This is a genomic window from Litchfieldella rifensis (genome assembly GCF_042646605.1).
Classification (GTDB): domain Bacteria; phylum Pseudomonadota; class Gammaproteobacteria; order Pseudomonadales; family Halomonadaceae; genus Litchfieldella; species Litchfieldella rifensis.
Genome location: NZ_JBHRUG010000003.1, coordinates 1 through 56,300, shown reverse-complemented (window position 1 = coordinate 56,300; position 56,300 = coordinate 1). Strand labels below are relative to the sequence as shown.

General features: G+C 61.3%; 55 protein-coding genes and 1 rRNA gene (1 of these 56 running past the window's edge). 27 read left to right on the top strand and 29 right to left on the bottom strand.

Annotated features, from left to right (window positions below; all coding sequences use genetic code 11):
• The 6 genes from ACFOEV_RS02640 to ACFOEV_RS02615 form a co-directional block, all read left to right on the top strand.
• Positions 1-347: the 3' portion of an ABC transporter permease gene (locus ACFOEV_RS02640; RefSeq protein WP_386771332.1), read on the top strand. It extends 385 nt beyond the left edge of the window; the window shows 347 of its 732 coding nt (coding positions 386-732); the start codon falls outside the window, past its left edge; it ends in the stop codon at positions 345-347.
• Between the two features lie 33 nt (positions 348-380).
• A complete protein-coding gene (locus tag ACFOEV_RS02635) occupies positions 381-1,262 on the top strand; it encodes a glycine betaine ABC transporter substrate-binding protein (protein WP_386771330.1) in 882 nt (293 codons plus the stop codon).
• 132 nt (positions 1,263-1,394) lie between these two features.
• Positions 1,395-2,237, top strand: coding sequence for a nitrilase-related carbon-nitrogen hydrolase (locus tag ACFOEV_RS02630; RefSeq protein WP_386771328.1), 843 nt, complete (start codon positions 1,395-1,397; stop codon positions 2,235-2,237).
• Positions 2,238-2,452: 215 nt separating this feature from the next.
• The gene (locus ACFOEV_RS02625) at positions 2,453-2,851 is read left to right on the top strand and encodes a PA2779 family protein (RefSeq protein ID WP_386771341.1); all 399 of its coding nucleotides are present in this window, start codon (positions 2,453-2,455) and stop codon (positions 2,849-2,851) included.
• Between the two features lie 10 nt (positions 2,852-2,861).
• Complete coding sequence (locus tag ACFOEV_RS02620; RefSeq protein ID WP_386771326.1) at positions 2,862-3,821, top strand: PA2778 family cysteine peptidase; 960 nt, start codon at positions 2,862-2,864, stop codon at positions 3,819-3,821.
• Between the two features lie 78 nt (positions 3,822-3,899).
• A complete protein-coding gene (locus ACFOEV_RS02615; RefSeq protein WP_386771324.1) occupies positions 3,900-4,838 on the top strand; it encodes a 2-dehydropantoate 2-reductase in 939 nt (312 codons plus the stop codon).
• 38 nt (positions 4,839-4,876) lie between these two features.
• On the opposite strand, the gene ACFOEV_RS02610 is transcribed toward ACFOEV_RS02615, so the two are convergent.
• The 6 genes from ACFOEV_RS02610 to ACFOEV_RS02585 form a co-directional block, all read right to left on the bottom strand.
• The gene (locus ACFOEV_RS02610) at positions 4,877-5,353 is read right to left on the bottom strand and encodes a YbhB/YbcL family Raf kinase inhibitor-like protein (protein WP_386771322.1); all 477 of its coding nucleotides are present in this window, start codon (positions 5,351-5,353) and stop codon (positions 4,877-4,879) included.
• A 156-nt stretch (positions 5,354-5,509) separates the two neighbouring features.
• Positions 5,510-6,244 (bottom strand): ABC transporter ATP-binding protein, encoded by a 735-nt coding sequence (locus ACFOEV_RS02605; RefSeq protein ID WP_386771320.1) that lies wholly within the window; start codon positions 6,242-6,244, stop codon positions 5,510-5,512.
• The gene (locus tag ACFOEV_RS02600; RefSeq protein WP_386771318.1) at positions 6,241-6,984 is read right to left on the bottom strand and encodes an ABC transporter ATP-binding protein; all 744 of its coding nucleotides are present in this window, start codon (positions 6,982-6,984) and stop codon (positions 6,241-6,243) included. Before ACFOEV_RS02600 ends, ACFOEV_RS02605 begins: the two co-directional genes overlap by 4 nt.
• Positions 6,985-6,997: 13 nt before the next feature.
• The gene (locus ACFOEV_RS02595; protein WP_386771316.1) at positions 6,998-7,978 is read right to left on the bottom strand and encodes a branched-chain amino acid ABC transporter permease; all 981 of its coding nucleotides are present in this window, start codon (positions 7,976-7,978) and stop codon (positions 6,998-7,000) included.
• Positions 7,968-8,840 (bottom strand): branched-chain amino acid ABC transporter permease, encoded by an 873-nt coding sequence (locus ACFOEV_RS02590; protein WP_386771314.1) that lies wholly within the window; start codon positions 8,838-8,840, stop codon positions 7,968-7,970. Before ACFOEV_RS02590 ends, ACFOEV_RS02595 begins: the two co-directional genes overlap by 11 nt.
• 83 nt (positions 8,841-8,923) lie before the next feature.
• Complete coding sequence (locus tag ACFOEV_RS02585) at positions 8,924-10,177, bottom strand: amino acid ABC transporter substrate-binding protein (RefSeq protein WP_386771312.1); 1,254 nt, start codon at positions 10,175-10,177, stop codon at positions 8,924-8,926.
• A 365-nt stretch (positions 10,178-10,542) separates the two neighbouring features.
• Here ACFOEV_RS02585 and ACFOEV_RS02580 point away from each other — a divergent pair, with 365 nt between their 5' ends.
• Positions 10,543-11,310, top strand: a complete 768-nt coding sequence (locus tag ACFOEV_RS02580; RefSeq protein ID WP_386771310.1) for a class I SAM-dependent methyltransferase — start codon at positions 10,543-10,545, stop codon at positions 11,308-11,310.
• Positions 11,311-11,327: 17 nt separating this feature from the next.
• Positions 11,328-12,233 carry a complex I NDUFA9 subunit family protein gene (locus tag ACFOEV_RS02575; protein WP_386771308.1) on the top strand — a complete coding sequence of 302 codons (906 nt, stop codon included), beginning with the start codon at positions 11,328-11,330 and terminating at the stop codon, positions 12,231-12,233.
• A gap of 32 nt (positions 12,234-12,265) precedes the next feature.
• Here ACFOEV_RS02575 and ACFOEV_RS02570 read toward each other — a convergent pair whose 3' ends face one another.
• Positions 12,266-12,952: a TetR/AcrR family transcriptional regulator gene (locus ACFOEV_RS02570; protein WP_386771306.1), complete on the bottom strand. Its 687-nt coding sequence runs from the start codon at positions 12,950-12,952 to the stop codon at positions 12,266-12,268.
• Positions 12,953-13,155: 203 nt separating this feature from the next.
• Between ACFOEV_RS02570 and ACFOEV_RS02565 the strand changes: the two genes are divergently transcribed.
• Positions 13,156-14,205 (top strand): TAXI family TRAP transporter solute-binding subunit, encoded by a 1,050-nt coding sequence (locus tag ACFOEV_RS02565; protein ID WP_386771304.1) that lies wholly within the window; start codon positions 13,156-13,158, stop codon positions 14,203-14,205.
• A gap of 20 nt (positions 14,206-14,225) precedes the next feature.
• Here ACFOEV_RS02565 and ACFOEV_RS02560 read toward each other — a convergent pair whose 3' ends face one another.
• Positions 14,226-14,552, bottom strand: coding sequence for a cupin domain-containing protein (locus ACFOEV_RS02560; protein ID WP_386771302.1), 327 nt, complete (start codon positions 14,550-14,552; stop codon positions 14,226-14,228).
• Positions 14,553-14,734: 182 nt separating this feature from the next.
• Entirely contained in the window at positions 14,735-15,499 is a 765-nt protein-coding gene (gene fnr, locus ACFOEV_RS02555) for a fumarate/nitrate reduction transcriptional regulator Fnr (protein WP_386771300.1), read from the bottom strand.
• Between the two features lie 276 nt (positions 15,500-15,775).
• Between fnr and ACFOEV_RS02550 the strand changes: the two genes are divergently transcribed.
• Complete coding sequence (locus ACFOEV_RS02550) at positions 15,776-16,471, top strand: acyl-homoserine-lactone synthase (protein WP_386771298.1); 696 nt, start codon at positions 15,776-15,778, stop codon at positions 16,469-16,471.
• Here the strand turns inward: ACFOEV_RS02550 and ACFOEV_RS02545 are convergent.
• From ACFOEV_RS02545 to ACFOEV_RS02530, 4 genes are all read right to left on the bottom strand, one after another.
• The gene (locus ACFOEV_RS02545) at positions 16,428-17,162 is read right to left on the bottom strand and encodes a helix-turn-helix transcriptional regulator (protein ID WP_386771296.1); all 735 of its coding nucleotides are present in this window, start codon (positions 17,160-17,162) and stop codon (positions 16,428-16,430) included. The two genes, ACFOEV_RS02550 and ACFOEV_RS02545, sit on opposite strands and share 44 nt — an antisense overlap.
• A gap of 638 nt (positions 17,163-17,800) precedes the next feature.
• On the bottom strand, positions 17,801-18,706 hold the full coding sequence (locus tag ACFOEV_RS02540; protein WP_386771294.1) for a ribose-phosphate diphosphokinase: 906 nt from the start codon (positions 18,704-18,706) through the stop codon (positions 17,801-17,803).
• A 296-nt stretch (positions 18,707-19,002) separates the two neighbouring features.
• Positions 19,003-20,286 carry a M24 family metallopeptidase gene (locus tag ACFOEV_RS02535; RefSeq protein ID WP_386771292.1) on the bottom strand — a complete coding sequence of 428 codons (1,284 nt, stop codon included), beginning with the start codon at positions 20,284-20,286 and terminating at the stop codon, positions 19,003-19,005.
• Positions 20,287-20,295: 9 nt separating this feature from the next.
• Positions 20,296-21,174 (bottom strand): HalD/BesD family halogenase, encoded by an 879-nt coding sequence (locus ACFOEV_RS02530; RefSeq protein ID WP_386771290.1) that lies wholly within the window; start codon positions 21,172-21,174, stop codon positions 20,296-20,298.
• A 106-nt stretch (positions 21,175-21,280) separates the two neighbouring features.
• Between ACFOEV_RS02530 and ACFOEV_RS02525 the strand changes: the two genes are divergently transcribed.
• The 5 genes from ACFOEV_RS02525 (at position 21,281) to ACFOEV_RS02505 (ending at position 26,883) form a co-directional block, all read left to right on the top strand.
• Positions 21,281-22,165 (top strand): LysR substrate-binding domain-containing protein, encoded by an 885-nt coding sequence (locus ACFOEV_RS02525; RefSeq protein WP_386771288.1) that lies wholly within the window; start codon positions 21,281-21,283, stop codon positions 22,163-22,165.
• A 98-nt stretch (positions 22,166-22,263) separates the two neighbouring features.
• The gene (locus tag ACFOEV_RS02520; RefSeq protein ID WP_386771286.1) at positions 22,264-22,698 is read left to right on the top strand and encodes a DUF488 domain-containing protein; all 435 of its coding nucleotides are present in this window, start codon (positions 22,264-22,266) and stop codon (positions 22,696-22,698) included.
• Between the two features lie 138 nt (positions 22,699-22,836).
• Complete coding sequence (locus ACFOEV_RS02515; protein ID WP_386771284.1) at positions 22,837-24,645, top strand: assimilatory sulfite reductase (NADPH) flavoprotein subunit; 1,809 nt, start codon at positions 22,837-22,839, stop codon at positions 24,643-24,645.
• A 15-nt stretch (positions 24,646-24,660) separates the two neighbouring features.
• A complete protein-coding gene (gene cysI / locus ACFOEV_RS02510) occupies positions 24,661-26,379 on the top strand; it encodes an assimilatory sulfite reductase (NADPH) hemoprotein subunit (RefSeq protein WP_386771282.1) in 1,719 nt (572 codons plus the stop codon).
• A 39-nt stretch (positions 26,380-26,418) separates the two neighbouring features.
• Positions 26,419-26,883, top strand: coding sequence for a flavodoxin family protein (locus ACFOEV_RS02505; protein WP_386771280.1), 465 nt, complete (start codon positions 26,419-26,421; stop codon positions 26,881-26,883).
• Positions 26,884-26,968: 85 nt separating this feature from the next.
• Here ACFOEV_RS02505 and fadA read toward each other — a convergent pair whose 3' ends face one another.
• Positions 26,969-28,147, bottom strand: a complete 1,179-nt coding sequence (fadA, locus tag ACFOEV_RS02500) for an acetyl-CoA C-acyltransferase FadA (RefSeq protein WP_386771278.1) — start codon at positions 28,145-28,147, stop codon at positions 26,969-26,971.
• A 27-nt stretch (positions 28,148-28,174) separates the two neighbouring features.
• Positions 28,175-30,334 (bottom strand): fatty acid oxidation complex subunit alpha FadB, encoded by a 2,160-nt coding sequence (gene fadB, locus ACFOEV_RS02495; RefSeq protein ID WP_386771276.1) that lies wholly within the window; start codon positions 30,332-30,334, stop codon positions 28,175-28,177.
• Between the two features lie 226 nt (positions 30,335-30,560).
• On the opposite strand from fadB, the gene ACFOEV_RS02490 reads away from it, so the two are divergent.
• A complete protein-coding gene (locus ACFOEV_RS02490) occupies positions 30,561-31,742 on the top strand; it encodes a DUF5924 family protein (RefSeq protein ID WP_386771274.1) in 1,182 nt (393 codons plus the stop codon).
• An 87-nt stretch (positions 31,743-31,829) separates the two neighbouring features.
• Entirely contained in the window at positions 31,830-32,279 is a 450-nt protein-coding gene (slyA, locus tag ACFOEV_RS02485) for a transcriptional regulator SlyA (RefSeq protein ID WP_386771272.1), read from the top strand.
• Positions 32,280-32,289: 10 nt separating this feature from the next.
• Here slyA and ACFOEV_RS02480 read toward each other — a convergent pair whose 3' ends face one another.
• Positions 32,290-32,820: a preprotein translocase subunit YajC gene (locus ACFOEV_RS02480; protein WP_386771270.1), complete on the bottom strand. Its 531-nt coding sequence runs from the start codon at positions 32,818-32,820 to the stop codon at positions 32,290-32,292.
• Positions 32,821-32,939: 119 nt separating this feature from the next.
• Between ACFOEV_RS02480 and ACFOEV_RS02475 the strand changes: the two genes are divergently transcribed.
• On the top strand, positions 32,940-33,398 hold the full coding sequence (locus tag ACFOEV_RS02475; protein WP_386771268.1) for a universal stress protein: 459 nt from the start codon (positions 32,940-32,942) through the stop codon (positions 33,396-33,398).
• A gap of 23 nt (positions 33,399-33,421) precedes the next feature.
• Here the strand turns inward: ACFOEV_RS02475 and ACFOEV_RS02470 are convergent, their stop codons facing one another.
• The gene (locus ACFOEV_RS02470) at positions 33,422-35,347 is read right to left on the bottom strand and encodes an ATP-binding cassette domain-containing protein (RefSeq protein WP_386771266.1); all 1,926 of its coding nucleotides are present in this window, start codon (positions 35,345-35,347) and stop codon (positions 33,422-33,424) included.
• 100 nt (positions 35,348-35,447) lie between these two features.
• On the opposite strand from ACFOEV_RS02470, the gene ACFOEV_RS02465 reads away from it, so the two are divergent.
• Both ACFOEV_RS02465 and ACFOEV_RS02460 read left to right on the top strand, forming a co-directional pair.
• Positions 35,448-36,332 (top strand): TatD family hydrolase, encoded by an 885-nt coding sequence (locus tag ACFOEV_RS02465; protein WP_386771264.1) that lies wholly within the window; start codon positions 35,448-35,450, stop codon positions 36,330-36,332.
• Between the two features lies 1 nt (position 36,333).
• A complete protein-coding gene (locus ACFOEV_RS02460) occupies positions 36,334-36,813 on the top strand; it encodes a hypothetical protein (RefSeq protein ID WP_386771262.1) in 480 nt (159 codons plus the stop codon).
• Positions 36,814-36,817: 4 nt separating this feature from the next.
• Here ACFOEV_RS02460 and ACFOEV_RS02455 read toward each other — a convergent pair whose 3' ends face one another.
• Positions 36,818-38,245, bottom strand: coding sequence for an FAD-binding oxidoreductase (locus ACFOEV_RS02455; protein ID WP_386771260.1), 1,428 nt, complete (start codon positions 38,243-38,245; stop codon positions 36,818-36,820).
• 176 nt (positions 38,246-38,421) lie between these two features.
• On the opposite strand from ACFOEV_RS02455, the gene ACFOEV_RS02450 reads away from it, so the two are divergent.
• A complete protein-coding gene (locus ACFOEV_RS02450; protein WP_386771258.1) occupies positions 38,422-40,473 on the top strand; it encodes a BTAD domain-containing putative transcriptional regulator in 2,052 nt (683 codons plus the stop codon).
• 54 nt (positions 40,474-40,527) lie between these two features.
• Here ACFOEV_RS02450 and ACFOEV_RS02445 read toward each other — a convergent pair whose 3' ends face one another.
• Positions 40,528-41,592, bottom strand: coding sequence for an ACP S-malonyltransferase (locus ACFOEV_RS02445; RefSeq protein WP_386771256.1), 1,065 nt, complete (start codon positions 41,590-41,592; stop codon positions 40,528-40,530).
• Complete coding sequence (locus tag ACFOEV_RS02440) at positions 41,589-43,805, bottom strand: thiamine pyrophosphate-dependent enzyme (protein ID WP_386771254.1); 2,217 nt, start codon at positions 43,803-43,805, stop codon at positions 41,589-41,591. The genes ACFOEV_RS02445 and ACFOEV_RS02440 overlap by 4 nt, the downstream gene beginning before the upstream one ends.
• A gap of 96 nt (positions 43,806-43,901) precedes the next feature.
• On the opposite strand from ACFOEV_RS02440, the gene ACFOEV_RS02435 reads away from it, so the two are divergent.
• On the top strand, positions 43,902-44,765 hold the full coding sequence (locus ACFOEV_RS02435) for a LysR family transcriptional regulator (RefSeq protein WP_386771252.1): 864 nt from the start codon (positions 43,902-43,904) through the stop codon (positions 44,763-44,765).
• On the opposite strand, the gene ACFOEV_RS02430 is transcribed toward ACFOEV_RS02435, so the two are convergent.
• A complete protein-coding gene (locus ACFOEV_RS02430) occupies positions 44,750-45,295 on the bottom strand; it encodes an elongation factor P hydroxylase (protein WP_386771250.1) in 546 nt (181 codons plus the stop codon). The two genes, ACFOEV_RS02435 and ACFOEV_RS02430, sit on opposite strands and share 16 nt — an antisense overlap.
• Positions 45,296-45,457: 162 nt before the next feature.
• Here ACFOEV_RS02430 and ACFOEV_RS02425 point away from each other — a divergent pair, with 162 nt between their 5' ends.
• From ACFOEV_RS02425 to ACFOEV_RS02415, 3 genes are all read left to right on the top strand, one after another.
• A complete protein-coding gene (locus ACFOEV_RS02425) occupies positions 45,458-46,906 on the top strand; it encodes an MATE family efflux transporter (protein WP_386771248.1) in 1,449 nt (482 codons plus the stop codon).
• The gene (locus ACFOEV_RS02420; protein ID WP_386771246.1) at positions 46,878-47,984 is read left to right on the top strand and encodes a DUF3080 family protein; all 1,107 of its coding nucleotides are present in this window, start codon (positions 46,878-46,880) and stop codon (positions 47,982-47,984) included. The genes ACFOEV_RS02425 and ACFOEV_RS02420 overlap by 29 nt, the downstream gene beginning before the upstream one ends.
• A 70-nt stretch (positions 47,985-48,054) precedes the next feature.
• Positions 48,055-48,744, top strand: coding sequence for a hypothetical protein (locus tag ACFOEV_RS02415; protein WP_386771244.1), 690 nt, complete (start codon positions 48,055-48,057; stop codon positions 48,742-48,744).
• A gap of 29 nt (positions 48,745-48,773) precedes the next feature.
• Here ACFOEV_RS02415 and tusA read toward each other — a convergent pair whose 3' ends face one another.
• A complete protein-coding gene (tusA, locus tag ACFOEV_RS02410; protein ID WP_386771242.1) occupies positions 48,774-49,025 on the bottom strand; it encodes a sulfurtransferase TusA in 252 nt (83 codons plus the stop codon).
• 57 nt (positions 49,026-49,082) lie between these two features.
• Here tusA and ACFOEV_RS02405 point away from each other — a divergent pair, with 57 nt between their 5' ends.
• Positions 49,083-49,367, top strand: coding sequence for an antibiotic biosynthesis monooxygenase family protein (locus ACFOEV_RS02405; protein ID WP_386771240.1), 285 nt, complete (start codon positions 49,083-49,085; stop codon positions 49,365-49,367).
• 6 nt (positions 49,368-49,373) lie between these two features.
• Here the strand turns inward: ACFOEV_RS02405 and rlmM are convergent, their stop codons facing one another.
• From rlmM to ACFOEV_RS02375, 6 genes are all read right to left on the bottom strand, one after another.
• Entirely contained in the window at positions 49,374-50,450 is a 1,077-nt protein-coding gene (rlmM, locus tag ACFOEV_RS02400) for a 23S rRNA (cytidine(2498)-2'-O)-methyltransferase RlmM (protein WP_386771340.1), read from the bottom strand.
• A 52-nt stretch (positions 50,451-50,502) separates the two neighbouring features.
• Entirely contained in the window at positions 50,503-50,931 is a 429-nt protein-coding gene (locus ACFOEV_RS02395; protein WP_386771238.1) for a DUF2721 domain-containing protein, read from the bottom strand.
• Between the two features lie 95 nt (positions 50,932-51,026).
• Positions 51,027-52,307 carry a TRAP transporter large permease gene (locus ACFOEV_RS02390; RefSeq protein WP_386771236.1) on the bottom strand — a complete coding sequence of 427 codons (1,281 nt, stop codon included), beginning with the start codon at positions 52,305-52,307 and terminating at the stop codon, positions 51,027-51,029.
• Between the two features lie 25 nt (positions 52,308-52,332).
• Positions 52,333-52,806, bottom strand: a complete 474-nt coding sequence (locus ACFOEV_RS02385; RefSeq protein ID WP_386771234.1) for a TRAP transporter small permease subunit — start codon at positions 52,804-52,806, stop codon at positions 52,333-52,335.
• A gap of 31 nt (positions 52,807-52,837) precedes the next feature.
• Positions 52,838-53,842 carry a C4-dicarboxylate TRAP transporter substrate-binding protein gene (locus ACFOEV_RS02380; RefSeq protein ID WP_386771232.1) on the bottom strand — a complete coding sequence of 335 codons (1,005 nt, stop codon included), beginning with the start codon at positions 53,840-53,842 and terminating at the stop codon, positions 52,838-52,840.
• A gap of 37 nt (positions 53,843-53,879) precedes the next feature.
• Complete coding sequence (locus ACFOEV_RS02375) at positions 53,880-54,623, bottom strand: SDR family oxidoreductase (RefSeq protein ID WP_386771230.1); 744 nt, start codon at positions 54,621-54,623, stop codon at positions 53,880-53,882.
• Positions 54,624-54,964: 341 nt separating this feature from the next.
• Between ACFOEV_RS02375 and ACFOEV_RS02370 the strand changes: the two genes are divergently transcribed.
• Complete coding sequence (locus ACFOEV_RS02370; RefSeq protein ID WP_386771228.1) at positions 54,965-55,963, top strand: GntR family transcriptional regulator; 999 nt, start codon at positions 54,965-54,967, stop codon at positions 55,961-55,963.
• Positions 55,964-56,033: 70 nt separating this feature from the next.
• Here ACFOEV_RS02370 and rrf read toward each other — a convergent pair.
• Positions 56,034-56,149 (bottom strand): 5S ribosomal RNA (gene rrf, locus ACFOEV_RS02365).
• Positions 56,150-56,300 lie beyond the last annotated feature (151 nt).

Sequence of the window (56,300 nt, the reverse complement as noted above, 5' to 3'; positions counted from 1 at the left end):
ATGCGGGACTCAAGGGTGTCTCGCCGGCGCTGATGGAAGCCGCCGCCGGCATCGGCATGTCGCCTGTCCAGCGACTGCTGCGCGTCGAGCTACCCAATGCCCTGTATGTGATCTTCGCCGGCATTCGCACCGCGCTGTCCATCAACATCGGCACCGTACCACTGGCCTTTTTGATCGGTGCCGGCGGCCTGGGAGAACTGATCTTCACCGGCATCGACCTCTACGACCCGGTGATGATGCTCGCCGGCGCCATCCCCACCGCCCTGTTGGCCGTGGTCGTCGATGCCTTGGTCGCCACTACCGCCTTCATCGTCGTACCACGTGGGGTAAATCCTTCACGTGCCTGATATGCCAACGCCATACGCAAGGAGACAACAACCATGAAACGACTGATGACAACCCTCACCGGCCTGGTCCTGGCCAGCTCCCTGGCCAGCGCCCAGGCCCAGGAAATCGTGGTCGGTGGCAAGAACTTCACCGAGCAGCAGCTACTGGCCAGCATGACCACCCAGTACCTGGAAGGCCTGGGCTACGAGGTGGATACCCGAGCCGGCATGGGTTCGGCGGTACTGCGCCAGGCCCAGGAAAACGGCCAGATCGATCTCTACTGGGAATACACTGGTACCTCGCTGATCAACTACAACGACGTCACCGAGTCACTGTCACCGCAAGAAACCTATCAACGTGTCAAGGAGCTGGATGCCGAGAAGGGCCTGGTCTGGCTCGAGCCCTCCGACGCCAACAATACCTATGCCTTGGCCATGCGTGAGGAAGACGCCGAAGAACGGGGCATCAAGACGCTCTCTCAGATGGCCGAAGCCGTAAACGACGGCGAGGAACTGACGTTCGCCATGAACGCCGAGTTCTACGCCCGCGAGGACGGCTGGCGCCCCCTGCAGCAGGCCTATGACTTTCGTGTCGAGCGGGGCAACATCAAGCGCATGGATTCCGGCCTGGTCTACCAGGCACTGCGTGACGGCCAAGTGGATATCGGCCTGGTATTCGCCACCGACGGTCGCATCCCGGCCTTCGACTTCCATGTCCTCGAGGACGACCAGGACTTCTTCCCGGCTTACTCTCTGACCCCGGTGGTACGTGAGGAGACCCTGGAGGCCCATCCTGAGCTCGCCGAACAGATGAATGCCCTCTCCGCCCTGCTCGACGACGAAACCATGGCCAATCTCAATGCCCGCGTCGATGTCGAACGCGAAACCATCGAGCACGTCGCCCGAAGTTTCCTCGAGGAACATGAGTTGCTGTGAGCCTGGCGCCCACACGGCATGATGTATGACACGATGAAAGCCGCCCGCGGGCGGCTTTCGCTTGTCTGCTCCTCGAGTCAACAGCGAAGGTAACGGCATGTTGCCCGGAATCCACAGAGATGAGGTACCGTCATGCACTATCAGGACACCCTCCGCGTCGGTGCAGCGCAGATCAATAGCGCACTGGTCGATGTCGATGCCAATCTCGAGCGTCACCTCGACATCATCGCCGACGCACGCGCATCCGACATCGAACTGCTGGTATTTCCCGAATTGTCGCTGACCGGCTATGGCGTGGGCAGTCGGGTGATCGATGTGGCCTTCCCGGTGGCGGATCCACGTCTCGCCCAGCTAGCCAGGGCCACCGGCGACATGCAGGTGGTGGCAGGCTTCGTCGAGGAGGCGGGGCCTGGCGAATACTACAACGCCCTGGCCATTCTTCAGGAGGGGACGATCCTTGCCGTGCACCGCAAGCTCAACCTACCCACCTACGGGGGCCTGGAAGAAGGCAAATGGTTCACCCACGGCAACGAACTGACCCATACGCAAGTGCGCCCTGGCTGGTCGGCAACCCAGTTGATCTGTGCCGATTTGTGGAACCCCGCCTTGGTGCACGCGGCCTTGCTTGCCCGTCCGTCGGTGCTGTGCGCGCCGATCAACTCGGCTTCGGGCATCGTCAGCGAGGACTTCTCCAACGAGCAGAACTGGGCTCTCAACGTGCGCTTCTATGCCATGACCTACGGCACCCCGGTCATCATGGCCAACCGTTTCGGCCCCGAAGGCGCAAGCCACTTCTGGGGAGGTTCCAGAATCCTCGGGCCACGCGGCGAGCCGCTGGCCGAAGCCGAAAACCGCGAGATGCTGCTCAGTGCCGAACTCTCGCGCACCGCGATCGCCCGGGCACGCTTCGAACTACCCACCCACCGCGACGCCGATACGCCGCTCGTGCGTGAACTGATGGTGGGTTATCGCTGAAAACCGGTGCCCCACCGGTCAGGATTCGCACTTTACCGGTTACGCTGCTATTAGTAGAAGAACCCCATAACCAAATATAAGGAATCAAAAAAAGGCATGAAAATCATGGCGATCTACCTTTATACTGATTTAGCATCGCGTGGATAAAGGATCCAGAATCCTAGGATCATCAAGAAGCCGGAAGCCAATCCCAAAAGAAAGGAACCCATCCCATGATGAAGAAACTGACTCGAATCCTCAGCCCGCTGTTGATCGCCTTCCTGGTACTTGGCAGTCTGCCTGTCGCTGCCGCGCCACAAGCCTCGCCGGCCAGCAACCTGGTTTCCACCCAGGACGCCCTGCAAGCCGACCAGGTAAGCGCCGACCGTGAGCGCATCAACGAAATCCTCGCCCGTCAGGACGTTCAGGATCAACTCGTCGCACAAGGCGTTGACCCGGCCGATGTGGAAGCACGCGTCGCCGCCCTGTCCGATGAGGAAGTCCGCCAGATGGCTGACCAACTCGAAGAGCTGCCGGCCGGTGCCAGCGTGGTTGGCGTCCTGTTCGCCGTGTTCGTGATTCTGCTGGTGACCGACATCCTGGGACTGACCAACGTCTTCCCCTTCACGCGTTGAATACCCGCCGATGACTAGCCAAGTGAAATGGCTGACACGGAACGCCCGCTTTGCGGGCGTTCTGTTGCTGGTGCTGACGATAAACCTGTTGGCCGGCTGTGCCACGGGACCGCGACTGGCCAGCCCCAGCGACATGGGCATTGCCGAACGCACCTACATCGATGACGTTCCTTTCCACGCTCAACGTCTCTACCAGTGCGGCCCGGCATCGCTGGCCATGGTGCTCAACGCCAATGGCGTCGATGTCAGCGTCGATACCTTGATTCCCCAGGTTTTCCTGCCTAACCGTGAAGGCAGCGTGCAACCGGAAATGCAGGCCACCGTACGACGCTACGGCCGTATCGGCTTCGTGCTCGACGGCAACTTCGAGTCGCTGCTGCAGGAGCTCGATGCCGGCCACCCCGTGGTGGTGATGCAGAACCTCTCGCTGCCGGCCTGGCCCATGTGGCATTACGCGGTGGCCATCGGCTACGACCTGAACGAGGAGTTGCTGACCCTGCACAGCGGCGAAGAGGCCAATCGCCTCGAATCGTTCCGCCGTTTCGATGCCACCTGGGCACGCAGCGAGCGCTGGGCCATGGTCGTCCTCCCCCCGGGCGAACTGCCGACCAGTGTGGGCCCGCATCGCGCCATGGATGCCATCGCCGCCTTCGAGCGGGCCAATCCACCCGGCGACGCCATCCCCGCCTGGCAAGCCATGGTCGAGCGATGGCCGGGTTTCGCCATGGGCTGGTTCGCGCTCGGCAATGCCCGGCATGCCGACGGTGATCCCGTGGCTGCCGCCGACGCCTTTCGTCGGGCGGCCGAGCAACAGCCCGACCTGGCGGTGGCATGGCTCAACCTGGGGCTGACCCTCGAGGGCCTCGGCGAACTCGACGCTGCCCGCCAGGCGCTCGACCGGGCCACCGCCCTGCCCGGTCGTTGGCAGGACGATGCCCGCAAGGCCCTGGCCCGCTTGACGGCTGAGTGATCCACCTCGACCCGGTTCCCGCCCCGCCTCGGGTAGGCTACTCTTCAATTCGACGCAAGACATTCGGGAAACGTCCAGATGCGTATCGCGATCTATGGCACCGGCGGTGTCGGCGGTTACTTCGGCGGGCGTCTGGCCGAGGCCGGCGCAGACGTGACATTCATCGCTCGTGGTGAACACCTGACCGCCATCCAGCGCAACGGGCTGCACGTGTACAGCATCGCCGGCGATTTCACCATCGCTCCGGCCACGGCCACCGATGAGCCGGCGAGTGTCGGGCCGGTGGACTGTGTGATCGTGGCGACCAAGGCCTGGCAGGTGCCGGACGCCGCCGAGGCAATGCGGCCGATGATCGGTCCCGACACCTTTGTGGTACCGCTGGGAAATGGCGTCGAGGCCGTGGACCAACTGGCCGCCACACTCGGTCGTGAGCATGTGGTCGGTGGACTGTGCGGCATCCTGGCCTGGCGCGAGGGGCCTGGCGAAGTGCGCCATGCCGGCATCGATCCCTTCGTGCGCATCGGCGAACTCGACAACCGCACCAGCGAGCGCACCCAGCGCCTGCAGGCAATCTTCGAACGTGCCACCGGTGTGCAGGCCGAAGTCGCCGATGACATTCTGGCGGCGATCTGGAGCAAGTTCCTGTTCATCTGCGCCATGAGCGGCATCGGCAGTATCACCCGCGCGCCGATCGGCGTGACTCGTGCCTTACCGGACACCCGGCGCATGATCGAACAGATACTGGAAGAAATTCATCGGGTCGCCCTGGCCAAGGGCATCGCCCTACCCGACGATGCCGTGGCACGAGCGCTGAAGTTCATCGACGCCTTGCCGGAGAAAAGTACCGCCTCCATGCAGCGCGATATCCTCCAGGGGCGCCCGTCGGAGCTCGAGTCCCAGAACGGCGCCGTAGTGAGGTTGGGAATCGAACATGGCGTGGCCACGCCGGTCAACGCCGTGATCCACGCCGCCTTGTTGCCCCAGGAAATGCGCGCCCGAGGAGTGGAGGACTTCTAGACCACCACGCCTCCCGAGGATGGGAAAGCGCGACGGTTTCAGTCTCGCTGGTAAGTACCCACCAGGCGATTCATGCCCACTAGATGAGGCTCGGCCTTGTGCAGAAATTCGCTCAGGCTGAGGCCGGCGGGCAGGTCGAGCTCACTGTCCAGCGCCAATACCCAGAAGTAGTAGTGGTGCAGCCCATGACCTTCCGGCGGCATCGGGCCGCCATAACCCTGCTTGCCGAAGTCGTTGGCGCCCGCGGTGCCCGTATCGGCGCCCTCCTCCAGCCGGGTGGTGGACGCCGGCAGGTTGTAGAGCACCCAGTGCACGAAGCCGTAGCTGCCGTTCTTCACCAGCGGGGCATCGGGATCGTGACAGATCACGGCAAAGGCCTGGGTACCTTGTGGAGGATCGCGCCAGGCCAATGCCGGAGAGACGTCCTCCCCTTCGCCGCTATATTTGGCCGGAATCCTGCCTCGAGGCTCGAAGGCGGAGCTTTCCAACTGCATGGTCGATAGTGCAAATGCCATCGCGGTATCCTCCTTTACGTTCGCTGTCGATATGTTGCCCAGCTGATGGACTCATTATTCTTACATTCAAAGACATGATGCCAGGATGTCAATGCACCACAACGACCCCTTTCAACCCGCTTGAAGTCTCCGTCCCATGGCCAGAACGTCATTCCGTCAACCTGACTGGTCGTCGGACTCCCCTCCCATGTATAGCGACATGAGATGCTGGTCATCACGAATGTCAGCGCTGGTACCGGCAAACTTGCGATAACCACCGGCAAAGATGTAAATGCTGTCAGCGATCGGCAGCGCCTCGCGAATGTTCTGCTCGATCATGACCACCCCGACACCGCGCTTGCGCAGTTCCTCCACCCTGCTCATCGTCTCGCTGACCAGGGCGGGCGACAGACCCGCAGAAGGCTCATCCAGCAGCACGAACGTCGGATCCGGCACCAGAGCCCGGGCGATGGCGACCATCATCTGCTCGCCGCCGGATAGCGATCCCGCGGCGACATGCCGACGCCGTTGCAAACTCGGGTATTCATCGATGAGCGTCTCGATACGCTGCTCGACCAGTGAGGCATCGGCAAGGGAATAACCTCCCATGCGCAGGTTTTCCGTGACCGTAAAGCGAGGAAAGACCCCTCCTCCCTGCGGCATCATCACGATACCTTTACGTACGACGTGATGGACTGCCAGGCCCGTAAGGTCGGTCTCTCCCAACTGCAGGCTCCCGGACCACGCGGGGAGCAGTCCTGCGACAGCCTTGATCACCGTGGACTTGCCACTGCCGTTGGGGCCGAATACACAGGTAATGTGTCCGGGTCGTGCCGTCATCGAGACACCATGGACAATTTCCTGCTTGCCATAACCGGTCACCAGATCCGTGACGCGCAGCTCTTCACTCATCGGCGCCGTCCCAAGTAAGCCTGTTGGACTTCGACGTTATTGGTAATCTCATCGAAGCTCCCCTCGACAACAACCCTACCGGCATCCATCACGACGATGCGATCGCAGATCTCGCGCACCATTTCCATATCGTGCTCGATAACCAGGAAGGTGACGCCCGAGTCGCGAACCTTGCGGATAGCGTTCAGGATGATACGGCGGATATTCAGATGCACCCCGGCCGTCACCTCATCGAGCAGGACCACCGCCGGGTCGCGCATGCATACGCGCCCGAACTCCAGCAGTTTCTGCTGACCACCGGACAGTTCCGACGCCAGATTGTCCCTCACATGACCAATCTCCAACATCTCCATGACGTCCGTGGCCCGTTGCGGCGCCCCTTTCCAGTCCCCCTCCACGGCGGCGGCCAAGAGATTGTCCCGTACGCTGATATTGTCGAACAAGGAAGGAATCTGAAAGGTGCGGGCGATGCCGGCACGGGCAATACGCCAGGCCGGCTGGCCGGTGACCTCGATACCACCTAGCCACACTCTTCCCGCATCCAGCGGCAGCGTGCCGGTCGCCAGATTGAACAGCGTGGACTTTCCGCTGCCGTTGGGGCCAATGACACCCACGATTTCACGTGAAGCAACCGACAGATTGACGTCGTCCACCGCCTTGACGCCACCGAAGCTTTTGGCCAGCCCTTCCAGAACCAGCGGCGTCTTGTCGGCATCTCGCGTCATGGCGGCGTCACTCATGTTGCCTCCCTCTTCACAGTTTGCGTACCAGGCGGGACAACACGCCACGGCCACGCCGACGACCGCCCGGAAACAGGCTGATCAACCCATTGGGAAGGAACAGCACGACCAGCGCGATGATCAGGCCCAGTATCGGCAAGTAAACCGTAGTATCGCCAAATTCCGACCAGATGTAGCGGTTGGTCAACCACAGCAGGGTAGCGCCTAGTGCCGGCCCCCACACGGTCCCCAGCCCGCCCAACAACACCATGACCACCATCTGGTCGGTGATCTCCGGCCCCATCACCGAGCGCGGGTCGATGAAGGTGACCCAATAGGCATAGATGCTCCCGAACAGGGACGTGATGCCGGCGGAGAGCGCGAATGCCTGCACCTTGACCCGGGTGGTGTGGATACCCATGGCCTCGGCAGCGGTTTCGTGATCGCGTAACGCCTTGAGCCGGTAGCCGAAGCGGGTGTGTTCCAGCAGGTACCAGATACCGATATAGGTCGTCAGGGCGACAACGAACATGGTGTAGTAGAAGAAGAACTCATTGAGATACACCGGCAAGGAGAGGCCACCGGTACCGCCGGTAATATCCAGGATGGTGGCAAGCTGCATCAGCATTTCGGCAAATGCCCAGGTGGCAATGGCGAAATATGCCCCCCGCAGACGCATGGTCGGGCCACCGATGGCTGCCGCCACCAGGATCGCGGCGACAACCCCCAAGGGGAGTGTGACGAGAAAAGGCAGCCCCACGCCACGCTGCATGAGAATCGCCGTCACGTAGGCGCCGATGCCAAAGAAGGCGGAATGCCCGAAACTGATGTACCCGGCATAGCCGCCCACGATGTTCCAGGCGCATGCCAGCCCGGCCCACATCAGCACCCCGGTAACGATACGCAGGGAATAAGGGTCGATGAATGCCGGCAGTATGGCCAGCCCCCCTGCCCCGAGGATGATGGCAACCAGTCCGGCGATCTGGTTTCGGCGTATGGTGCGTTCAGATGCCACGCTGGAGGATCCCCTTGGGCGAGATGAGAAGCACCAGGTAGAGCGTCGCGAAGACCACCAACAGCGAATAGCGGGTACCGATATAGGTCCCGACCAGAGACTCCACCAGCCCCAGCACCAATCCGGCCACCAGAACTCCACCCACCGAGCCCAGTCCGGCGAGGACGGCGACGAAGAAGGCGAACAAGGTGTAGCGCACCCCGACCGCCGGATTCACCGAGTAGATGGTGGCCAGCAGCACCCCGGCCGAAGCCGTCATGCCGGTGTAGATGCCGTACACATAGGCCGACACCCGTTTCACATCGACTCCCATGAGCCCGGCATTGTCACGGTTCTGGGCCACGGCCCGCACCGCCAGCCCAAAGCGACTCCGGTACAGCAGCAAGAACAGGCCAAGACTCAGCACCAGCGCCATGGCGAAGGCCGTCAGGCGCAGCAGAGGAATGGTCACCGGGCCGAGGGTGATGAACTGTCCGGACAACACCGAGTCGACACTGCGACTGTCGAAGGACCATAACCAGAGTGCGCCACCGCGCATCATGATGAACAGGCCAAAGGTAAACGCCAGCGCCATGAGATCCGGTCGCGCATAGCGACTCGTGCGCACATGGTAGATGAGCGGCCCCAGGGCACTGCCGATCAATGTGAACAGCGCGAAGACGAAGAACAGGCTGATGAACGGGTCGAGCCCCAGCAGAGTGCCTGCCCAATAGGCAGCATAACCGCCCAGCATGACCCATCCGCCCACGGCAAAGTCGATGACGTGCAGTACCCCGAACGTCAGCTGGAATCCCACGGTGAGGCACACCAGAATTCCGCCGATCAAGATGCCGTTCATCAGGGCCTGCAGTAGCACGTCCACGCCGGTCTCCTCCGGTTCCGAGTCGCTCCCATCACCCGCGCCGTCCGCCGCCGACGGGTGATGGGAGAATCATGAGGGAGCCCTCAGGAGAAAGCAGGCAACGGATAGACCAGTTCGGTCTCCGCCGCATCTTCCGGGGCCACGGGGACGACTCTTCCGTCGGTGATCTGGATGATCACCGGCACCGGTTGAGTATTGTTGTGGTAATGGTCCCCCTCTTTTTCGAAGGCGACCGGACCGTAGAAGGTTTCGATATCCGTCTCTTCCAGCGCCTCCACCAGCTCGATGCGTGCTTGCCGATCCCAGACAGGCGCCTTGCCAAGCCGACGAGCGGCGTCCTGCAGGACCAGGCCACTGGCAGAACACGCTGCCTCGGTATAGTCCGGATGGCTCCCCCAACGGGAATGGGAAAGCTCGTCATAGTCGCTGGCGGTACCGAACAGGTCGTCGCGATAGGACAGGTTGGGCGTCCACAGCGAGATACCCAGTACACCATTGGCATCGGCACCCAGTTGATCGGCGAAAGCTGCCGCGGTGACGCCGTAATGCATTAGGATGGCCTTGGGACGGAAATCCAGCGATCGCGCCGTGTTGATGAAGTTGATCAGCACCTCCTCATGCCCCCCGACGGCCACGATGTCGGGATTGTCGGCCTTGAGATTGGAGACGATCGGCGTCAAGTCGGCATTCGCCGGGAACAGCTCGAAGCGCGTCTGCTCGAGACCGGCCGCCGACACCCCATCACGGAAGCCTTCGGCGGTCTCCTTGGAGAAGGGCTCATCGACACCGACGACCGCTACCGAAGCGGCCCCCGTGGCATCGGCAATGACCTGGATGGATTTATCCGAGGTACGATCCACTGCAGGGATCATGCCAAAATTGAAACGTGGCTTCTCCAACCACACATTGGGCGATTCCGCCGATCCCGAGATCATGGGTACGCTGTATTTGGCACAGATAGGCTGTACGGCCAGCGTGACGCCCGACGTATAGGGGCCAAACAGGACGCTGACTTCGTCACGGATAATCAGGCGTTCGGCGGCATCCGCTCCCGAGGCGGGGCGGGACTGGGCGTCTCCATAGAACATCTCCACCCGATAACGATCGCCGTTGACTTCGATGCCTCCCAGCTTGTTGATCTCTTCGGCCCACAGGTCATAGCCACGACGCGTCAGATTCCCTCCGAAACGGTTCTCCCCCGACAACGAGGTCACGACGCCGCAACGCAGGGTGGGCTCCTGGGCCCGAGCTCGCATGACGGGGGCCGCAAACGATAGCGCCCCCAGGCCATAGGCCGTCCCTTTCAGGAAATTTCTGCGTGAGATCTTGTCAGCCATGACGCCCTCCTTGTTATGTGCACAAGCTTGTTATGAGGATGTTGTCATTCGTGAACTATGGAAGCGCTGAATAAATCGACGAGCGGCATCAAGCACAAGGCGTACGGAGCAAAGGAACCGGAGCCTATGGGGTATAGGTGAGGATTCCGCGCACCGCGCAACGCAGTGATTGAGTCGCGCAGGCATTTATTCAGTGTTTTCCTATCCCGAGTCATTGTTATAAACAACATAGCACCGATTCGGAGCACTACTGACGTCCGCTCGACTCGGCCCCATGCAGGGCTATGCAATGAGAGGATGCCGTCCTGCCGACGAGAGCTGTTACTCTGAATCGGGAACTTGCCCTCGATGGAGCCACTAGCGATATGACACCCCCCGATGACTTTGCCGCCGGCCAGCAGTGGAATGCCCAAGGCTATGCCGATCATGCCGATTTCGTCCCCGCGCTGGGAGGTGCGGTAGCCACCATGCTGGCACCCAAGGCCGGCGAACGGATTCTCGACCTGGGGTGTGGCAACGGTACCTTGAGCGAAGCGCTGCTTGCATCCGGCGCCACCCTTGTCGGCGTGGATGCCTCGGAAGACATGATCGATGCCGCTCGCGCCAAGGGCCTGGACGCCCATGTCATGGATGGCCACCGGCTTCCCTTCGACGCTGAGTTCGACGCCGTATTCAGCAACGCCGCCCTGCATTGGATGCAGGAGCCCGAGGCGGTGATCGACGGCGTCAAGCGCGCCCTGAAACCCGGCGGGCGTTTCGTCGGCGAATTCGGCGGCCACGGCAATGTCGCTGCCATCTGCACGGCCTTGCTGGCCGCCCTGCACATCCGCGGTATCGATGGGGTCCAGCGCTTTCCCTGGTTCTTTCCTGCCCCGGACGAATACCGCACCCTACTCGAGGCACAAGGCTTCCGGGTCGAATCCATCGAACTCATCCCACGCCCCACGCCACTGCCCACCGGCATGGCCGGCTGGCTCGCCACCTTCGCCAATCCATTCCTGTATGGCCTGCCCGACGACACTCGCCAGGCCGTGCTGGACGATACCGTCGAGTGGCTCGCCACCAGCCTGCGCGACAGTCGAGGCAACTGGAGTGCAGATTATGTCAGGCTAAGATTCAAGGCATTGGTGTGATCGGTGAGGTGAACGACATGCACCACCGCGTAACGACGGTGTTCGGCGGCACCGGCTTTCTGGGCAGCGCCATCGTCCAAGAACTGGTGGCAGCGGGAACGGCGGTCCGGGTCGCGGTCCGGCACCCACGCCTCCCCGAGGATCTCGCGTCCAGTGACGACATCGAACTGGTAAGTGCCGATATTCGTGACGACAGCAGCGTCGCCGCCGCCCTCGAAGGCGCCAGTGGAGCGGTCAATGCCGTGGGCCTGTACACGGAACCAAGCCGTACCGAGACCTTCGACATCATTCATGCCCAGGGAGCCGGCCGGGTAGCACACCACTGTCGGGAAGCCGGCGTCGAGTGCCTGGTGCATATTTCCGGCATCGGCGCGGATGCCGATTCCGCCTCGAGCTACATTCGCGCCCGTGCCCACGGTGAGCAGCGTGTTCGGACGGCCTTTCCGTCGGCCGTCATCGTGCGTCCCAGCGTACTGTTCGGCCCACGGGATGCCTTTCTCGGCGCCCTGGCCATGATCTCGCGTTTCCCGGTGGTCCCCTTGTTCGGCCGTGGCGATACTCGCCTGCAGCCGGTCCTGGTAGCTGATGTCGCCCATGCCGTATCACGGCTGCTGGACACTGCCGCGCCCGATCTTCTTCTCTATGAGTTGGGGGGCGCCAGCACCTATCGCTACCGGGAAATCGTCGAGCTGGTCCTGACTCGGTTGGGACGCCGCCGGCCGCTACTGCCGGTCCCCTTTGTCGCCTGGCGGGCACTCGCCAGACTGGCAGCGCTATTGCCCTCTCCTCCCTTGACGGAGAACCAGGTCATGCTGATGCAGCAAGACAACGTCGTGGGCCCGGACGTCGGTACCTTCGACGACTTGCGCATCACCCCGTGTTCGCTGGAAGAGCGGCTGGCCGATTGCCTCGATGGCCGGTGACATCCTTTTCATGAAGCACCGCCGGGCCCGCTTCAGGGCTCATCGGTGATGACCGGCGACTCCCTGTCCGGCGTCGAGCCTTCATGCTGGCTACCGGAACGACCGCCCCAGACCCACCGCATCAGGCGATCGCCGCGTTCCAGTCGCTTTCTCAGGTAATGACGAGTGTCCTGCTGGTGGGGCGTATCGTCGTGAGCCCAGACCCGTAGAGTGGCGACAAACAGCGAGGTCAGGCCGATTTCCTCCATCTGCGCACGACGGGTACCATAAGGAGCATTGAGCCGGGCGGCTTCGCGCAGCCACTGGATAGTGCGCGAAAGATCGAAGAGCATCGGCACCCAAGTGTGCAAGTGTGGCCAATGCGCCTTGGTACGCAGCATCTGCACGGTGACGCGGCGGTGGCTGGCCAGAGCGTCGAACCAGGCCAGCATGCAGTATTCGATGCGCTCCCGAGAGGACCAATCGCCGAAACCCTCCGGCTTTTCGGCCAGCATCGCGCGCCAGCCGCGCATGAACCAAGCATTGGCCACGGCATCCAGATCGCGATAGTGATCGAGAACACTCCTGGCGGGGATATCCAGCCTGGCAGCCACCTCGGTCAATTCGACGGCTTCCCAGCCACGCGCCTCGGCCATCTCGAGTGCCGCCGCCAGAATACGCTCGGCCAGGGGCTCGTAGTGCTCAGCGGTATCGCTGCGATGCACGGGCGTCATGACCATGGTCTTCCTCCAAGTGTCACGGGTGCATTTCCTTCGATATTACCTTAGGTGCTGTGTGTCATGCAGACGAGGCAGACCCGAGGATGGGCAGCGCCTGTCCGACGATTCCTTTCCTTCGATCATGACTAATGCGGCTATGCTATAACCGAACAAGAGGGGCTATCAGGTAGCGCAAAGGAACTCGATCCGGAGGAGCGGTGGCGATGGGAAGCGATGTCGACGAACTCCATTCTACCTCGCACGGGTGGCACCTGGCACCGCTGCTGAGTGGGTTGTTCACCACCATGCTGCTGTTGCCGTCTCCGGCAACAGCCGATGAAGCGCTGGTCATCGGCACAGCGAGTGCGGCCGGGGTCTATCACGTTACCGGACGGGCCATTTGCCGGCTGATGGAAACGCCGTGCAAGGCACAAGTATCGGCTGGTTCCTTTGCCAATCTCGAGGCCATTCGCGAAGGATCGGTCCCGATCGCCCTGGCCCAGTCGGACCTGCAGTATTACGCCGTCCATGGCCTCGAGGGGTTCGCCGAGGCCGGGCCTGACGAGTCGTTGAGAGCGCTGTTCTCGGTACACAGCGAACCCTTCACTCTCGTCGCACGCCGGGACGCCGGCATCCAGGGCATCGACGACCTCCCCGGCCGAGCCGTCAATATCGGCAACCCGGGCTCGGGTCAGCGCGGCACGATGTTGAAGCTGATGGACGCCAAGGGCTGGTCCCTGAACGACTTTTCCCCCGCCAATGGACTGCCCGCGGATCAACAATCGCTGGAGCTGTGCCATGGCCGTATCGAGGCAATGGTCTACACGGTGGGGCACCCCAATTCATCGATCGAGCAGGCCATCCGGTTGTGCGACGCCGTCATCGTCGACGTCACGGGTCCCGAGATCGATGCGCTGGTGAATGGGACCCCCTATTATACTCTCGCCTCGATTCCCGAAGGTCTCTACCGGGACGACCAGCCCGGCGTGGAGACTTTCGGTGTCCGGGCCACCCTCGTCGCCTCCCGGGACACCGACCCCAATCTGGTCTATCAGGTTGTCTCCGCCGTCTTCGACAACTTCGATGACTTCCAGGTCTTTCACCCGGCGTTCTCACTGTTGACACCAGAGCAGATGATTCACGAAGGACTTTCCGCGCCGCTTCACGAAGGCGCCCTACGCTACTATCGCGAACAAGGGTGGATACCCGAGCTGGAAGAAGAAACCCAGACAGAAAAAGCCCGGGAGGAAGATGTCGTTGAAGAGCAGGAGTAGGCCCGCACAAGCGATGAATGCTAGGCCTTTCTACGTGAGTAGTGTACCGCCAACCATACCGTCTCTTGTTCTGGATCCGTCCATTTTACCCGGTGCCTTTTATGGGCTGGAATGTCGATATGGTCGCCGGGTTCGAGAACCACGTCCCCCTCTTGCTCAAAAGCGATGATGGCCTCTCCTTTCAGTACCACAACCCACTCGCTTTGCGCTTGATCATACCAGCCAGATGCCGGTGATCGGTGTCCCCGGGAGACGATACGCTCCACCTTGATACCTTCACCCTGAACGACAGTCTCGAAGAATTCTTGCTCGAGATCTTTTGGAATCGATGCAAACAGGTTCTTCATCTTGATTCACGTCCCCCGATAGTTTCGTTGATCCCGCGCAGATTGTAGCGGTAGGGATCACGGAAATGGAGCTCTGCGGCGACCACTTTGGCGGCAGTCCCATGCTCGGCACGCCTGCCACGTCGAGGGGCCGTTGATGGACCAACCCGTGTAATTTGAATGTGCAGCGCATGGGCCCAGTGTCAGGATGGCTGTTGTGCAGCGCCCTGCCGGCCACAGGCCTCGGAAAGGCGAGTCAGTGCCTTCATGTCACACAGGTGGAAATCGTGCCCGCGAATGACGACCAACTCATGCTGCTGATAACGCGTCAAGGTCCGGCTCACAGTTTCCAGCGACAGCCCCAGGTAATTGCCGATGTCGCCACGCGTCATCGCCAGTTGGAAGCGATAGGGCGAGTAACCGCGGCGCCGAAAACTTGCCGACATGGTCAGTAAAAAGCGGGCCAGCCGTGCCTCGGCGGTCCTGTTGAGCAGCAGACGCTGCATCAAGCGTTCATTGTGGACTTCCTGGCTCAGGTCGCGGTAGATGCGTTGGCGCAGCGCGGGTATACGGAGGCTAAGCTCATTGAGTCGCTCGAAAGGCAATTCGCATACCGTGGTGGTTTCCAGGGCCACGGCGCTTCCCGGATAGCACTCCTCGGCGATGGCATCGAGGCCCACCAGGTCGCCCGGCAGGAAGAAGCCAGTGACAAGGTGCTCATTGGTATAGGTCGTGGTGACCTGCTTGAGGCTGCCGGAGCGCACAGCAAACAGACTGGTGAAGGGCATGCCCTGTCGAAACAGGGCATCATGTTTCTTCAGTGGGGCAAGCGGGGGCGCGATGCCATTGAGTTCGGCTATATCCTTCAGAGGCAGCCCTTGAGGCACACATAGTGCCCTCAAGTGACAAGTCTGGCAATCGGCAACCTCTCGACTGACAATACGTGATACGCGGGTGGAATTGGTCATGGCCTATCCCTGTCCCTTTTCCTCGTAGCGCTTATCGCTTCTATTGTTCTCACTCTCGAGAGCCCGACAATCCTGGGTCCATAACGTCTCAAGCTTAGCTACCGATTGAAGCCCTTCAGGAAACAACTGAGCAAGCATGATAAGCAGAAGATGCTTGCGCTAGCCACTGTCCTAAGAGACAGGTGCGGATAGACACCAAATCGATTATAATCGATAAAGCATATATTATAATTATTCTTGGGAATCAATGCGATGCTCTACCATGAGACGCAGCACATGAAGACAGACGGGATTACAACATACGTCTCTGACTACAAATCAATCAACGAAAATGTTCTCAAGCAAATCTTTCATTGCCGGAAAAGTGTTTTCATAGACAGGCGAAAGTGGGATATTGGAAGTTACGATGATGGCGAACTAGAAGTTGATGATTATGATGACGTGCATTCATACTATTTGTATACTTGGCATGAGGGAGTGACGGGGTGCGTACGATTACGCCCATCACACAAACCAACACTTCTTTCCGGACCTTTGCAGTGGATTAGATCGCCTATCGAAACCAAGGAGACACAAGGAGCCGTCACTTGGGAGGCTTCAAGGTTTTTTATTACCCCCAGACGCTCTTTTGCGTATGGCTTTTCAAACAATCGCATTGATGCTCGTACGCTAGCTCTCTTTGACGGTATGATTAATTTCGCTATCGCGAGTGGGATCGATAGCTACGAAGTCGTAGTCGATTCACTAATGGAAAGAGTTCTTAGGAGAAGCGGCTGGAAGCTGAACATCCTAAACTCAGGAGTGGGAACACAGCAAGAAAACGTTTATTATGGATTACTGGATTGCAGCATAGAGTCTTACCAATCCCTAAAACGAATTTCAGATATTCTGTCGAATTCAAAACATGGTAAAGGAGACAGCGATATCGCTATATCCAGTTCAATCTCACAGCTTTCGTCAGCGCCTGCTTGATGTTATTAACTTCTAACTTCTCCATGACATTTCCAGCATGGAATTTCACTGTACGCTCTGAAATGCCCAAGATAGTACCAATCTCATCGTAGGTCTTTCCCAGAGACACCCAGCGCAAACACTCCTTTTCTCTTGAGCTGATTTTCTGACATTCCTGCCTACGTATTGACGTAGGCCGGTGCTGGTGTGCCAGAAAGCTTATGGCATGTATGAGATGTGAATTAGCGCGAATTATTTCCTTGAAATCCGTGTTATCGTTTGGTGAGGAAAAGTGCATTGAGCCAAAGGCACAGCCGGGTTCATGAATGGGCACTGTAAACCCTTGCTCTATTCCATATGGTGACGACAACTCAAAAACTTCAAAAAGGCTAGCATCTTCTGCTTTACAAGCATCCCAGAAGAACGATGAAGATGTATAGGATGATCTTCTTATCACAGGATCACACTTATGCAAAGCATTGCTCTTATATGTCTCAACCCATTCTTCCGGATAGTTACCAACAATACCGACATCATCTGACTCGGCTGGCAAATAGCCCATGTATACATAGCTGAAATAATTAATGCCCAAGACTTCAAATGCCCAGGAAAGCACATCCGCATAGTCTTTGCAGCCTCCCCCTATATTCTTCTGAACTTCATCCAAGAGTTGAGACCAACCATCATAGCGTGAATATTTGTCTCGACTCATCTTGTCTACCCTATAAGCGTTATTCTAGATTTTTTTGATGAAAGCTTTCTAGCTACGGGCTAACGATAGTGTAGCATATCTCCTACCTGCCCTCAGGCGTACCACCGTATGCGTGGCATGTCTGCAGCTGAGCCCCAGTAAGGTACGATAAAGCACCCATGGACATTGGGCCTTTACATTTTAGGTCTGCGATTGCTGTGCTCCACCCTGCTGCCTAAATGAAGTGCTTCTCATGGAACTGATGAACTGACCACTGATGATCTCGCTCCCGCTTCTGAACCAAGCGCCATTCGAGGAACTCGCGGGGGTTTAGATCCAACGTAGAGGCTGGAAATACCGGTTAAGAGATTATAATGAAATCATCCCGCACGCCATGGGAGGACACGATATCTAACACCAATAGTAACGAATGTAGAATATTGTCACCAATCTGCGCAAGAGATCAATATATTACTTCATTCTGCATCAATTTGTGACACTTCCTGATACTGTATTCAGGGCAATACCCCTTGGTTTCAGCGGCCGACTGTCAGGTGCATACCATCACACCTCACACTGGCCGCGACTCGATTCGTGGCAATTCAGGAGTTGGGGCGAGAGTGGTGATGCAGGTCGCCTGCTTCAACGTATCACGACATTCAGGATATTGCGGTTGGCACTTGGTCCAGTGCCTGCGCCAGTACAGGCGCCAGAGCAATAGCATTGCTGGGATGGGAAATGCTGTCGCTGCTCCAGATCTCCTTCACGCCGGCACCGCGGATCACTTGCAGGGCATCGCCGGCGAAGATCGCATGGGTGACGGCGACATCCACCGAGGCGGCGCCGGCAGCCAGCAGCCCTTCGGCGGCACGAGCGAGGGTGTGGCCGGAACTGGCCACATCATCCATCAGTACCACCTTGCGGCCGGCGACGTCGATCGCCGGCAGTTCGACCTCGACCCGGGTATCGCCATGGCGGACCTTGCGGCAGACGCCATGATCGAAGCCGGTCGCCTCGGCAGCGCTCTGTACCCACTGGGCAGCTTCGGCGTCGGGGCCGATCAACAGCGGACTGTCACGCTTCATGGCAATCAGCTCGGCCAGGCGCGGGGCGCCGGAGAGGGCAACGGCATACCCATGGGGAATCGCCTCCTGCAGTCGGCTGATGCGATGCAGATGAGGGTCCACGGTGATCACGGCGTCGAACAGCCCGCCGAGAAACTCCCCGATCACGGTCTGGCTGACGATCTCGCCGGGATTGAAGGCGATATCCTGACGCATGTAGGCGAGATACGGTGCCACCAGCACCAGCTGTTGTATGCCGAGGCGTCTAGCGTGACGGGCGATCAGCAACAGCTCGACCAGCTTGTCGTTGGGTCGGTCCAGGCTGCGGTAGATGACCAGGGTCCGCGGCAGCGGTCGATTGATATCGCTCGGCAGGGTCAGGCGCAATTCCTGGTCGGGAAAGCGATGACGCTCGACCAAGGCTGCGGTCAGACCGGCGGCCTCGGCCAGCCTCACGGCGGGGGCTGTCTCGTCCTCGAAATGCAGCATCCTTGCGTTCATCGGAACTCCACGTTCAGTCGGGTTATCCGGTCGGAGCGACCCATGGTAACGCTGCCCTTCTCGCTCGACTGGCGGGCGATGGCCAGCTCGGTACTGGTAGGCGGCATGCGCGCGGTAAGCGTGGCTGGCCGGGCTCGACCCGGCCGCCGAGCCTGACGTCATTCCGCTCATCCTAGCAGTGCCTTTCCTGGCCGTCATTGCCCTACCGATCGAAGATCGATGGCGTCACGACGACGCCCGCCCCAGTTTGCCAGGGCGGGCGTGGTTCAAGCGATTGGTTCGAGACGGACCTTAGCCTAGCATTGGCGGCCGAGCAGGGCCTCATCGAACGGGTAGTTGGAGATTTTCTCGGTACCGGTGTCGGTCACCAGCACCTCTTCCTCCAGCTTGACGCCATCGGCGGCGCCGACCTCGCCGATATAGCTCTCCACCGACACCACCATGCCCGGCTCAAGGATGCCGTCACTGGAGAAGCGGTCGAAGTCCATGTGATGGGCGACCAGCGGTGTCTCGCCGTGCATGCCCACGCCGTGGATGATCGAGGGATAGCGGCGATCGAAAAAGCGTTCGGGAATCTTCCAGGCCTTCTCGGCGATCTCGCGATAGCTCACGCCGGGGGCGAGAATCGCCATGTTGTGGTGCACCTGCTCGAACGCCATCCGGTACAGGCTCTGCTGGTAACCGCTGGGCTTGCCGGGGCCGACATGGAAGGTGCGCGAGAAATCGGAGTAGTAGCCGTGGCAGCCGATGGTATCGGTGTCCAGCGCCACCAGTTCGCCGGGACGGATGACCCGATCGCTGGCCTCGTGGAACCAGGGGTTGGTGCGCGGCCCGGAATTCAACAGGCGGGTCTCGATGAATTCGCCGCCCTGGCGGATGACGTTGCCGTACAGGATGGCGAACAGCTCGTTCTCGGTCAGGCCCGGGCGGATGGAGGCCTCCACTTCGGCCACCGCGGCCTCGCTGCCGGCCATCGACTGGGCCAGACAGGCGATTTCCTCCGGCGTCTTGATGCGCCGGCAATGCAGGGTGTCCTGCATGCAGTCGAAGACCTCCAGCCCCTGGGCTTCGAGGGCATGGGCCAGGTTCAGCGCACAGCGGTCGAGCCCGACCTTGCGGTTACCCTTGCCGTAGGCGTCGACCAGTTCGGCGATCTCCACGCCGAAGGGGTCGCTGGAAAGGTTGTCGCGCTGATTGACCGCCGACCACACCACCTTGGAGGTGCGTGCCTCGTCGATGGTTTCCAGCCAAGTGGAAACATGGGCGCTGCCCGGATATTCGAACAGGATCACCGGCCCTTCCAGCGGCACATGGATATAGCGCGTGGAATTGCGCAGGAAGTAGCCGAACATGTTGCGCGAGCCGGTCGCATAGCGCTGGTTGTTGGGGTCGAACAGCACCACTGCGGCGTAGCCCTGCTCCGCCATCATGTCGCGCAGCCGCGTCAGGCGCCCGGCCCGCAGTTGTCGAGGATCGAAGGCGGTGGGAATGCTGTCGCCGTTGGCCATCGGGGCCGAGGGCACGACAGGAATGCTGTCGGGTTCATGGTCGGAAAGATTGTCGAAATCGACGATGCTCATGGGAATCCTTCAGTCCTGAAGATTGTCGCTGCGCCGCATGCCTTCCTTCAGCAATTGCTCGTGGATCGGTGCCATGCGCCCGAAAATGCGCTGCGCGCGTTCGGGACGGCCGATGAAACCCGGCTCCTTGGCATAGGCGAAGATCACGGTGTGGCGCTCCTTGTCGCCCTCCACCGGCGTCACGCGGTGCAACGAATAGCGTCCGAAGAAGATCTGCAGATCGCCAGGCTGCAACTCCAGCGACTTGACCCGCGTGCGGTCGCCGTCGATGACCTTTTCGACCTCGTCGAAGTTTTCGCCCTCGAGGCTGCGAATGCCGGGAGCGTATTCGAAGCGTCCTCCGCCGTGCGACTGACGAGTCATCATGGTGACGATGAACTCGTTGGTATCGTAGTGCCAGGGATGCTGGCAACCTTCGCGCAGCACATTGATCACCAGGCCGGCCAACGGATCGGCATATTCATGGACCTCCTCCATGTCCACCACGCTGGCGATGAAGCGCTGGAATTGCGGATTCTCGTAAACCTGGCGGATGATGGTGTCACCATCGATGCGATCGCCGGCGACGAAGCCGTTGGTCCGGTCGGCGAAGCGGTTCCTGGGGTGCGAGGCCGGTAGACTGGGATCACCGTCACTGTTGTAGGGATTGGTCTCGGTCTGGTTGTAGTGCGCTTCGGGGGAGAGGCGCTCGGTCTCGCGCTCCAGGCGAGCCACGGCATGTTCGGGGACGAAGCGCTTGAGCACCACGCACCCATCCTCGGCGAGCTGGCGGCGGCATTCATCGATCAACCGCTGCCCTGCGGTTCCCTCCAGGTCGTGAAGTGGATAACGCTCCAGGTCGATGAGTCCCTGGAGTGAGGCATCTTCCCGCTGAGCCATAGCGTGCATCGTTTTCGCTCCTGCCTTGTCGAGAACGTATGGACAGCGTAGTGAGCACACTTTAATAATAGAAATGAATGGTTAAGATAAAATTCATTGCATAGGCTCATAGATCATGGATACCGACCTACTGCGTGCCTTCGTTACCGTCGCCGAGTGCGAGGGCTTCAGTGCCGCCGGCAAGGTGCTGCACCGCACTCAGTCGGCGATCAGCCTGCAGATAAAACGCCTCGAGGACCAGATGGGCGAGACACTGTTCGCGCGCACCAGCCGCAGCGTGGTGCTGACCCCCTCCGGCGGTCGTCTGCTGCCCTATGCCCGGCATATCCTCAAGCTGCAGGATGAAGCCAAACGGGTCATGGGCGCCGAACGACAGGGCGAGCTGATCCGTCTGGGAACATCGGAGGAGCAGGCCAGCACCTATTTGCCGGAGCTGCTACCCCGTTTCACCGAACACTTTCCGGAGATACGCCTAGAACTGATCTGCAATATCAGTACCGCCCTGGTCCACGATTTTCAGGAGGGCCTGCTCGACGCCGTACTGGCGATTCGTCATGTGCCGACCCAGTCCGGTCACCTGCTGGGGCGCGAGCCGCTGGTGTGGGTGATCGCCGAAGGCAAGTCGCTGGATGACTGGGAGACCCTGCCGCTGGCACTCAATCCGGAAGGCTGTATCTTCCGCGCCCATGCCTTTGCCGCGCTGGGTCGCGAAGGTCGTCGCTGGGATGTGCGCTACTCCAGCCAGTCACCCACCGGCCTCAATCTGCCGGTGCAGGCCGGCCTGGCGTTGACGGTGAAGACCCCTCGCAGCGTCCCGGACGGCTGCCGTATCGTCGGCGATGCGGAAGGGCTGCCATCGCTCGGCCATGTGGAAATCGAGATGCACCGTGCTCCCGGGCGCTCCAGCGAGGCCTTCCTGGCATTCTGCGACACGCTGGAAACCATCGTCACCGGTACCGCTTCGTTGGAATCCGTCGAGTACGTCACTGGCAAATTGTGAGCTAGGCTAGCATTATCTGGATAAGTCGATGAGCGCAGCCCGGGCGAAGCAAAATTCACAGAACAAGCCCACGACATATTCATGGTTCAGGAGTCGTCATGCCCTACGATATCCGTCTGAAGCGTATCTACAGCGACGCGGAGAGCACCGATGGTGCCCGAGTACTGGTCGATCGGTTATGGCCGCGTGGCAAGCGTCGGGAAATCCTTCAACTGACCGACTGGTATCGCGACGCTTCACCCTCCAATGCCCTGAGGCGCGACTTGCATCAGGGCAAGATCAGCCGTGCCGTGTTCGCCCGTCGCTACCGCTGGGAAATGTCGGATGCAGAAGACTGCCTGGTCCCCCTGATGCGCCTGGCCCGCCAGGGACGCCTGACCTTGCTCAGCGCCTCACGAGATCTGGACCAATCGCATCTGCCCCTCCTGCGCGATGCCGTCCTCGAGGCACTCGCCGAAGAGGACCGCCAGGCCGATGGCCGAGACGCCAGCTCACCGCCCTGCTATGCCACGCGCTTCAACGACACGCCCTGAAGCCGGCCCTCTGAAGGCGGGGAGTCATTCCTCGAGCATTCTCATATCGAATATAAACAGCGCTATATATAATTTTTAATTCTGTCTTAAAGCCTTTAGCCTTCTCTCCTAATGCAGTGCGAGGTGAGGCTACCTTAGATGTCCCAAGGCCCCCTACTCGATACCAACAGTCCCCTGAGCGCCGAGCAGGCCAGACAGCTCAACGAGGCATTGAAAGGGCTTGATGCCCGCCAGTTGACCTGGCTGAGCGGTTATCTCGCCGGTCTGGGTGCGCAGGGCGAAGCAGCGGTGACGTCGCCGGTGCAACCCGAGTCGGCCCCTGCAGCCGCGGAGATCGTCGTGCTCTACGGCAGTCAGACCGGCAACGCCGAAGGAGTTGCCGAACTGGCCAGCGACCGGGCCAAGGCTCGCGGCTTCAACGTGCGCCTGGCCGATATGGCCGATATCGGCAAGAAGGATTTCAAGCAGCCCCTCGACTTGATGGTGGTGGTCAGCACCCAGGGCGACGGCGACCCACCCGACACCGCGGAAGGCTTCTACGAGTTGATGCACGGTCGCAAGGCGCCCAAGCTCGACGACAAGACGCGCTTCTCGGTGCTGGCCCTCGGTGACTCCAGCTACACCTATTACTGCCAGACCGGCAAGGACTTCGACGCGCGCCTCGAGGCACTGGGCGCACAGCGTATCCATGAGCGCGTCGATTGCGACATCGACTACGAAGACGCAGCCGAGCAGTGGATCGAATCCGTGCTCGATCGCTATGCCGAGCTCAACGACACGGCGAGCCGTGTCGGCGGCGGCCCGGCATCGGTGGCCGATGCCGCCCCCCCGGCAAGTTATTCTAAGAAACACCCCTTTCACGCGGAAGTGCTTGACTCGATCGTGCTCAATGGCCGTGGGTCCGACAAGGAAACCCACCATATCGAGCTGTCGCTGGAAGACTCGGGGCTCACTTATGAACCGGGCGATGCCATCGGCATCGTGCCGCAGAACGATCCGGCCTACGTCGACGAGTTGCTCGACAAGCTGCGCCTGGATGCCGAGGCCGACCTCGGCGAAGGCCGCCGTCTGCGCGACGCGCTGCTCACGGAATTCGAGGTCACCACCCTGACCCGTCCGTTTCTCGAACACTGGAGCGAAGTCTCGGACGCCGCCGAACTGCGTCGGCTGATGGATCAGGAGTCGCGCGACGAACTGCGCGACTGGGTCGAGGGTCGCCATATCATCGACGTTATCGAGCACTTCCCGGTCAAGAAGATCGATGCTCACACCTTCACCCGTGCGCTGCGCAAGCTGCCGCCGCGCCTGTACTCCATCGCCTCGAGCTACCAGGCGGCACCCGACGAGGTGCATTTGACGGTCGGTATCGTGCGCTATGAGGCCCATGGTCGATCCCGTGGCGGCGTGGCGACGACCTACCTTGCCGATCGGGTGCGACCGGGTGACACGGTGCCCATCTACGTCGATCGCAACAAGAACTTCAAGCTGCCGCACGACGACGACACGCCGGTCATCATGGTTGGCCCCGGCACGGGGGTCGCCCCCTATCGCGCCTTTCTTCAGGAGCGCGAAGAGCGTCAAGCCGGGGGGCGCAACTGGCTGTTCTTCGGCGATCGCCGCTTCCGCAGCGACTTCCTCTACCAGGCGGAGCTGCTGCAGTGGCGCAAGAAAGGCTTGCTGACCCACTTGGACGTAGCGTTCTCGCGCGATCAACGGGAAAAGATCTATGTACAGGATCGCATGCGCGAGCATGCCGGAGAGCTGTATGCCTGGCTGCAGGAAGGTGCGCACTTCTACGTCTGCGGCGATGGCGAGCGCATGGCGGCGGATGTCCATCGGGCGCTACTCGATGTCGTTCGCGAGGCGGGTGGGCGCGACGAAGAGAGCGCAGCGGAGTATGTGCGCGAGCTGCAACAGGCCAAGCGTTACCAGCGCGACGTGTATTGAGTCGGAGGCCCCGTCATGAGCGATATCATTGCCAAGCTTCGCGATATCTCGTTCGACGAGTTGCATCCCAACGAGCGCCTGAAGGCGGAGAGCGATTACCTGCGCGGCACCTTGAAGGAGAGCCTGGCCGACCGCGCCAGCGGCGGCGTCAGCGAGGACGACACCCAGTTGACCAAGTTCCATGGCTTCTATCAGCAGGACGACCGCGACCTGCGCAGTGAACGGCGCCACCAGAAACTCGAGCCGTTGTACTCGTTCATGGTCCGCCTGCGTATGCCGGGCGGCCTGATGTCAGCGCGGCAATGGCTCTCGCTGGACGACATCGCGACTCGCTACGCCAACGGCACGCTGCGCATCACCACACGTCAGACCTTCCAGTATCACGGCGTCCTGAAGGAAAACCTGCGCGCGCACCTGCAGGCCATCAACGAGGCCATGCTGGACACCATCGCCGCCTGCGGCGACGTCAACCGCAACGTCATCTGCACCGCCAATCCGCACCGCTCGCGGGTCCATCGTCAGGTCTTCGAACTGGCGCACGAGATCAGCGCTCGCCTGATGCCTCGCTCACGCGCCTATCATGAGATCTTTCTCGGTGAGGAGCGCGTTGCCGGCGGCGAGGAGGAGCAGGAACCGCTCTATACCAAGCATTATCTGCCACGCAAGTTCAAGATTGCGCTCGCCATTCCGCCCGAAAACGATGTCGATGTATTCGCCCACGATATCGGCTTCATCGCCGATACCGAAGGCGGCGAGTTGCGCGGTTTCAGCGTATGCATCGGCGGCGGCATGGGCATGACCCACGGGGAGCCGGCCACCTTCCCGCGGTTGAGTGACGTGGTCGGTTTCTGCACGCCGGATCAGGTCGTCGAGGTCGCCGAGGCCATCATGCGGGTACAGCGCGATCATGGCGATCGCCACGACCGCAAGCATGCACGCACCAAATACACGATCGAGGATCACGGTATCGAGTGGTTCCGTGAAGAGGTCGAGCGGCGCCTGGGCTATGCCTTCGGCGAGCCACACGAGTTCCATTTCGACAGCAACGGCGATCGCTACGGCTGGTACCGGGGCGATGACGACACCTGGCACTACGGCCTGTTCGTGGAGAACGGTCGTATCGCCGATTTCGACAATGGCATGAAGCTGCTCTCCGGCATGCGCGAGATCGCCCGGATCCACGCCGGCGACATCGCGCTGACCACCAACCAGAACCTGATCATCGCCAACGTTGCAGACGACAAGCGCGACGAGATCGAGGCACTGATCGACAAGTACTGCATGACCAAGGATGTCTCGGCACTGCGTCGCGGTTCGATGGCCTGCGTCGCCTTTCCCACCTGCGGGCTGGCCATGGCGGAGAGCGAACGCTATCTGCCATCGCTGATCGACAAGCTGGAGCAGACGATGCACAAGGCCGGCCTGGCCGACGACGCCATCGTGGTGCGCATGACCGGCTGCCCCAACGGTTGCGCCCGCCCCTACCTGGCCGAGATCGGCTTCGTCGGCAAGGCGCTGGGGCACTACAACCTCTATCTCGGCGGCAGCTTCACCGGGCAGCGGCTCAACAAGCTGTATCGCGAGAATATCGATGAAGCCACGATCATGAAAGAGCTCACCCCACTGATCCAACGCTATGCCAAGGAACGTGACGAGGGTGAGCGCTTCGGCGACTTCGTCATCCGCCAGGGGGTGATCGAGGAGACCACGGCAGGGCGCAATTTCCACGATTAGTGCCTAGCCGTTGGATGCAGCGACTGTCACCATGAAGGTATGAACAAGCGACTCCTGATCGTGGCCCATGCGCCATCGCCGAATACGCTGAAGCTGCGCGAGGCCGCCGAGCGGGGTGCACGGCACTCGGATATCGAGGCGGTGGACGTCACGGTGAAGGCACCGCTGGACGCCGGGCCCGACGACGTTCGTGCCTGCGACGCCATCCTGCTCGGTACCACCGAGAATCTCGGCTACATGAGTGGGGCGCTGAAGGACTTCTTCGATCGCAGCTACTACCCGGTGCTGGAGGAGAAGCAAGGCCTACCCTGCGCGCTCTATATTCGAGCCGGTCGCGACGGTACAGGTACCCGTCGTGCCGTGGAAAGCATCGTCACCGGCCTGCGCTGGCACTGGGCCCAGGAACCCCTGACGCTACGCGGCGAGTGGCAGGAGGCGTTCGTCGACCAGGTCGAAGAGCTGGGGCTGTATATGGCCGCCGGCCTCGACGCCGGCGTGCTGTAGAACGCAAAGCGGCACCCCTAAGGGTGCCGTCAGAAAACGCTTCTTTAGAACGCGGATTTATCGAGCGCAGCAATAAATCAGTGTTTCACTTGAGGCGCTCGAAGACCGTCGCCACGCCCTGCCCCATGCCGATGCACATGGTCGCCAGGCCCAGCGTGGCGTCCTGTTGCTGCATCACATTGAGCAGCGTGGTGCAGATACGCGCACCGGAGCAGCCCAGTGGGTGGCCGAGGGCGATGGCCCCGCCGTTGAGGTTGACCTTCTCGTCCAGGGCGTCGAGGAAACCGAGGTCCTTGAGCACCGGGATCGACTGGGCGGCGAAGGCCTCGTTGAGCTCCACGGTCTGGATGTCGCCCGAAGCCAAGCCAGCCGTCTTGAGCGCCTGCTTGGAGGCCGGCACCGGGCCATAGCCCATGATCGAGGCGTCGCAGCCGGCCACCCCGGTGGAGACGACCCTGGCGATCGGCGTGAGCCCCAGCGCCTGGGCACGTTCGTAGCTCATCACCGCCATGCCCGCGGCACCCACCGACAGCGCCGAGGAAGTCCCTGCGGTAACGGTCCCATGGCGGGGATCGAAGACCGGCTTGAGTTCAGCCATCTTCTCGAGGCTGGCATCGGCGCGGACTACCTCGTCACGGCCAACCCGGACCTTGAAACCGCGATCGTCATGCCCTTCGATGCCGATGATCTCGTTGTCGAAGTAGCCCTTCTCGTTGGCCGCCAAGGCACGCTGATGGGAACGCACCCCGAACTTGTCCTGCTCCTCGCGAGAAATGCCGTGCATCTTGCCCAGCAATTCGGCGGTCAGGCCCATCATCATCGCCGCCTTGGCGGCGTACTTGCTGGCCGCCGGGTTGACGTCGACGCCATGCGTCATGGGCACGTGCTCCATGTGCTCGACGCCACCGATGATGTAGAAATCGCCCATGCCGGCCTTGATGTTGGCCGCAGCGATATGCAACGCGGTCATCGACGAGCCGCACAGGCGGTTGACGGTCTGGGCCGGCACACGGCTCGGGATGCCGGTCATGATCGCTGCATTACGGGCGATATTCATCGCCTGCTCCAGAGTCTGGTTGACGCAGCCCCAGATCACGTCATCGACCTCGGAAGGATCGAGGTCGGGGTTGCGCTCGAACAGGGCCTGCATCACCGCCGCCGACAGGTTCTCGGCTCGCACGTTACGGAAAGCTCCATTCTTGGCCTTGGCCATGGCGGTCCGTACCCCGTCGACCACCACGATATCTCTCGGATGCAAACTCATTGATCAATACTCCTTTTCGTGGTGGATTCAGGCGTCGCTGCCATGGAAAGATTCGCCGGCCTCGGCCATCTGGCGCAGCGTGTCGGTCGGGGCGTACAGCGGGCCCAACTCGTCGGCCAGGCGATCCGCCAACTCGACAAACTGGGGCAGGCCGGTCGCATCGATATAGCGCAGCGCCCCCCCACGGAACGGTGGAAAGCCAATGCCGTAGATCAATGCCATGTCGGCCTCGGCCGCGCTGCCGACGATGCCGTCCTCGAGACAACGCACGGTTTCCAGGCACAGCGGCACCATCATGCGAGCGATGATCTCCTCATCGGAGAATTCCTGCTCCGCCTTCACCACGCTCTTGATCAGCTCATGGGCCTGCTCATCACTGACCTTCTTCGGCTTGCCCTTCTTGTCTTCCTCGTAGGCATAGAAGCCCTTGGCGTTCTTCTGCCCCAGACGGTCATTGTCGACCATGACCTGGATCGCGCTCTTGCCTTCTTGTGCCATGCGATCGGGGAAACCCTCGGCCATCACCTCATTGGCATGCACCGCGGTATCCATGCCGACCACGTCGAGCAGGTAGGCGGGCCCCATCGGCCAGCCGAATTTCTCCATCACCTTATCGATGCGCTGGAAGTCGGCGCCCTGCTCGAGCAAGGAGTTGAAGCCGCCGAAATAGGGAAACAGCACCCGGTTGACCAAAAAGCCCGGACAGTCGTTGACCACGATCGGTGTCTTGCCCATGGCGCGGGCGTAGGCCACGGTGGCGGCCACTGCGGCATCGCCGGTCTTCTCGCCGCGGATGACTTCCACCAGCGGCATGCGATGCACCGGGTTGAAGAAGTGCATGCCACAGAAGTTCTCGGGGCGCTTGAGGTTCTGCGCCAGACGCGTGATGGAGATAGTCGAGGTATTGGAGGTGAGAATGGTATCGTCACTCACCAACCCTTCCACCTCGCTGAGCACGGCATCCTTGACCTTGGGATTCTCGACCACCGCCTCAACCACCAGATCGACATGACCGAAGTCACCGTAGGAAAGCGTGGGGCGGATATTGGAAAGACGTTCGGCCATCTGTTGGGTGGTCAGCTTGCCGCGCTCGACCTGTTTGGCGAACAGCTTGCGGGCCTCCTTGAGCCCCAGCTCGATGGCCTCTTCCTTGATGTCCTTCATCAGGATCGGTGTGCCCTTGGAGGCGCTCTGGTAAGCGATCCCGCCGCCCATGATCCCGGCCCCCAGCACCGCAGCCTGCGACACCTTCCGTGCCTGCTTCTCGTACCGGCTGGCCTTCTTCTTGACCAGTTGGTCGTTGAGGAACAGCCCGACCAGATTGAAGCAGACGTCGGTCTTGGCCATCCTGGCGAAGGCCTTGGCCTCACTGGCCTGGGCCCGTTCACGACTCTCGCCGGCCCCCTTCTGGATCACATTGATGGCGGCGATGGGTGCGGGGTAATGCGGCCCGGCCTTGTCGGCCACATAGCCCTTGGCGGTCTCGAAGACCATCATCTGCTCGATGGGATTGAGATGCAGGGGTCCGGTCTTCTCCTGACGGCGCGCCCGGTAGTCCAGTTCCCCGGCATTGGCGCGGGCCAGGATGTCGAGCGCAGCCGCCTCGAGTCGATCGTTCGGCACCACGGCATCCACGGCCCCCATCTTCAAGGCCTCGGCGGCCTCGTTCTCGTTGCCACGGGCGATCCATTCGATCGCGTTGTCGGCACCGATGAGGCGCGGCAGTCGCACGCAACCGCCCCAGCCCGGCAGGATGCCCAGCTTGGTTTCCGGCAGCCCGATCCTGGCGGACTCGCTCATGACCCGAAAATCGGTGGCCAGGGTGACTTCACAGCCTCCCCCCAGCGCCAGACCATTGATCGCGGTCACGGTAGGGAACGGCAGGTCCTCGATGGCATTGAAGATGGCATGGACCTTCTGGTTCATCTCGACCAGGAAGTCCTCGCCTTTCTCGAACAGGCCATGGAACTCGGTAATATCGGCGCCGACGATGAAGACCTCCTTGGCGCTGGCAATGATCAGACCCTTGAGGCCACTTTCGCCCTGGATCGCCTTGACCGCCTCATCCAACTCGCCGACCACCGTGCTGGACAGCTTGTTGATGGACTCATCCTGCAGGTCGAAGGTCAGCGTTGCGATACCATCGCCATTGGTCGCCACGGAAATGGCATTGCCTTGATAGATCATCCGCGAATCTCCACACAGGGTTGGACGTTGGAAAACTGCCTGTTTTCATACGGCCGTTTGATTGCCAGATAGCTTGGTCCAGCCTGGGCACGGCGTCAAGTCCTTCCTGAGAGAGAAAAAGTCGAAGCTCGTCCGGGTGTCGCCTTTTCACGACTCCCGAGACCACCGCACAGTTGCTAGGATGCGCCCCTTGCACCAGTTGTCACCGGGAGACCGTCGCGCCCTCATGTCGACACCGAATTCTTCTGACCACGGTACCGCTCCAACCGGCAAACCACTTCGCGCTCCCCACTTGGAAGCGTTGCAGCATGTCATCGAGCGTCTGGTCGAGCGCCTGCGCCCCTACATCTGGATCTGGCCGCCGGTCGCTTTCTGCACCGGGGTGGCGAGTTTCTTCCTGGTCGATCGCCAGCAGTGGCTCGGTGCGGCCCTGGCATTGGGCATGCTGCTTACCTGGGTGCTGCTGCTTTCCGAGAGTTTGATCGGGCGCCTTCTGTCACGTCGTGGCTACCGCACCCTGCCGCGCGGCGTCACCACCTTCATCGCCCAGATGATCCATCAGGAAACGCTATTCTTCAGCCTGCCCTTCCTGCTTGCGACCACGGCGTGGACCAGCGGCCAGGCGTTGTTCACGTTATTGATCGTGGGGCTGGCGCTACTGTCGATTCTCGATCCGATCTATTTCAAGCTCGCCGAACGCCATCGCTGGATATACTTTGCCTTCCATGCCCAGTGCGTGTTCGTGGTGGTGCTGGTCACCTTGCCGATCATGTTGCAACTGACGACCAGTCAGAGCCTGCACTACGCCCTGCTGATCATGGTGGTCTTCAGCCTGCCGAGCCTGATGCACCTGATCAAGCCCAGAAATCTCAAGAGCTGGGTGGCGATGTTCGGTTTGGCCGTCGTACTGGCTGGCGTTGCCTGGGCCGGTCGCGCCTGGGTGCCCCCGGCCAACCTGTGGCTGAGCGGCAGCGCCCTGTCGCCCGGCTTCGACGTGGCCGAACGCGAGCCTCGCGGCCATGTTCGCTTGCACGCCAGTGAGCTCCGGCGCAGCGGCCTTTACGCCTATACCGCCATTCGCGCCCCTCGCGGCTTGCGCGAGGAGATCTATCACGAATGGCGGCACGAGGGGGAACTGATCGACCGGATTCCGCTGATCATCCATGGTGGCCGCGAGGAAGGCTATCGTGCCTGGACCCACAAGCAGAACTTCCCCGAGGACGCCGTCGGCCGCTGGCGTATCGACGTCATGACCACCTCCGGACAGCGCATCGGGGTGATGCGGTTCACCGTCAGCGCCGAGGCCAGCGCTGCCCAGGTGGCCGACGGAACCATCGCGTCACCGCCCGGCCTGCCGGGACTCGATATTCGACGTCTGATACCCGACAAGCAACCTGCTCAACAGTGACCGGCCAGGGATACGTCAAAACAGGTGCTTGCATTACACGAGAGGGGTTCGGACAATCCTGTTATCAGCCTGCAAATGCGGAACGTCATGCATCAGAACATCGGTCTCAAGCTGTCACGCTTGCCACGCCTGTGGCGTGCCATCCTCGACAAGCGCCTCGCCCCTCTGGAGTTGACCCAGACTCGCTGGATTACGCTCTATCATCTTTGGCGGCTAGGCGATGGCCAGCCTCAGTGCGACCTGGCACGCGCCATCGGCGTCGAGGCGCCGTCCTTGGTGCGCACCCTGGACCAGCTTGCCGAGCAGGGGCTGATCGAGCGCTGCCCCTGCGATCAGGACCGCCGTACCAAACGCATCTTCCTGACCCCCCAGGCCACGCCGCTATTGCAGCGCATCGACGCCGTGGTGAGTGAAGCCCGTGCGGAAATGCTCGCCGGGCTGAGCGACGCGGACATCGCCAAGCTCGATGAATTGCTGACACGAATCGAGCAAAACGGCTTGCAGCTCCAGGCCCGCGAGGAGCAGGAGGTTCAATAGCCACGGCTCCTCACTGCCGGCCACCGAAGCCGACCTGCCGGGGCGCGGGCCGATCCGGGCGCCCCGCCAACTGCTGGCAGAGAAAGCTGAAATCGTCCAGATAACCGGTGAAGCGCTCCCCACCCTGGGACTCCCACCACCACAGTGTCAGCGCATCTCGATCGGACTCGATCACCAAGGCGTCCTCGGGCAGCCGTGTCAGCAACTCGCCGAGGCGCGCATCGACGGCGTCAGGCAAGGGCCGTAACGGCTCGACACGCCAGCGCCAGCCAGGGCGAAATTCCTTGAGACTCTCGCTGGCTTCGGCATTTCTCACCAGCAGGAAGTGGGGGCCGGGACGCTGGGGTGGATACAGCCAGCGGTAGCACGGCATGCTACTGGACGCTTCGTGCAATGGCGGCTTCCCCAGTTTGACCTTGGCCCCGGCCTTGATGGCCTCGTCACGCAGTTTGCCCAGGCGTCTCTGGCTCGAGCTGGGCCGTAGCCACAGCATCGGCGAGATGACCAGCAACATCAGGACGATGATAATCAACCACTCCATGGGCACCTCTCCGGAATATTGGTAACGGAAGCTAAAACGTTGATATAGGTCGTTGTCGTGACACGCAAGCCGACCTAGAGTGGAGACATCCACTAGTTAACTTGATGCCGGGGCCACCCATGAGCAACGAATATCGCCACATCCTGGTCGCTGTCGACCTGACCAAGGACTCCCACAAGGTACTGGAACGCGCCCTGCCGATCGCCGAGCGCAACCAGGCCAAGCTGTCCATCATGCATACGCTGGAACCCCTGGGTTTCGCCTACGGGGGCGACATCCCCATGGACCTGACCAGCATCCAGGACCAGCTCGACGACCACGCCAAGCAGCGCCTGGCCGAGATCGCCGATCCCCATAACGTGTCCCGCGAAAACCAGCATGTGGTAGTGGGCATGCCGGATACCGAGATTCATCGCTTCGCCGAGGAGCACGATGTCGACCTGATCGTGGTCGGCTCCCACGGCCGTCATGGTTTCGCCCTGCTGCTGGGCTCCACGTCGACCGGCGTGTTGCACGGCGCTCAGTGCGATGTGCTGGCGGTGCGCGTCGGCAAGAATGGCGAGGAAAGCGACGAGTAAGCGTCAACTCCGACCTTAGCCCATCACTCGCCGGCGGCCATGCCCTCCAGTTCCATCCAACGCTCCATGGCCGCATCCAGCTCGGCCTGCTTGGCACTCAGCGCCTCGAGGGTCGTCGTGACTTGGTCGGCATCCTGCTGATAGAACGTCGGATCGCCGACCGTGGCCTCGAACTCCGCCACTTCGTTCTCCAGCGCCTCGATAGTCGCCGGCAGGCTGTCCAGCTCGCGCTGGAGCTTGTAGGACAGCTTGGCCGGTTTCTTCCTCGGCTCGGCACTGGCCGTGGCGGCGGGCTGATCGGCCATGCTGGTCTTCTTGGCCTGACCGGATACCCGACGGGCATCGAAGTCCCAGGGCGCCGGTGGCAACTTGCCTCCCTGGCGCACCCAGTCGCTGTAACCGCCAACGTACTCGCGCACGCGGCCCTCACCCTCGAAGGCCAGCACGCCGGTGACCACATTGTCCATGAAGGCGCGATCATGAGATACCAACAACAAGGTGCCATCGAAATCCAGTAGCAGTTCTTCGAGGAGTTCGAGGGTTTCGACATCGAGGTCGTTGGTCGGCTCGTCAAGCACCAGCACGTTGGCCGGCTGGGTGAACAGCTTGGCCAGCAGCAGGCGATTGGATTCGCCTCCGGACAGCGCCTTGACCGGCTGACGGGCTCGCGCGGGGGTAAACAGGAAATCCTGCAGATAGCTGATGACGTGCTTGTCCTTGCCGCCTACGCTAACCCGGTCACTACCCTGGGCAACATTGTCGTAGACGGTCTTCTCCGGCTCCAGGCCGGCACGAAGCTGGTCGAAATAGGCCACCCGCATATTGGTGCCCAGCTTGACCTGGCCTTCGGTAGGTTCGAGCTCGCCGAGCAGGATCTTCAGCAGTGTGGTCTTGCCGGCGCCATTGCGACCGATCAGGCCGATGCGATCACCACGCTGGATCTCCAGGCTCAAGTCGCGGATCACCCAGTCGTCGCCGAACCGCTGGCTGACCCCGGACAGCTCCACGACTCGCTTGCCGCTACGCTCGCCGCTGTCCACCGTGAGGCTGGCCTTGCCCTGGCGCTCACGACGCTGGCTGCGTTCGGCGCGCATTCTCTCGAGGGCCCGCACTCGGCCTTCGTTGCGAGTCCGCCGTGCCTTGATGCCCTGGCGAATCCAGGCCTCCTCCTGGGCGAGCTTCTTGTCGAACAGGGCATGCTCGCGCGCCTCAATCTCCAGTTCGTGGTTCTTCTGCTCTTGGTAGGCGGCGTAGTCACCCGGATAGCGCCCCAGACGACCACGATCGAGCTCCAGAATGGCGGTCGCCAGGCGCGACAGAAAGGTACGATCGTGGGTAATGAACAGCACGGCACCATTGAAGGACAGCAACTGTTCCTCCAACCAGGCGATGGTATCGAGGTCCAGATGGTTGGTGGGTTCGTCGAGCAGTAGCAGGTCGGGCTCGGCAACCAGGGCACGCGCCAGTGCCACCCGCCGGCGCCACCCGCCGGAGAGCGACGCCATCAGGTCATCGGCGGGTAACCCCAGACGCGTGAGGATGGTGTCGATACGCTGGTGGAACGACCAGCCGTCGATGGCCTCGAGCTGCGTCTGCAAGCGCTCCATGCGCTGCATGTCGGGTGCTGCTTCCTGCACCAGATGATGGTATTCGGCGAGCAAGCCCCCCGCTTCCGGCAGCCCCTGGGCCACGACATCGAAGATGGTCTGTCCCGAGGCCACCGGCAGGTCCTGTTCCAGCACACCGATCTTCAGGCCCGGAGCACGCCAGATACTCCCGCCATCGGCATGGATATCACCGGCCACCAGTTTGAGCAGCGTCGACTTGCCGGTGCCATTGCGGCCCACCAGCGCCAGGCGCTCGCCTTTTTCCAGCACCAGGTCGGCACCGTCGAACAGCACGTGCGTGCCATAAGCCAATTGCAACTGTTCCAGACGTAACAGAGTCACGCGCGTCCCTCATAAACCGTCAAAGGCGTCATTGTAACGCATGGCCGAGCCGAGGTGGCCTTGGGTACAATACGACTCTTCTGTGGAAAGGAGCCAACCCTTGGCCGAGCCAACCGCGACCTTCGACGATTATCTGCCCGAGGCACTGCAGTTCCGTTCTCCTGCACCACTCGTGGACATCGGGGCCAACCTGACCCACGACAGCTTCGCTCGTGACCTGGATGCGGTGATCCAGCGTGCCCAGGCGGCACATGTCACCACCATGATCCTCACCGGCACCGATCGCGAACATGCCGAACGCGCAGTGGCCTTGGCGCGTCGCTATTCCGGCCTGTATGCCACCGCCGGAGTGCACCCCCACGACGCTAGCCAATGGAGTCGCGGGCTCGAGAACGCCATGCGCGAGCTGCACCGCGAGCCGGAAGTGGTGGCGGTCGGCGAATGTGGGCTGGATTTCAACCGCAACTTCTCTTCCCCTGCCGACCAGGAGCGCGCCTTCGAGGCGCAACTGGGGCTGGCCGTGGAGTCCGGCCTTCCGCTGTTCATCCACGAACGCGATGCCGGCCCGAGGATGCTGGAAATGCTCAGGACCTGGCGCGACGATATCCGCCAGGCGGTGGTGCACTGCTTCACCGGCAGCCGCGATACCCTGTACGGCTATCTGGACCTCGACCTGCACATCGGCCTCACCGGCTGGCTGTGCGACGAGCGTCGTGGCCACTATCTGCGAGAGTTGGTACGCGATATTCCGCTGACGCGCTTGATGGTGGAAACCGATTGCCCTTACCTGCTGCCGCGCAACCTGCCTGCCAAACTCAAGGGCAGACGCCACGAACCAGCCCTGTTGCCGTGGATCGTACGCGAGATCGCCCACTGGCGTGACACCGAAGAACAGAAACTGGCCGCCGCGACCACTGCCACGGCGCGGGCCTTCTTTCGCCTGACCGACAACGCAGGCCTCAACGACAATGAAGAGGTGACCTGAGATGGCCGACTATCCCGGCTTTATCGCCGTAGAGACCGGAGAGGATGGAGGCCTGCCCCTAGCCATCGCCTGGGCACTGCCCGATGGCCAGATCAAGCATACGCTGATTCAGCCCGACGACGATTGGCTGAGCGGTGAGCTGATTGCCTTGGGCGACTACAGCCTGGAAGAGCTCGACAGCCTGGGAGTCAGCCCACTGGACGTGATCCGCGAGCTCGAGAGCGATCACTTCAGTGCCACCCTGTATACCGCCGGCGTCAGCGACGATGAGGCCGCGCTCTCGCGTCTGTTCGACGTCTTTGGGCTCGATCCTTTCGTCGAGCTGGCACCGGCCGATTCCCTGTATCCCGACCTCGCACCCGGCGACTGGTCACGCGCCCGCGGCGAGTTGTTCGGTGAACTGGGTCTCGAACCCATGCGCCCCGAGCAGGAGGTTCAGGTAATGCTGATGCTGCACCACCGGCTCGGCGGGGAGGATTGACGGCTCATGCCATGTCGCCACTGGACGGCGCGATGTTCTGATTCAAGCGAAACAGGTTGGTCGGATCGTATCGGGTCTTGATCTCGACCAGCCGATCGTAGTTCTGTCGGTAATTGGTACGCACCCGATCGGCATCGTCACCGGACATGAAGTTCACATAACCGCCCTCCTCGGAATGGGGCTGAAGTGCCCGATAGTAGGCGCGCCCCCAGGCGATGTTGCGCTCGCTGTCGCCAGGATCCGGCCAGCTCGGGCCGAGCACCGTCGCGAAGGTCGCATCCCGGTAGGCGAACGCGGTGGCATCGGGAGCGACACGCTGGCACGCGCCATCGATGGGAAACAGAAGCGTCGCGCTTTGCAGGCACGGGATCCGGGCGCCGAAATCGAGATGCACGTCGATCGCTTCATCGGAAAGCCGCTTGGTGAAACAGCCCTTCCAATAGTGATAGAGCCCGGCGGGCAGCAGCTCGTCGAACAGGGTGTTGATCACCGGGTACGGCATGCGCTGGACAAACTGCCCCACGACAGGGCCGAGGCGGCCGAGGCGCTCGCGTATCGCGTCGTCCTCGGTTGCCGGCCCGCTCCAGCAGGTCAGCACCACGATCACCGGCCGGCCGTGCCACTGCTCGGGCACGAACGGCAGCGGCGGGCCGAGGGTGATGCCGAGCACCGCCCCCAGCGCCTCGGGCGCCTCGGCGATCAAGGCCTGGTAAGCGCGGATGACCTCCGCATCGAGCGGATAGAAGGTCGGCCCACCGAGGATATCGGCCACGGCGTGCAGGCGGTACTCGAACGACGTGATCACACCGAAATTGCCGCCGCCGCCGCGGATGGCCCAGAACAGATCCTCGTGGCGGCTTTCGCTGCAGGTCAGGAAACGACCCTCGGCCGTGACCACATCGGCCGACAGCAGATTGTCGCAGGAGAGCCCGCAGCTGCGCGCCAGATAGCCGAGGCCACCGCCCAACGTCAGGCCGGCGACGCCGGTGGTGGAGACGATCCCGCCGGTCGTCGCCATGCCGAAGGCAGCGGTGGCATGGTTGAGGTCGGCCCAGGTGCAACCGCCCTCGGCCCGGACGCTGCGACGCTCGGGATCGACGCGGAGTCCGCGCATCCTCTCGAGCGACAGCACCAGGCCTCCGTCACAGGTCCCGAAGCCGGGGACGCTGTGGCCGCCGCCGCGCACGGCCAGGGGGAGCTCGTGCTCCCTGGCGAAGGTCACGGCTGTCATCACATCCGCCACGCCTGCCGCCTGGACGATCAAGGCCGGACGGCGATCGTGAATCGCGTTATAGACCTTGCGCGCCTCCTCGTACCTGTCGTCATGGGGCTGGATCAGCGTTCCGTGCAGGCCCTCTCCCAATGACCGGATCGCGTCCGCGCCCAAGGCGATTTCGTCGCGACGCAGTGTATTGATTCCTGGATCTTCCATCACTCACCTCGTCGATTCGTTAGGTTGCCAAGCGATCCCAGGCCCTGATTCCCTTGCCATGGGTTACATTCAAGGAATAGCAGGCGTGCGTCTCTCAGGCGTGACACAGACGTGACACAGCGCCCTTAGCAGCACAAGACTCCACCGCTTACGCTGTTGGCAGGAGGTTTACTTCCATGCCGCTCCTGAATATCTCGCTGTTGGGTGAGTTCGCCTGTCATACGTCAGAAGGGCAGCCGCTCGCCTTCCCGACCCGCAAGGTCGAAGCATTGCTCGCTTATCTGGCGGCAAGCCCGTCGAGACGGCACTCGCGTGGCATTCTGGCGGGGTTGCTGTGGGAAGACATGCCCGAGTCCCGAGCGCGCACCAACCTGCGTCAGGCGTTGTCGCGGTTGCAGCATGCGTTACCGACAGAGACGCGAGAATGTCTGGCCATCGGCACACAAGAAGTAGGTCTAAAGGCGAACGCGATCACGGTGGACCTTGAAGCGTTCGAGCGACTGCTCGCCGATGGTACCCCAGAAACGCTGGAACGCGCGCTTGCGCTGTATCGTGGTCCCTTCCTGGAAGGCATGGCCGAATGCGGCGAGGCGTTCGAGGACTGGCTGATGACACAGCGAAGGTGGCTCGACGAGCGGCTGCAACAGCTGATGCACCGGCTGCTTGACCATTATGTGCTCACCGGCGCCATCGATCCCGGCATTCAGCTCGCCCTGCGGCTGCTGGAGAATGATCCCCTTGACGAAGGGGTGCAGCGTACGCTGATCCGCCTCTATCTCCACCAGGATCGGATAGGGGCAGCCCTGGATCAATATCGACGTTTCCGTGAACGGCTCGCCGATGAACTCGGCGTTGCCCCGGCCCCGGAAACCGAACGCTTGAAAGCCGAACTGTTGGCCCTGATTCCCGATAACGCCGACAACAAGAGAGACTTGCCGCGCGAGAGTGACGACCTGCCCGAGCGCCCTCGGGTGATCGAAGCCGCCGCCGTGGCCCGTGCCCGCCGACGAGCAGAGTCCTCCGACCGTCCCTCCCTCGCCGTCTTGGCCTTCGTGCCGCTCGAAGATGCTAGCCTCCATCGTCACCTCGGTGACGGCCTGGCGGAGGACATCACGACCGAACTCGGCCGCTTCTGCGAACTCGATGTGATCGCCCCGGCGAGCGCCTTGGCGTACCGCCATACGCCGGCCACGCCGGCACAGGTCGGTAGCGAACTCGGTGTGGATTATATCCTCGAGGGACACCTGCGGCGCCGAGGCGAACGGCTGCGGCTCACTGCCCGCCTGCTGGCGACGTCAAGCGCGCGCCAGGTCTGGGCCGAGCGCTATGACTGCCGGCTCGACGAACTCTTCGCCGTCCAGGACGATATGGTCTGCCACATCGTCGGCAACCTGGCCGGGCGGATCGAGGACGATCGCCTGGCGCAGGCCCGCCGCAAACCGCCCCAGGACTGGCAGGCCTATGATCTCTGGCTGCGAGGCTGGCATGCCTTGCGCCGCCCCGACCTGCCGGCCATCCGCGAGGCGCAGCGCTACTTCCAGCAGGCGCTGACCAGGGACCCGCAATTCGCCCGTGCCTATGTCGGACTCGCCCTCGCCCACCTCAACGAGTGGGCCTGTTACTCCTGGACGCACTGGGTGTTTCTGCAACAGGAGGCACTGGAGCTCGGCCGCAAGGCGGTCGCCCTGGATGCGCGCGACCACCGCGCCCACTGCATGCTGGGTCTGGCCGAGCTCTACGGTGGGCATTACGAGGCCGCGAACCGCGAGCTGTCGATGGCCCTGGCCCTCAATCCGAACGATGCCGACGTGCTCGCCCATGCCTCCTTTGCCCTGGCGTTGGCCGGCGAGCCCGAACGTGGAGTGGAAGCAGCCCGCAAGGCACTGCGCCTCGCGCCATACCGTCCGGAATGGTACGCCGGCATGGCGGGGATCGCCTTCTTCAGCGCTCGCCTGTACGACGAGGCCATCGACACCATGGCGTCGGCTCCCCAGGCCTTCTGCAACACGCCGGCCTTCATCGCCGCAGCCTATGCCCATCTCGGTCACCCGGAGCAAGGCGCGAGTCACCGGGATACCGTCTACCGCCACTACCGCTATCAGATGGCGCGCGGCACTTTCCCCGAACACACCGGTTGCCTCGACTGGCTGACGGCCCTCGATCCCTATCGGCGCACCGCCGATGCGGAGCACTACCTCGAAGGGTTACGCAAGGCAGGATTCGAATAGCGGGTCGCCCATCACTCTCGATCGCAGGAAGTCTGTCTCCGCTCAGGCACCCGCTTAGCGCCCCAGTAACCACTCCCGCTGTTCCTCGATGCCCATGCAGATCAGGCGAGGATCCTCGGCCTGGCGGGCCTGGAAGTTCGCCTTGCTGTCCAGCCCCTGCCAGTCGAGCTGGATCAGGGTCTGGGCCACGGCACCACCGAGCGTCGAGCCAGGACCGGGAATGACGATACGATCCGGGGCAAACTCTCTCACCCCGACGCGAAGCGCTGCCGTGAAATCGTAAGGCGATACCAATTGCTCTCCCAGGGTGTAGTCCCACAGCGCTTCCCGGCAGGTACTCCAAGGCATCCACAGCCTGCCGCGCCCATCGATCAGCGGGGTCGCGGGTGCCTGGAAGGGGGTCACCGTCAAGCGCTGCCGCGCCGTTTCCCGCACATCGCGCTGCAGCGGCGTGTGGAAGGCGGCATGCTGGTGCAGACGCAGGGGAAAGCGCTCGCTTGGTGGCAGCTCCCTGGCCAGCCGCTCCAGCGCCTTGTCATTGCCGCCGAAGACCAGCATGCCCCCCAGGTCGATGGACAGATACAGTTCCATGCCCTCTTGGCCATGCAAGCGGGGAATCCACGCCAGCAGCTCATCGCGCAGTTCCGGTTGTGGCCGCCATTGGGCATCGACCCACGGGTACAGCAACTGTCCCCCGACCAGCGTTTCCTGCATCAATTGCCCCATGGTGTTGATCAGCAACATGGCAGCGTCGGTCGTCAGTGCCCCGCCGGCGGCGAGGGCGATATACCAGCCCATGGAGTTACCGGTCACCGCCACGATGTCATAGCGTTCGGGGTCGATGGCCATGATGTCGGCCATGGCACAGGCATAGATCAGCGGGGAAGCATGCTCTCCACGACCATGCAGGCTCAGGCGGAATGGCAGCTCTCCATCGAGCTCGCTCAAGGTGGGCATGCCCCGCTCACGACGCATGGCATCGAGGCGTGCCAACCACTCGGTCCCACCGGCATGGCGAGCAAGGTAGCCCCATTCGCCCTGGTTGTAGGTGCCTCGTCCGGGACAGACGATCAGCAGGCGTTCCCGTCGGCTGGTACGGGAGGTGTGTGTTGCCGTCATGATGCCCGCCCTCTTCTTCTGCCAGTACTGGCCTGATGTCGACGCCCCGTGTCGGTGCCAAGCAGGCGCCGACTGCGTTCGACAATGGCCTCCACCGAGGGCAGTGTCACCGTTGCCGCCGGGCCCAGCGGGATGAAGCTGTCGTCGGCGGTCAGACGGTGCAGCCGCGATGACTCGACGCCCCGTTCCACCAGCTCCGCTATCAGCGCTTCGCTCACCGAACCGCTGCGCCGGCACTCATCCACGCACAGGATCCGGTCACAGCCATCGACGAGTTGATGCAGCGCCTCATGATCGATACCCGTCAGCCAGCGTAGATCGATGATGCGCATGGCCACCCCCTCCGCCTGCAGCCTGGCCATGGCCTGGTGGGACAGGTAGACGCCGTTGCCATAGGTGATGATGGCCAGTTGGCGGCCGTCTCCCCACTGCCCGGGGAGTCCTGCCGGCAGATGGTGATCCGGCCCGGGGTCGGCAAAGCACCAGCGCTGATCGCCTTCCTCGAGCAGATCACGGCAGTGATAGAGCGCGATGGGCTCCAGCATGACCACCATGCGCTGCTCCTCGTCGGCCAGGCGTATCGCCTCCTGCATCAACCCGACGGCATCGGCGCCATTCGAGGGGCAGGCCACCAGCAGGCCGGGAATATCGCGCAGCACGGCGATCGCGTTGTCATTGTGAAAGTGCCCGCCGAAGCCCTTCTGATAGCCAAGGCCGGCGATGCGCACCACCATGGGATTGGTGTACTGCCCCTTGGAGAAGAAGCTGAGCGTGGCCGCCTCTCCGCGCAACTGATCCTCGGCGTTGTGCAAATAGGCGAGAAACTGGATCTCCAGGATCGGCACGAACCCGTTGTGCGCCAGGCCGATCCCCAACCCGAGAATGCTTTGCTCATCCAGCAGGGTGTCGATGATCCGATACGAACCGTAGTGGGCCTGGAGACGCTGGGTGACACCGTAGACGCCGCCCTTGCGGCCCACGTCCTGCCCCGCCATCACCAGGTGTGGATACATCTGCATCAGGCGATACAGTGCTTGGTTGAGCAGTTTGGCCATGGGAGCCGGCGTGGTATCCACCGTCGTGTCGCAGGTCTGCCGCCGCCCCGGGCGCGAGGGCGGCACGATGCTGGCCATGACCTGCTCGGCCGTCTTCAATCGGGGGCGACGGATGGCCTGTTCGGCAACCTGCGCCACGCGCTCCTCGGTACGCTGATACAGTTGCGCGATGGCATCGGCCGACAGCACACCATGGCGATGCAGTAGGCCAGCACTGAACAGCAAGGGATCTCGCGCCTCATCGGCCTTGATCTGCTGCGGCGACAAATAGGCCTGCTGGGCATCCGAGCCGGCATGCCCCATCAGACGCACGCAGCGCATGTGCAGAAAGACAGGCTGCTTGAGACGTCGGGCGATGCGCTCGGCTTCCCGGGCGGCGCGATAAGTATCCAGCAGGTCGAGCCCATCGCAGCTGAGATAGTGGAAGCCCGGCCGTGAACGCATGCTGCGCTCTATCCAGCCCTGTGGGGTGGGAGTGGAAATACCGATGCCATTGTCTTCGCAGATCATCACCAGCGGCAGCGGCGTCCCCTGATAGGCCGCCCAGGCCGCCGCATTGAGCGCGCCCTGGGCCGCGGAGTGGTTGAAGGAGGCATCGCCGAAGCTGCATAGCACCACGCTGTCTTCCGGCCACTCCCCATGCGCCTTGAGGCGCCGCCATAGCCCCAGGCTGTAGGCGGCACCCACCGTCTTGGGCAGGTGCGAAGCGATGGTGCTGGTCTGGGGCGGAATATACAGGGCTTTCGACCCCAGTACCTTGTGTCGTCCCCCGGAGATGGGATCGTCCGCGGAAGCGGAAAAACTCAGCAGCATGTCGTAGAGCGGTGTCTGCCCCGGCACGGCCTTGCTGCGCTGGATCAGAAAGGCAGCATCCCGATAGTGCAGGAAGGCGGGGTCCGTATGGCGAAACGCCCGGGCAATGGCCGCGTTGCCTTCATGCCCGGCGCTGCCAATCGTGTAGAACGCCTCCCCGCGCGCCTGCAAACGCCTGGCATGCAGATCGAGGTGGCGACTCTGCACCTGGGATTCGAACAGCTCGACCAGCGCTTCGCCTGTCAGGCCCACCTCCTGAAGCGACCATGACTGTGCCGGGCTCGGCCAGTCAGCGTTGTGAATGGCCGAGAGGAAACGATGCTCCTGCGGCAATGGATCGACCACGATAGCCCCCTTGTATTCTGCTTGTTGTCTTCAGCCTACTGGATCGGCGGACAAAGCTGTAATATTGATCCCCTGTATTCGATATAGAAACAACCTATGGATATCCGCAGCCTGCGCTATTTCATGATCGTGTATGAGTGCGGTTCGATCAGTGCCGCCGCCCGTCGTTGTCATGTGGCACAACCGTCGATTTCCGCTGCCATTCAGCAACTCGAGGAGCGGTTGGGCGCCGCGCTTTTCGAGCGGCATCGCAAGGGGGTCAGTGCTACCGAGGAGGGTCACCGGCTCTATCCGCTGGCGATGCGGCTCAATGACGATATGCATGCCATTCAAGGGTTGTTCCGGCACTCGCCTCCTCCGACGCCGGTACGTCTGGGGCTGATGCGTTCCCTGGGGGCCAACCGGATGACACGGCTGCTCAAGGATTACATTGCCGCAGGAGACAATCTGGCCCTCTCCCTGGTCAATCCGGAAGAGCCTTGCGATGCACGCATCATCGATCGGCAAGATCTGGAACCTCACGAAGGCTTCCAGCCCGTGTGGCACGATACTTATCTACTCGCCCTGCCGAATGGTCACCCACTCACGCTGAAGGACAAGGTGGCGCTGGACGACCTGGCCGACCTCCCCTTCATCTGGCGCCACCCTTGTACCGCCATGACGAAGCTGGCCGAGGCCATGCGCGAGGCTGGCATTCACTGTCAGGTTCGCGCCCGGCTGCGCACGATTGAATATACGCAAGGGCTGGTGGCGGCCGGGGTCGGTGCCGCCCTGGTCCCTGGCTGGCCAGAGATCCTGGCCAGCCACGACTTCAGTTGTCGGTTTCTTAAAGCCCCGCCCATCGAGGAGACCATCGGCATTGCGTATCCCCTGCGTCACGCCATACCGGCCTTGCAACCGCTCTTGCAGTTGGGTGAGGCGCTATGGAAAACCCACCAGCCGGATCACTCCTCGAGCTGACGACGCCCCTTCGCCAGCGCTCCCGGCAGACTCGAGTCACTCTGGTAGAAGGCTTTCAATGCCATGCGAAAGGCGGCCGCCCGTAACGGCAGCCCTTCGCTCTCGTAACGGGCTGCCCGTGCCTCGACCCGAGCGCGGAAGCCATCACGATCGACCTCGACCTCACCCAGGTTATCGACGCTGACATTGAAGGTTAGCCCACAGGCTCGCGAGAACAACAGCTCCAGCGCCTGCGGTGCCACCTCCGCCGCCTCGAAGCGGCGCTGTTGTTCGGCATCGCGACCGTCGGGGTGGTACCAGTAGCCATAGTCCTCCCATTCACGACGCCTGGCGCCGGCGATGCACCAGTGGCTGATCTCGTGCAACGCGCTGGCAAAGAAGCCGCGCGCGAAGATCACCCGATGATACGGATGACCGGCATCCGCCGGGCGATACAGGGGTTCATCGCCGCCTCGCACGAGACGTGTGCGGTAGCGGTCGTGAAAGAGGCCATCGAACAAGGCGATGATGTCATCCAGGCAGTGGGTCACAACGTTTCCTGATCCCGGTCGTATGTTCATTGGCCGGCATTATAAGGACTCACCGCCACAGGCGAAAATCACCGGCAGTTGCTAAACTAGGGCGCCTGCCCAAACGGTCAGAAGAGAGCCCCGGGAAGGGGCCGATCCACGTCCAAGACAGGAGCCGCTGCGTTGGCCTCGCTCACCTCGTCCATCGTTGCCCGTAGTCGCAAGGAAACTCACCTGCTCATCCGGCTTGGCCTGCCGATCTGCGGCGCCCAGCTCGCCCAGGCTGGCATGGGGGCCACGGATGTGATCATGACCGGCCGCCTGAGTGCCACCGACCTTGCCGCGGTATCGGTCGGCTCCAGTCTGTGGATGCCCTTGATGTTGTTCATGACCGGCACCCTGATGGGCCTCACTCCGATCGTCGCCCAGTTGCTGGGGGGAGCACAGACCCAGCGCATTCGCCCCAACGTGCATCAGGCCCTGTGGGTGGCTGTGGCACTGGGTAGTGTGGCGGCCCTGCTGCTGTGGTTCACGGTCATGCCGATCTTTCATCTGATGGGCGTGCCACAAGCCGTTGCCGAGCTCTCGACGAGCTACCTTGCGGCCGTGGCCTTCGGCATGCCGGGCGTGGCGCTGTTTCAGGCCTTGCGCGCCTTTTCCGATGGCATGAACCACACCCGACCGTCGCTGTGGATCAGCCTGATCGGCCTGGGCGTAAATATTCCGAGCAACTTCGTGCTGATCTACGGCGGCCCTGGACTCGTCGGGTTGTTCGGCGACTGGCTACCGGCCTCACTGCAATCGTTACCCGCCCTCGGCGCACTGGGCTGCGGCATCGCCACGGCGCTGTCGATGTGGGTGATGAGCCTCGCCATGCTGATCTATACCCAACGCAGTCGCGCCTACGCCCCGGTCGAGCTGTGGCACTCTCCCACTACACCGAAATGGGGCATGATTGCCGAGCTGCTGTACGTGGGCGTGCCGATCGGCGTGGCGATTTTCGTCGAGGTCACCCTGTTCACCCTGATCGCCCTGTTCATCGCCGGTCTCGGCGAAATCACGGTGGCAGCTCATCAGGTGGCCTTGAACTTCACCTCGATCCTGTTCATGTTGCCCCTGTCACTGGGCATGGCATTGACGGTACGGGTGGGCAATACCCTGGGCAGCGGCCAGGTGCAGGACGCACGCTTCGTGGCCTGGAACGGCATGGCGGTGTGCTTGCTCGTGGCCCTGCTCAACAATGTCATTCTATGGCTGGCGTCGGAACCGGTAATCGCCCTGTACACTCATAATAATGAGGTGCAACGATTGGCCTTGTCGTTGATCGGGCTGGCGATGATCTACCAGGTGTCGGATTCGCTGCAGGTCAACATGGCCGGCGCCTTGCGCGGCTACAAGGATACCCGGATCATCATGCTCATCACCCTGGTGTCCTATTGGCTGGTCGGTCTGGGAGGCGGTCACTGGCTGGGCACGGTTGGCTTTCCAGCGCTGTTTGGCCCGCTGGGCGTGCATGGCTACTGGATCGGCCTGGTTGCCGGCCTCACGCTGGCGGCGCTACTACTGGGCGTTCGCTTGCACAGGATCAGCAAGGCAGTGAGCGATGGTCGACTGGCGATTCCCCGTAGTTGACAGGAGGTGTGCGATACACGGATTCACTGCTACGGTTCTGGTCTGCAGTACCCTGCTCACTGCTTGCGGGGGTTACGGTAATGGCGACGAGCTACTGGTCGACTATCAGCAACGGTTGGCCGAGGTACTCGAGGTCGAACGTCCCGAGCCCGAGAATCCCGCCAATATTGGCGTCTTTCCCGATCAGGAGGAACGACTGTTCGAAATTCCCGAAGTTCGGGAAGGACTGCTCGATATCTACGCCTTGCGCGAATGCCAGATCACCTCGCTCGTGGCCAGGCGCAATAACCAATTGGGGCGTGTTGCCGCCCCCAGTCAGCGCTGGCTTTACGAACTCGAGCTTTGGCGACGGCTGTATGACTGCTGGCACTCCGAGGTGCCGGAATCACTGGCGGAAAGCGACCGCGAACGGCTGCGGCGCCTGACCGAGACCAAGACCGAGCAACTGCCACGGGCGAGCTGGAATGCGCTGTTCGGTTCCAGTGAATGGGTCGGCAGTTTCTCGCGCGTCAGTTCCCCCCTGGCGCCAGGAGAGGAAATTTCGCTATCCAAATCGCTCGATGCACTGAACTACCTCCGGCTTGGTGCACAGCATCAGTACGATCCCGACTGGCAGGCAGACTCCTCGATACTGGAGGGGCACCTGCAAACCCTGCAGCGTGAGCCACTGACGGCGCGCATCCTGCGTTCGCTCATGCTCACCCGGCTACGCCTGGAAGAAGCCAATACCATTCTCGATACCGCACTGGACTCGTCTGGCGCCTGCCACCCTGAGAATGGCACCGTCGCTATCGACCGTCTGCAAGAGATCTTTCAGCGTCAGTTCAACGCGGAAATACGCCCTTACTTGAATGAACTGACACATACGGCACGTGCCTGGCTGGAAGCGATCGACGCCTTGCTGGAGGCCCATGAGGTATCGCGTCCCGCCATCGACGACTACCGCCGCGACTGGCTGTCCTTGGACAACCCTGAAGCCCCTTGGCTGCGTTTTCAGAGGGCGAGGCAGGGACATGAGGAACGCTGGCAACGCCTCAAGCGGACATGTGGCCCATGGCGGGGAGGCGACGAGACTTAACTTTCCACGCCTGACTGTGCTAATAGTGAAGCGAGGCGATGCCGTTACAACGCGCACAAGGAGGGTAACCATGGGTATCCCACTGTCCCCCCGTTCCGCCCGGGTCATCGACCTGGATGCCATGCGACAGCGGCAGCTCGCCAAGCGTAGGCTGGTGCGGCTGGCCCCTGAGTTGGACGGCCTCGAGATGCTTTATCATCTCGCCGCCGACCCGGAGACGCTATACGGCATGCCATTGCTGGCCTGGGGCTTGAGAGAAGATGGCGAGATCGTCGGCCTTGTGCCCTGGATGGAGGCGCTGACCCCATGCCACCAGCTCGATGACCCCGAGTACGGACATTTCGTCGGTTATCGTGACCCCGAGACCGAAGAAGTCTTCCACAGTGCGCCGGATCACAAGGTGTTCGAGCTAGAGCACGCCGCTGCCTATTTCGATTACGAAGACACCACCGAACCGACGCTGATTCAGCAGCTGCCGGATACCCTGGGCACCCATGCCTTGTGCATGGACGGGGACGATGCGCCGTGGCAATTGAAGCAGGTCTTCGGCTGGCGCCTCTACAGCAATGGCGAGGTGGAATCGCTGCTTGTCGATGAAAACCGGGTTGAGTCGACCCCGGTGCTGGCAGGCGATGCCTGCCTGTATCCCGGCCACAGTCGACATCAGGTGGTGTACTTCTTTCAACGTGTCATTGCCAATCGCATCAAGCAGGAAGATCCTGCCACCCTCGAGGCCCTGGCCTTGATGGTGGCACGTTGATGCGAGGCAGAGGAGGTATCGTACAGCGGCTACCCCAGGCGGATGAAATACCAGTACACACCATCCGCCTCGGATTGATGTAATAGCTCATGGCCTAGAAAACTGCAGAACTTGGGAATGTCGCGTGTCGTGGCGGGGTCGGTGGCAATGACCTTGAGGATCTCGCCATCGTGCATATCCCGCACGCGATTGTGCATCAGCATGACGGGTTCCGGACAGTAGAGGCCGGTGGTATCCAGTTCGACATCATGAGACGGAGCGTCGTCAGTCAGGTTGGCCATCGGTTCTTTCGGTAACCTCTCAAAGTGGATGAGTCAGCAGGTGAATGGAGCAGGAACATGATCAAGATTCTGATTGAACGCCACATCATGCCCGGGCTGGAAGAGGAGTACGACCAGGCGGCTCGAGAGGCCATGAGAGCTGCGATCAATGCACGCGGCTTTATCGCCGGCGAAAGTCTCTGCGAACGCCATCATCCCGAGCGCCGCCTGTTGATCACTCAGTGGCGCGACCTGAGCGCCTGGAAAGACTGGCAACACAGTTCGGAGCGGGAGCGCGCCATGCAACACGTCTTGCCTCTCCTGACGGAAGAAGAGCATATCCGCGTCTTCGAACACCATTGAGACGATTCACGCCAATAGTCGGACGTGCACCGTGACCTCTTCACGGTCATGATACAGGTGTCGGCAACGAATCTCAGCCGGCACGCGGGTTTCGTGCAGCCGCTGATCGAGGTGTGTCAAACACCGCTCCACCTCCTGCCAGCGTTGCTTCATCGGCAGTTTCAGATTGAATACCGCTTCCCGGCACCACCGCCTCGTCAGCCAACGTTCGATCATCTCCACCACCCGAATCGGCTTGTCGACGATATCGCAGACCAGCCAATCGAGTCGATTGGGCGGCTCCCAGATAAATCCATCCTCGCGCAGATGGTCGACCTGTCCGGTGGCCATCAAGGTCGCGTCCATGGGGCCATTGTCGATGGCATAGACATACATGCCCTTGCGCACCAACTGATAGGTCCAACCGCCAGGTGCCGCCCCAAGGTCCGCCGCCTGCATCCCCTCGCTCAGTCGCTCCGGCCAGGCAACGCGGGGAACGAAGACATGCCAGGCTTCCTCGAGCTTGAGTGTCGAGCGACTGGGCGCTTCACGAGGAAACCGGAGGCGCGGTATTCCGCCGGGATGTTCACTGCGATTCCCCGGAAAGCTCATCCCCAACTGAACGCTATCGCCCGTCGTCCATAGCAGGTGCAGGCGTCGCCCACCGGCTTTGCGGCGCAACGCCCCACGCTTCTTGAGTGCCGCCTCCAGTGGTCGCCCCAAAGCCTTGATCAAGCCACTGAGCGCCTTGGCATCGTTGGTATCCGGTGTCTCTTGCCATACCGACTCGAAGCTCCAGCCACTGTCGAGGACCTGTTTCACGATCGGTGATAGCCGGTCATCGCGGGAGAGATCGACCAGAGGGTCCAGCGCTACCAGGCTCTGGCGGGCAAAAACCAGCGAGTCCAGGGGCACATCGCGATGTAGCGCATTGGCCGGCTCTTCGCCCAGCACCACGAAGCGTACATGACCGCCATTGGCTTCAGTCTGAGGATAGCCATGCCAGCCGGCCAACGCCGCCTTGGCCGCAATCTCGGCGCTGAGATCATTCTCGAAACCGGGGCGACAATAAAGCAACAACTGCTGAGGGATGAGTTTCAAGATCGTTGTCGACTCCTGTTGCGGGCTGGCTAGTCTAGCGAGGTCGCCAGATGCATCACAAGTGCGACTCTCCGGATTGCCTGCCAGCCTTCCCTCGCTGCAGTGCCTCGATATCTTGCAGTTGTACGTTCAGCGCATTGGTGGAGATCATCACCTCCCACAGCGAGAACACCAACGAGATCGATAGGCTGATCAGACTGGTACCGAACAGGATCATGCCGAATAGCTCCAGCGAGAGGAACAATGCGAACATCGACAAGGTACAGAGCAGGAAGCTCAATACCCCGGCCACCTGCATGCGTTTGGTCAGCGTGATGCGCTTGCGTAGCAGCAAAATCTGGCGCGTGGTGACATCATGGTGATTGCTGCGCTCCTGGTCGGCCAGCTTGCGAATCAGTTGTGCCAGGGTAAGAAAGCGGTTGGTATAGGCCAGCAGCAGTAATGAGATAGCCGGAAATAACAAGGCGGGCGTTGTCAGCGTCACAGAACACTCCAGACCGAAGCTTAGACTTAAGTCTTAGTATACGCGACCTTTGCCATAACAACGAGCCAGCCATTGGCCGATATCCGGGACCTTACCTAGCCGAAAATCAGATTCGGCAGGAAAAGTACCAGTTGTGGCACTAGCACGAGTAGCAAGATGACCGCCATTGAGGCGAAGAAAAACGGCAACGCACCGCGCGTATATTCTTCAACGGAGCATTTCATGATGGTGCATACCGCATACATGGCAGCGCCCACGGGCGGGGTGAAATTTCCGATGGCAGCAGTGATGATGAACACGATGCCGAAATGCACGGGATCACCCTCCAATGACTCTATCACCGGAAGGAACAGTGGCGTCAGCATGATGATCAGTACCGTGGCATCCACGAAGAAGCCAATGGCCAGAACGAATACCAGGATCATGAGTTCGACGGCGATCAAGTTTTGCGTTTGCCCCACAATGACATTCGAGATCGTTTCCGGTACGCGCTCCATCACGATTCCATAACTGAAAATCGCCGATAGTGCGATGAGGAACATGACCGCTCCCACATCGACCAAGCTTGCTTCTATGGCCTCGGAGGCATTTGTCGTCGTCAGCTTGCGGTGAACGAGGTAACCAATCGCCACGACGTAGACCACGGCAAAGGCGCCGATCTCGGAGGGTGTGAAGACCCCCATGCGTAGTCCCGCCAGCAGCAGCACCGGAAAGAGCAAGGCCCAGACACCGCCTCGTAATGCACGCCCCGTTTCTCCTGGTGGAAGACGGGATGTGCGTTCCGGTGGATAACCCCGCTTGCGGGACACCACGGACACTGTTACGGCCAACGCCAACCAGAGGATCAAAGCCGGCACGATGCCCGCCGCAAACAATCGCCCCACCGAAACCTGCCCTATGGTGCCAAACAACACCATGCCAATTCCGGGGGGAACGATAGGCGTGATCAGCGCACTGAATCCCAGAATGCCAGTGGCGAAGCCTCGCGCAAGGTTGCGCCTGAGCATCTCGGGGCCAAGCATGCGCGATTGCATTGCGGCGTCGGCGATGGCCGAGCCCGAGACACCCCCCATCATCGCCGACAACGCGATCGTCACCTGAGCGAGCCCTCCTCGTAGCCGACCGGAAACGACCGACGCCAGGGTCAGCAGACGCTCGGTAATGCCGGAGTGGTTGGCCAGGCTACCCGCCATGATAAAGAGCGGAATCGCCAGTAGCGCGAAATTCTGGGTCTGAGAAACGGTACGCTGCACGGGAATGGTGAATGGCAACTCCGGATGTTGCAGGAAAAAGAGGCTTCCCGAGATTCCAATGGCGAAGGCAACAGGCATCCCGATGATGAGAAGCAGGAAGAAAGCGATGGTGACAAGCAACATGGCTGTCCCTCCCTGTTACCTCAGCTCAGGCACGACTGCGTAGAAAGACATCCCGTTTGACTTTCAAGCCAGTCGTCACCAGAAGCAGCAAGCCGCCGACAGGAAGACTGAGCGTGATCCACGAGTAGCTGATCGACGGGATTCCTCTAAAGCTTCTCTCCCATGACGTCCACGACAGCCATAGTCCCGTCACCACCAGGAATATCAGGAATGCGATGATGAGTACGTAGTTCAGAATGGTCAGCCCTTTCTGAGCGGATATAGGCAAACGACGCGTGAACAGATCCACAGCCATCAGGGAGTCCCGGCGCCAGGCGATATCGGCGCACAGGAACGTTGCCCAGGCAAACGCCCATGTGGCCGCATCTATCGTCCAATTCATGGGCGTATGCATCATCCGCGCAATGCCACCGGTGAAGACGAAGACCACCATCAACACGAGCAATACTCCCGCAATCCAGGCTTCGGCCTTTGCAGCAGTATTACCAAAAGAGTCCATGGCTTACCTCCGCACTCATCGATAGGCAGTGTCACTTACCGATTTCTTGCATCAGTTGCTCTTTTGTCTCGACCAGGTCAAGTGCCTCATAAGCTTTCTGGCCGGCTTCACGAAAAGCCTGACGATCAATCTCGGTGATCACCGTCATACCCTCGGATTCCAGCTCGGCCTTGGCTTCATTGGCAGCCTCTTCCATTTTGCTGGAAGCGTCTTGGCCAGCAGCGCGGCACTCCTCGACGAGAATATCTTGATATTCTTCAGGAAGGCCGTTGAACCACCTCGAGCTGACCACCTCAAAGTTGACCAGCGTGATATGCCCGGTCTCGATCGCATAATCCAGGACTTCCCCTAGTCCACCGGCGGTAATGTTCGGATAAACCAGCTCGGCCCCATCGATCGCCCTTGATTGAAGGCCTGTATAGACATCACCAAAATCCATGGCTACGGGAGCCGCGCCAAGCGCACGAACCGACTCCTGCCAGATGGGCGCTGGAGGTGTGCGCACGCGTATCCCCTCGAGGTCTGCCGGCGAATGAATTTCCTCATTGGTAAAGAAGTGCCGCTTTCCCTGTACCCAGTTAAAGCAGACGACTTGAAGCCCATAATCCTGGGCCAGTACTTCTCGCCACTCTTGCATTGTTGCAGTATCGTTGAGCTTGGTGACATCTTGCATCGACTCGATGAAATAGGGGCCATTCACGACTGCAATTTCCGGCACATAATTTCCCAATCGCGCGGCATCCGTATTCTGTCCAATGTTTGCGCCCTGTCGAATCTGTTCGATGATATCCTCTTCGACACCAAGTTGCGCACTATGGAAGACCTCCATTTTTAAATTACCATCTGTCCGCTCTTCAACACGTTCGGCCCACTTCAAGAACCCGTCATGAAAAGGTTCAGTGGGCCCAAGGACATGATTGAAACGTAGCGTATAGGTTTCCTGGGCATTAGCGACTTCCAGCGTACCGACAGTGACAAGAAACATGGTACAAGCCGGTACCAGATAGCGAGAAATCGCTTGAGTTATGTCTGGCATGCTGTTCACCTTTATCATTGATCTCGTTTCTTGTGTCTTACAACGTCTGCCCCCCATCGACGACGACCGTGGTTCCTGTGACGAACGCCGCTTCGTCGCTTCCCAACCAAACCGCTGCCGCGGCCATCTCGTCTACGCTGCCGAGCCGTCCCATGGGTTGACGATCTATGAACGCGCGGCGGGTGGCCTCAGGATCGGATGTCGCGGCGATTCGCGCCTCGAGGGAAGGAGAGAGGGTTGTTCCCGGGCACAACGCATTGCAGCGTACACCCGTACGGATCGTATCGCGGGCCACAGCCTTGGTGAGCCCTATCACCGCTGCCTTGGAGGCCCCGTAGGCAGCTCGGCGCGGTACTCCCGTTATGCTTGAGGCAACCGAGGCGACATTGATGATCGAGCCGGACCCTCTGTCCACCATACCGGGGAGCACGGCATGAGTCGTGTGGTAGATAGAGGTGACGTTCTGCTCGAAGCTGCGGTACCAGTCTTCCAGCTCGCACTCGAGCAGAGTGCCCTCATGCACCCAGCCGGCGCAATTGCACAGGATATCGATGGGATTTTCAGTGCCTAACAGAGCAGCAACCTCATCTCCCCTGGTCACGTCCAACGCCACCGGCGTGATCTTGGACACCTGCTCTGGAAGGTCCTCCATCTTGGATAAGGTGCGACTCGCGGCAATGACCTCCGCGCCTTCGGCCGCAAAAGCCAGTGCCACGGCTCGACCGATGCCCTGCCCTGCCCCGGTCACCACCGCTTGCTTGCCGTTAAGCCGTCCCGCCATATACGTCACCCGCTTGCCTGACTCACTCTAGGCTTATCGCCTGGCTTGGCCGCTCGAGTGCTGGTTGTTGTCACATCAATTGTCTAATGTGTACGTTAGACACGGAAATTCGACCTCGCAAGTGACAATAATCGATCCACCACAAAAACCCTGTTTCTTCCTGACGGCGCTCAGCCATCAAAAATGTCTGCGCAGCGCAAAGAAGAAGCCACTCGGCATAGCGCCATGGTGCATACGGGGAAGCTGGTAGGTGTCACCGTCTATCTGGCACTGGATGCTGCCGGCTTTGACCACCGTGGCCGATGGGAGCGATCTCGCGTCGGAAATCCAGAGAAGCACACATGACCGTAACCGATACAAACTCACCTCACCGCGGTACAGCGCCGCGTCTTTACGAAAGGGTGTTTGCAATCCTGGCCAGAGAGATCCGCTCCGGCCAACTCGACGACCGCGTCAGGCTAACCGAAACGGCACTCGCTACCCGATTCGGCATAAGCCGTGCGCCGGTTCGTCAGGCTCTGGCTGCGCTTGCCAAGGAAGGCCTCGTCGAAAGGCTGGAAGGACGCGGGTATCTAGTCAGCTCCCCCCCATCCTGCGCCATCGCGAACCCAGCCGGATCCGAATGGACGGAAGCGCTTGCCACTAGACCCAGTTGGGAAAAGATCTACGAAGAAGTGGTAGACGAAATCATACCCCGCACCGCCTTCTCCGGCTGGCGGGTCAATGAAAGCGAGCTTGCCCGGTTTCATGGGGTCAGCAGGACGGTAGCCCGAGAAGTCATGGCACGTTTGCAGCAACGTGGCATCGTGCGCAAGGAAGGGCATTCACGCTGGTATGCACCGGCACTGACTCCGGACCACATCAATGATTTTTACGAAATGCGCGAAGTGCTGGAGCCAGCCGCACTGACCAAGGCCATGCCGCACGTGAAGCGGGAACAGATAGCCTCACTGGCCGACAACCTGCGTTCAGCCATTGCAAGGGCGACCGTGCTGGAGGGAGCCGAACTCGATCAACTGGAAGCGGATCTGCACGTCGATCTCCTGGACGCCTGCCCCAACAAAGAGATGCTGCAGGCGATTCGTTTCTATCACTCGCTCCTTGTTGCTCATAGCTTCCTCTATCGCTGGACACCGGCACTTTACGAGACTGAACCTTTTTTGCCTGAACACTTGGCGATCGCCGAGCAGCTCGAGGCAGGTAACACAAAGCGCGCCGCCTCTGCACTCAAGCACCACCTGCGCGCTTCCCGAAAGCGTGCTATCGCTCGCATCGATGCCGTGGCATGCACAGCCCACCCCGACCCCCTCCCTTATCTGATACGCGACAGCGATCCTTAACACGGGCAACGCGTTGAGCGAAAACGAAAAAACCCCCGATCTCGAACGAGATCGGGGGTTTCGGATAGGTGCCTGACGATGACCTACTCTCGCATGGGGAGACCCCACACTACCATCGGCGCTGAGCGGTTTCACTGCTGAGTTCGGCATGGGATCAGGTGGTTCCCGCACGCTATGGTCGTCAGGCGAAAAACGCGCGAATCATGCCGACCGATACGTCTCATCGTACCCGTCAATCGTCCTGCGCCATGCGCAGACCCCTTGGGGTTATATGGTCAAGCCTCACGGGCCATTAGTACACGTTAGCTCAACGCCTTGCGGCGCTTCCACACCGTGC

What these genes read in the sequence shown, in the direction of transcription:
- ACFOEV_RS02635 (WP_386771330.1), top strand. Translation starts at nt 381, where the DNA reads ATGAAACGACTGATGACAACCCTCACCGGCCTGGTCCTGGCCAGCTCC.
- ACFOEV_RS02630 (WP_386771328.1), top strand. Translation starts at nt 1,395, where the DNA reads ATGCACTATCAGGACACCCTCCGCGTCGGTGCAGCGCAGATCAATAGC.
- ACFOEV_RS02625 (WP_386771341.1), top strand. Translation starts at nt 2,453, where the DNA reads ATGAAGAAACTGACTCGAATCCTCAGCCCGCTGTTGATCGCCTTCCTG.
- ACFOEV_RS02620 (WP_386771326.1), top strand. Translation starts at nt 2,862, where the DNA reads ATGACTAGCCAAGTGAAATGGCTGACACGGAACGCCCGCTTTGCGGGC.
- ACFOEV_RS02615 (WP_386771324.1), top strand. Translation starts at nt 3,900, where the DNA reads ATGCGTATCGCGATCTATGGCACCGGCGGTGTCGGCGGTTACTTCGGC.
- ACFOEV_RS02610 (WP_386771322.1), bottom strand. Translation starts at nt 5,353, where the DNA reads ATGGCATTTGCACTATCGACCATGCAGTTGGAAAGCTCCGCCTTCGAG.
- ACFOEV_RS02605 (WP_386771320.1), bottom strand. Translation starts at nt 6,244, where the DNA reads ATGAGTGAAGAGCTGCGCGTCACGGATCTGGTGACCGGTTATGGCAAG.
- ACFOEV_RS02600 (WP_386771318.1), bottom strand. Translation starts at nt 6,984, where the DNA reads ATGAGTGACGCCGCCATGACGCGAGATGCCGACAAGACGCCGCTGGTT.
- ACFOEV_RS02585 (WP_386771312.1), bottom strand. Translation starts at nt 10,177, where the DNA reads ATGGCTGACAAGATCTCACGCAGAAATTTCCTGAAAGGGACGGCCTAT.
- ACFOEV_RS02580 (WP_386771310.1), top strand. Translation starts at nt 10,543, where the DNA reads ATGACACCCCCCGATGACTTTGCCGCCGGCCAGCAGTGGAATGCCCAA.
- ACFOEV_RS02575 (WP_386771308.1), top strand. Translation starts at nt 11,328, where the DNA reads ATGCACCACCGCGTAACGACGGTGTTCGGCGGCACCGGCTTTCTGGGC.
- ACFOEV_RS02570 (WP_386771306.1), bottom strand. Translation starts at nt 12,952, where the DNA reads ATGGTCATGACGCCCGTGCATCGCAGCGATACCGCTGAGCACTACGAG.
- ACFOEV_RS02565 (WP_386771304.1), top strand. Translation starts at nt 13,156, where the DNA reads ATGGGAAGCGATGTCGACGAACTCCATTCTACCTCGCACGGGTGGCAC.
- ACFOEV_RS02560 (WP_386771302.1), bottom strand. Translation starts at nt 14,552, where the DNA reads ATGAAGAACCTGTTTGCATCGATTCCAAAAGATCTCGAGCAAGAATTC.
- fnr (WP_386771300.1), bottom strand. Translation starts at nt 15,499, where the DNA reads ATGACCAATTCCACCCGCGTATCACGTATTGTCAGTCGAGAGGTTGCC.
- ACFOEV_RS02550 (WP_386771298.1), top strand. Translation starts at nt 15,776, where the DNA reads ATGAAGACAGACGGGATTACAACATACGTCTCTGACTACAAATCAATC.
- ACFOEV_RS02545 (WP_386771296.1), bottom strand. Translation starts at nt 17,162, where the DNA reads ATGAGTCGAGACAAATATTCACGCTATGATGGTTGGTCTCAACTCTTG.
- ACFOEV_RS02540 (WP_386771294.1), bottom strand. Translation starts at nt 18,706, where the DNA reads ATGAACGCAAGGATGCTGCATTTCGAGGACGAGACAGCCCCCGCCGTG.
- ACFOEV_RS02535 (WP_386771292.1), bottom strand. Translation starts at nt 20,286, where the DNA reads ATGAGCATCGTCGATTTCGACAATCTTTCCGACCATGAACCCGACAGC.
- ACFOEV_RS02530 (WP_386771290.1), bottom strand. Translation starts at nt 21,174, where the DNA reads ATGCACGCTATGGCTCAGCGGGAAGATGCCTCACTCCAGGGACTCATC.
- ACFOEV_RS02525 (WP_386771288.1), top strand. Translation starts at nt 21,281, where the DNA reads ATGGATACCGACCTACTGCGTGCCTTCGTTACCGTCGCCGAGTGCGAG.
- ACFOEV_RS02520 (WP_386771286.1), top strand. Translation starts at nt 22,264, where the DNA reads ATGCCCTACGATATCCGTCTGAAGCGTATCTACAGCGACGCGGAGAGC.
- ACFOEV_RS02515 (WP_386771284.1), top strand. Translation starts at nt 22,837, where the DNA reads ATGTCCCAAGGCCCCCTACTCGATACCAACAGTCCCCTGAGCGCCGAG.
- cysI (WP_386771282.1), top strand. Translation starts at nt 24,661, where the DNA reads ATGAGCGATATCATTGCCAAGCTTCGCGATATCTCGTTCGACGAGTTG.
- ACFOEV_RS02505 (WP_386771280.1), top strand. Translation starts at nt 26,419, where the DNA reads ATGAACAAGCGACTCCTGATCGTGGCCCATGCGCCATCGCCGAATACG.
- fadA (WP_386771278.1), bottom strand. Translation starts at nt 28,147, where the DNA reads ATGAGTTTGCATCCGAGAGATATCGTGGTGGTCGACGGGGTACGGACC.
- fadB (WP_386771276.1), bottom strand. Translation starts at nt 30,334, where the DNA reads ATGATCTATCAAGGCAATGCCATTTCCGTGGCGACCAATGGCGATGGT.
- ACFOEV_RS02490 (WP_386771274.1), top strand. Translation starts at nt 30,561, where the DNA reads ATGTCGACACCGAATTCTTCTGACCACGGTACCGCTCCAACCGGCAAA.
- slyA (WP_386771272.1), top strand. Translation starts at nt 31,830, where the DNA reads ATGCATCAGAACATCGGTCTCAAGCTGTCACGCTTGCCACGCCTGTGG.
- ACFOEV_RS02480 (WP_386771270.1), bottom strand. Translation starts at nt 32,820, where the DNA reads ATGGAGTGGTTGATTATCATCGTCCTGATGTTGCTGGTCATCTCGCCG.
- ACFOEV_RS02475 (WP_386771268.1), top strand. Translation starts at nt 32,940, where the DNA reads ATGAGCAACGAATATCGCCACATCCTGGTCGCTGTCGACCTGACCAAG.
- ACFOEV_RS02460 (WP_386771262.1), top strand. Translation starts at nt 36,334, where the DNA reads ATGGCCGACTATCCCGGCTTTATCGCCGTAGAGACCGGAGAGGATGGA.
- ACFOEV_RS02455 (WP_386771260.1), bottom strand. Translation starts at nt 38,245, where the DNA reads ATGGAAGATCCAGGAATCAATACACTGCGTCGCGACGAAATCGCCTTG.
- ACFOEV_RS02450 (WP_386771258.1), top strand. Translation starts at nt 38,422, where the DNA reads ATGCCGCTCCTGAATATCTCGCTGTTGGGTGAGTTCGCCTGTCATACG.
- ACFOEV_RS02445 (WP_386771256.1), bottom strand. Translation starts at nt 41,592, where the DNA reads ATGACGGCAACACACACCTCCCGTACCAGCCGACGGGAACGCCTGCTG.
- ACFOEV_RS02435 (WP_386771252.1), top strand. Translation starts at nt 43,902, where the DNA reads ATGGATATCCGCAGCCTGCGCTATTTCATGATCGTGTATGAGTGCGGT.
- ACFOEV_RS02420 (WP_386771246.1), top strand. Translation starts at nt 46,878, where the DNA reads ATGGTCGACTGGCGATTCCCCGTAGTTGACAGGAGGTGTGCGATACAC.
- ACFOEV_RS02415 (WP_386771244.1), top strand. Translation starts at nt 48,055, where the DNA reads ATGGGTATCCCACTGTCCCCCCGTTCCGCCCGGGTCATCGACCTGGAT.
- tusA (WP_386771242.1), bottom strand. Translation starts at nt 49,025, where the DNA reads ATGGCCAACCTGACTGACGACGCTCCGTCTCATGATGTCGAACTGGAT.
- ACFOEV_RS02405 (WP_386771240.1), top strand. Translation starts at nt 49,083, where the DNA reads ATGATCAAGATTCTGATTGAACGCCACATCATGCCCGGGCTGGAAGAG.
- ACFOEV_RS02390 (WP_386771236.1), bottom strand. Translation starts at nt 52,307, where the DNA reads ATGTTGCTTGTCACCATCGCTTTCTTCCTGCTTCTCATCATCGGGATG.
- ACFOEV_RS02385 (WP_386771234.1), bottom strand. Translation starts at nt 52,806, where the DNA reads ATGGACTCTTTTGGTAATACTGCTGCAAAGGCCGAAGCCTGGATTGCG.
- ACFOEV_RS02380 (WP_386771232.1), bottom strand. Translation starts at nt 53,842, where the DNA reads ATGCCAGACATAACTCAAGCGATTTCTCGCTATCTGGTACCGGCTTGT.
- ACFOEV_RS02375 (WP_386771230.1), bottom strand. Translation starts at nt 54,623, where the DNA reads ATGGCGGGACGGCTTAACGGCAAGCAAGCGGTGGTGACCGGGGCAGGG.
- ACFOEV_RS02370 (WP_386771228.1), top strand. Translation starts at nt 54,965, where the DNA reads ATGACCGTAACCGATACAAACTCACCTCACCGCGGTACAGCGCCGCGT.